General features: G+C 68.4%; 52 protein-coding genes, 1 tRNA gene and 2 pseudogenes (2 of these 55 running past the window's edge). 32 read left to right on the top strand and 23 right to left on the bottom strand.

Features of this window, described 5'->3' with window-relative positions; translation table 11 throughout:
* Both A5758_RS23225 and A5758_RS26115 read right to left on the bottom strand, forming a co-directional pair.
* Nucleotides 1-1401, bottom strand: the 5' portion of a protein-coding gene (locus A5758_RS23225; RefSeq protein ID WP_067204047.1) for a hypothetical protein. 444 nt of this gene lie to the left of the window's left edge; 1401 of the gene's 1845 nt are visible here — the first part of the coding sequence; the start codon lies at nt 1399-1401; its stop codon lies off the left edge, out of view.
* Between the two features lie 84 nt (nt 1402-1485).
* Nucleotides 1486-1659 (bottom strand): hypothetical protein, encoded by a 174-nt coding sequence (locus tag A5758_RS26115; RefSeq protein WP_197503764.1) that lies wholly within the window; start codon nt 1657-1659, stop codon nt 1486-1488.
* A gap of 131 nt (nt 1660-1790) precedes the next feature.
* Between A5758_RS26115 and bioB the strand changes: the two genes are divergently transcribed.
* The 3 genes from bioB to A5758_RS23240 are packed head-to-tail and all read left to right on the top strand — an operon-like array spanning nt 1791 to nt 3729.
* Complete coding sequence (gene bioB, locus A5758_RS23230; RefSeq protein WP_067204045.1) at nt 1791-2825, top strand: biotin synthase BioB; 1035 nt, start codon at nt 1791-1793, stop codon at nt 2823-2825.
* A gap of 14 nt (nt 2826-2839) precedes the next feature.
* On the top strand, nt 2840-3067 hold the full coding sequence (locus A5758_RS23235; RefSeq protein WP_067204043.1) for a hypothetical protein: 228 nt from the start codon (nt 2840-2842) through the stop codon (nt 3065-3067).
* Nucleotides 3064-3729 carry a DUF2567 domain-containing protein gene (locus A5758_RS23240; protein WP_067744981.1) on the top strand — a complete coding sequence of 222 codons (666 nt, stop codon included), beginning with the start codon at nt 3064-3066 and terminating at the stop codon, nt 3727-3729. The genes A5758_RS23235 and A5758_RS23240 overlap by 4 nt, the downstream gene beginning before the upstream one ends.
* Here the strand turns inward: A5758_RS23240 and A5758_RS23245 are convergent.
* Nucleotides 3724-5064 carry a lipase family protein gene (locus tag A5758_RS23245; protein ID WP_067204039.1) on the bottom strand — a complete coding sequence of 447 codons (1341 nt, stop codon included), beginning with the start codon at nt 5062-5064 and terminating at the stop codon, nt 3724-3726. The genes A5758_RS23240 and A5758_RS23245 overlap by 6 nt on opposite strands.
* A gap of 161 nt (nt 5065-5225) precedes the next feature.
* A complete protein-coding gene (locus A5758_RS23250; RefSeq protein ID WP_067204037.1) occupies nt 5226-5942 on the bottom strand; it encodes an NUDIX domain-containing protein in 717 nt (238 codons plus the stop codon).
* A gap of 46 nt (nt 5943-5988) precedes the next feature.
* On the opposite strand from A5758_RS23250, the gene nadA reads away from it, so the two are divergent.
* Genes nadA through nadC form a run of 3 tightly spaced genes read left to right on the top strand, consistent with a single transcriptional unit; the run spans nt 5989 to nt 9460 of the window.
* Complete coding sequence (gene nadA, locus A5758_RS23255) at nt 5989-7038, top strand: quinolinate synthase NadA (protein ID WP_067744983.1); 1050 nt, start codon at nt 5989-5991, stop codon at nt 7036-7038.
* Nucleotides 7035-8609: an L-aspartate oxidase gene (locus tag A5758_RS23260; protein ID WP_067744990.1), complete on the top strand. Its 1575-nt coding sequence runs from the start codon at nt 7035-7037 to the stop codon at nt 8607-8609. The genes nadA and A5758_RS23260 overlap by 4 nt, the downstream gene beginning before the upstream one ends.
* The gene (nadC, locus tag A5758_RS23265) at nt 8609-9460 is read left to right on the top strand and encodes a carboxylating nicotinate-nucleotide diphosphorylase (protein WP_067744993.1); all 852 of its coding nucleotides are present in this window, start codon (nt 8609-8611) and stop codon (nt 9458-9460) included. Before A5758_RS23260 ends, nadC begins: the two co-directional genes overlap by 1 nt.
* Before the next feature lie 5 nt (nt 9461-9465).
* Here nadC and A5758_RS23270 read toward each other — a convergent pair whose 3' ends face one another.
* The gene (locus A5758_RS23270) at nt 9466-10032 is read right to left on the bottom strand and encodes a TetR/AcrR family transcriptional regulator (RefSeq protein ID WP_067744996.1); all 567 of its coding nucleotides are present in this window, start codon (nt 10030-10032) and stop codon (nt 9466-9468) included.
* A gap of 40 nt (nt 10033-10072) precedes the next feature.
* On the opposite strand from A5758_RS23270, the gene A5758_RS23275 reads away from it, so the two are divergent.
* Complete coding sequence (locus A5758_RS23275; protein ID WP_067744999.1) at nt 10073-11101, top strand: zinc-binding dehydrogenase; 1029 nt, start codon at nt 10073-10075, stop codon at nt 11099-11101.
* Nucleotides 11102-11199: 98 nt separating this feature from the next.
* Here the strand turns inward: A5758_RS23275 and A5758_RS23280 are convergent, their stop codons facing one another.
* Nucleotides 11200-11622: a nitroreductase family deazaflavin-dependent oxidoreductase gene (locus A5758_RS23280; protein ID WP_067745002.1), complete on the bottom strand. Its 423-nt coding sequence runs from the start codon at nt 11620-11622 to the stop codon at nt 11200-11202.
* Nucleotides 11623-11727: 105 nt separating this feature from the next.
* Between A5758_RS23280 and hisD the strand changes: the two genes are divergently transcribed.
* The 8 genes from hisD to hisI are packed head-to-tail and all read left to right on the top strand — an operon-like array spanning nt 11728 to nt 18096.
* Complete coding sequence (gene hisD / locus A5758_RS23285) at nt 11728-13044, top strand: histidinol dehydrogenase (RefSeq protein WP_156622764.1); 1317 nt, start codon at nt 11728-11730, stop codon at nt 13042-13044.
* Complete coding sequence (locus tag A5758_RS23290) at nt 13041-14171, top strand: histidinol-phosphate transaminase (protein WP_067745008.1); 1131 nt, start codon at nt 13041-13043, stop codon at nt 14169-14171. The genes hisD and A5758_RS23290 overlap by 4 nt, the downstream gene beginning before the upstream one ends.
* On the top strand, nt 14168-14788 hold the full coding sequence (gene hisB, locus A5758_RS23295; protein WP_067204021.1) for an imidazoleglycerol-phosphate dehydratase HisB: 621 nt from the start codon (nt 14168-14170) through the stop codon (nt 14786-14788). Before A5758_RS23290 ends, hisB begins: the two co-directional genes overlap by 4 nt.
* The gene (gene hisH, locus A5758_RS23300; protein WP_067745012.1) at nt 14785-15405 is read left to right on the top strand and encodes an imidazole glycerol phosphate synthase subunit HisH; all 621 of its coding nucleotides are present in this window, start codon (nt 14785-14787) and stop codon (nt 15403-15405) included. The genes hisB and hisH overlap by 4 nt, the downstream gene beginning before the upstream one ends.
* Before the next feature lie 20 nt (nt 15406-15425).
* Nucleotides 15426-16157 (top strand): bifunctional 1-(5-phosphoribosyl)-5-((5-phosphoribosylamino)methylideneamino)imidazole-4-carboxamide isomerase/phosphoribosylanthranilate isomerase PriA, encoded by a 732-nt coding sequence (gene priA / locus A5758_RS23305; RefSeq protein WP_067745015.1) that lies wholly within the window; start codon nt 15426-15428, stop codon nt 16155-16157.
* Nucleotides 16158-16161: 4 nt separating this feature from the next.
* A complete protein-coding gene (locus tag A5758_RS23310) occupies nt 16162-16965 on the top strand; it encodes an inositol monophosphatase (protein WP_067209645.1) in 804 nt (267 codons plus the stop codon).
* Nucleotide 16966: 1 nt separating this feature from the next.
* Entirely contained in the window at nt 16967-17752 is a 786-nt protein-coding gene (hisF, locus tag A5758_RS23315; protein WP_067745018.1) for an imidazole glycerol phosphate synthase subunit HisF, read from the top strand.
* A complete protein-coding gene (gene hisI, locus A5758_RS23320) occupies nt 17749-18096 on the top strand; it encodes a phosphoribosyl-AMP cyclohydrolase (protein ID WP_067209639.1) in 348 nt (115 codons plus the stop codon). The genes hisF and hisI overlap by 4 nt, the downstream gene beginning before the upstream one ends.
* Nucleotides 18097-18126: 30 nt before the next feature.
* Here the strand turns inward: hisI and A5758_RS23325 are convergent, their stop codons facing one another.
* Nucleotides 18127-18483, bottom strand: coding sequence for a WhiB family transcriptional regulator (locus A5758_RS23325; protein ID WP_082939818.1), 357 nt, complete (start codon nt 18481-18483; stop codon nt 18127-18129).
* Between the two features lie 273 nt (nt 18484-18756).
* Here A5758_RS23325 and A5758_RS23330 point away from each other — a divergent pair, with 273 nt between their 5' ends.
* Nucleotides 18757-19851, top strand: coding sequence for a calcium:proton antiporter (locus A5758_RS23330; RefSeq protein WP_067209636.1), 1095 nt, complete (start codon nt 18757-18759; stop codon nt 19849-19851).
* Here the strand turns inward: A5758_RS23330 and A5758_RS23335 are convergent.
* Nucleotides 19841-20311: a peroxiredoxin gene (locus tag A5758_RS23335; protein WP_067209633.1), complete on the bottom strand. Its 471-nt coding sequence runs from the start codon at nt 20309-20311 to the stop codon at nt 19841-19843. The genes A5758_RS23330 and A5758_RS23335 overlap by 11 nt on opposite strands.
* Before the next feature lie 53 nt (nt 20312-20364).
* On the opposite strand from A5758_RS23335, the gene A5758_RS23340 reads away from it, so the two are divergent.
* The 10 genes from A5758_RS23340 to A5758_RS23385 all read left to right on the top strand — a co-directional run bounded on the left by A5758_RS23340 (nt 20365) and on the right by A5758_RS23385 (nt 31425).
* Nucleotides 20365-21903: an anthranilate synthase component I gene (locus A5758_RS23340; RefSeq protein ID WP_067745020.1), complete on the top strand. Its 1539-nt coding sequence runs from the start codon at nt 20365-20367 to the stop codon at nt 21901-21903.
* Nucleotides 21896-22585 (top strand): TIGR02234 family membrane protein, encoded by a 690-nt coding sequence (locus A5758_RS23345; RefSeq protein ID WP_067745023.1) that lies wholly within the window; start codon nt 21896-21898, stop codon nt 22583-22585. Before A5758_RS23340 ends, A5758_RS23345 begins: the two co-directional genes overlap by 8 nt.
* Before the next feature lie 113 nt (nt 22586-22698).
* Complete coding sequence (trpC, locus tag A5758_RS23350; protein ID WP_066953187.1) at nt 22699-23517, top strand: indole-3-glycerol phosphate synthase TrpC; 819 nt, start codon at nt 22699-22701, stop codon at nt 23515-23517.
* A gap of 74 nt (nt 23518-23591) precedes the next feature.
* Entirely contained in the window at nt 23592-24854 is a 1263-nt protein-coding gene (gene trpB, locus A5758_RS23355; RefSeq protein WP_067745026.1) for a tryptophan synthase subunit beta, read from the top strand.
* Entirely contained in the window at nt 24851-25663 is an 813-nt protein-coding gene (gene trpA / locus A5758_RS23360; protein ID WP_067745029.1) for a tryptophan synthase subunit alpha, read from the top strand. The genes trpB and trpA overlap by 4 nt, the downstream gene beginning before the upstream one ends.
* On the top strand, nt 25663-27024 hold the full coding sequence (locus A5758_RS23365) for a prolipoprotein diacylglyceryl transferase (protein ID WP_067745032.1): 1362 nt from the start codon (nt 25663-25665) through the stop codon (nt 27022-27024). The genes trpA and A5758_RS23365 overlap by 1 nt, the downstream gene beginning before the upstream one ends.
* Before the next feature lie 28 nt (nt 27025-27052).
* The gene (locus tag A5758_RS23370; protein ID WP_067745035.1) at nt 27053-27484 is read left to right on the top strand and encodes a DUF2752 domain-containing protein; all 432 of its coding nucleotides are present in this window, start codon (nt 27053-27055) and stop codon (nt 27482-27484) included.
* A 66-nt stretch (nt 27485-27550) separates the two neighbouring features.
* Nucleotides 27551-28969 carry a pyruvate kinase gene (gene pyk / locus A5758_RS23375; RefSeq protein ID WP_067209610.1) on the top strand — a complete coding sequence of 473 codons (1419 nt, stop codon included), beginning with the start codon at nt 27551-27553 and terminating at the stop codon, nt 28967-28969.
* Nucleotides 28970-28987: 18 nt separating this feature from the next.
* Entirely contained in the window at nt 28988-29884 is an 897-nt protein-coding gene (locus tag A5758_RS23380) for an acyl-CoA thioesterase II (RefSeq protein ID WP_067745038.1), read from the top strand.
* 143 nt (nt 29885-30027) lie between these two features.
* Entirely contained in the window at nt 30028-31425 is a 1398-nt protein-coding gene (locus tag A5758_RS23385) for a bifunctional lysylphosphatidylglycerol flippase/synthetase MprF (protein WP_067209601.1), read from the top strand.
* Here A5758_RS23385 and cydC read toward each other — a convergent pair.
* The 7 genes and pseudogenes from cydC to A5758_RS23420 form a co-directional block, all read right to left on the bottom strand.
* A pseudogene (gene cydC, locus A5758_RS23390) lies at nt 31368-33067 on the bottom strand (thiol reductant ABC exporter subunit CydC). The gene A5758_RS23385 and the pseudogene cydC overlap by 58 nt on opposite strands.
* Nucleotides 33054-34667 carry a thiol reductant ABC exporter subunit CydD gene (gene cydD, locus A5758_RS23395; protein ID WP_082939820.1) on the bottom strand — a complete coding sequence of 538 codons (1614 nt, stop codon included), beginning with the start codon at nt 34665-34667 and terminating at the stop codon, nt 33054-33056. The pseudogene cydC and the gene cydD overlap by 14 nt, the downstream one beginning before the upstream one ends.
* A 74-nt stretch (nt 34668-34741) precedes the next feature.
* Nucleotides 34742-35782 carry a cytochrome d ubiquinol oxidase subunit II gene (gene cydB / locus A5758_RS23400; RefSeq protein ID WP_067209594.1) on the bottom strand — a complete coding sequence of 347 codons (1041 nt, stop codon included), beginning with the start codon at nt 35780-35782 and terminating at the stop codon, nt 34742-34744.
* 34 nt (nt 35783-35816) lie between these two features.
* Complete coding sequence (locus tag A5758_RS23405; RefSeq protein ID WP_067209589.1) at nt 35817-37289, bottom strand: cytochrome ubiquinol oxidase subunit I; 1473 nt, start codon at nt 37287-37289, stop codon at nt 35817-35819.
* An 88-nt stretch (nt 37290-37377) separates the two neighbouring features.
* Nucleotides 37378-37974: an HdeD family acid-resistance protein gene (locus tag A5758_RS23410; protein ID WP_156622759.1), complete on the bottom strand. Its 597-nt coding sequence runs from the start codon at nt 37972-37974 to the stop codon at nt 37378-37380.
* A 29-nt stretch (nt 37975-38003) separates the two neighbouring features.
* The gene (locus tag A5758_RS23415; RefSeq protein ID WP_067745047.1) at nt 38004-39344 is read right to left on the bottom strand and encodes an adenylate/guanylate cyclase domain-containing protein; all 1341 of its coding nucleotides are present in this window, start codon (nt 39342-39344) and stop codon (nt 38004-38006) included.
* A gap of 737 nt (nt 39345-40081) precedes the next feature.
* Nucleotides 40082-40158, bottom strand: a tRNA-Leu gene (locus A5758_RS23420).
* A gap of 113 nt (nt 40159-40271) precedes the next feature.
* Between A5758_RS23420 and A5758_RS23425 the strand changes: the two genes are divergently transcribed.
* The gene (locus A5758_RS23425; RefSeq protein ID WP_197503909.1) at nt 40272-40889 is read left to right on the top strand and encodes an ANTAR domain-containing response regulator; all 618 of its coding nucleotides are present in this window, start codon (nt 40272-40274) and stop codon (nt 40887-40889) included.
* 13 nt (nt 40890-40902) lie between these two features.
* Here the strand turns inward: A5758_RS23425 and A5758_RS23430 are convergent, their stop codons facing one another.
* Together A5758_RS23430 and A5758_RS23435 are read right to left on the bottom strand one after the other, a co-directional pair.
* The gene (locus A5758_RS23430) at nt 40903-42099 is read right to left on the bottom strand and encodes a lipid-transfer protein (RefSeq protein WP_067209657.1); all 1197 of its coding nucleotides are present in this window, start codon (nt 42097-42099) and stop codon (nt 40903-40905) included.
* The gene (locus tag A5758_RS23435) at nt 42099-42539 is read right to left on the bottom strand and encodes a Zn-ribbon domain-containing OB-fold protein (RefSeq protein WP_067209542.1); all 441 of its coding nucleotides are present in this window, start codon (nt 42537-42539) and stop codon (nt 42099-42101) included. Before A5758_RS23435 ends, A5758_RS23430 begins: the two co-directional genes overlap by 1 nt.
* 144 nt (nt 42540-42683) lie before the next feature.
* On the opposite strand from A5758_RS23435, the gene polA reads away from it, so the two are divergent.
* From polA to coaE, 3 genes are all read left to right on the top strand, one after another.
* Complete coding sequence (gene polA / locus A5758_RS23440) at nt 42684-45344, top strand: DNA polymerase I (protein ID WP_197504047.1); 2661 nt, start codon at nt 42684-42686, stop codon at nt 45342-45344.
* 207 nt (nt 45345-45551) lie between these two features.
* A complete protein-coding gene (gene rpsA, locus A5758_RS23445) occupies nt 45552-46991 on the top strand; it encodes a 30S ribosomal protein S1 (RefSeq protein WP_067209537.1) in 1440 nt (479 codons plus the stop codon).
* A gap of 24 nt (nt 46992-47015) precedes the next feature.
* Nucleotides 47016-48230 carry a dephospho-CoA kinase gene (coaE, locus tag A5758_RS23450; RefSeq protein WP_067209534.1) on the top strand — a complete coding sequence of 405 codons (1215 nt, stop codon included), beginning with the start codon at nt 47016-47018 and terminating at the stop codon, nt 48228-48230.
* Nucleotides 48231-48236: 6 nt separating this feature from the next.
* On the opposite strand, the gene A5758_RS23455 is transcribed toward coaE, so the two are convergent.
* The 6 genes and pseudogenes from A5758_RS23455 to A5758_RS23480 all read right to left on the bottom strand — a co-directional run bounded on the left by A5758_RS23455 (nt 48237) and on the right by A5758_RS23480 (nt 54812).
* The gene (locus A5758_RS23455) at nt 48237-48653 is read right to left on the bottom strand and encodes a hypothetical protein (RefSeq protein WP_067209531.1); all 417 of its coding nucleotides are present in this window, start codon (nt 48651-48653) and stop codon (nt 48237-48239) included.
* A gap of 41 nt (nt 48654-48694) precedes the next feature.
* Nucleotides 48695-49207 (bottom strand): annotated as a pseudogene (locus A5758_RS23460) (ATP-dependent DNA ligase); the annotation flags it as partial.
* Between the two features lie 89 nt (nt 49208-49296).
* The gene (locus A5758_RS23465) at nt 49297-50985 is read right to left on the bottom strand and encodes an HAD hydrolase family protein (protein WP_067745053.1); all 1689 of its coding nucleotides are present in this window, start codon (nt 50983-50985) and stop codon (nt 49297-49299) included.
* Between the two features lie 90 nt (nt 50986-51075).
* Nucleotides 51076-51510, bottom strand: a complete 435-nt coding sequence (locus A5758_RS23470; protein WP_067745056.1) for a CBS domain-containing protein — start codon at nt 51508-51510, stop codon at nt 51076-51078.
* 125 nt (nt 51511-51635) lie between these two features.
* Nucleotides 51636-52076, bottom strand: a complete 441-nt coding sequence (locus tag A5758_RS23475; RefSeq protein WP_067745059.1) for a DUF402 domain-containing protein — start codon at nt 52074-52076, stop codon at nt 51636-51638.
* A gap of 75 nt (nt 52077-52151) precedes the next feature.
* The gene (locus A5758_RS23480; RefSeq protein ID WP_197504039.1) at nt 52152-54812 is read right to left on the bottom strand and encodes an FHA domain-containing protein; all 2661 of its coding nucleotides are present in this window, start codon (nt 54810-54812) and stop codon (nt 52152-52154) included.
* Nucleotides 54813-55093: 281 nt separating this feature from the next.
* Here A5758_RS23480 and A5758_RS23485 point away from each other — a divergent pair, with 281 nt between their 5' ends.
* Both A5758_RS23485 and uvrB read left to right on the top strand, forming a co-directional pair.
* Nucleotides 55094-57151 (top strand): serine/threonine-protein kinase, encoded by a 2058-nt coding sequence (locus A5758_RS23485; RefSeq protein WP_067745063.1) that lies wholly within the window; start codon nt 55094-55096, stop codon nt 57149-57151.
* 83 nt (nt 57152-57234) lie between these two features.
* Nucleotides 57235-57671, top strand: partial view of an excinuclease ABC subunit UvrB gene (gene uvrB / locus A5758_RS23490; protein ID WP_067209518.1) — the 5' end (the start) only. 1723 nt of this gene lie beyond the right edge of the window; 437 of the gene's 2160 nt are visible here — the first part of the coding sequence; the start codon lies at nt 57235-57237; the stop codon falls past the right edge of the window.

The following is a 57671-nucleotide window of genomic DNA, read 5'->3' on the forward strand; positions in this document are numbered from 1 at the left end:
GATCGTCAGCCAGTCCGGGTGGTCACTGACCATGGTCGTCGGGGAGATCATCACGTCGGCCGACACCATCCGCTGCCCCGCAGGGCTGGGGAGATCCGTCAACGTCACCGTGGCGGTGTTCTGGCCCGGCACGAGGATGTGCAAGCCGTTGGCCACCGCGACGCCGATCACCAACACCGCCGCCGCCACCACCGAGATGCCGACCCCGCGGCTTGGCAGGCGCTGGCCGGTGAGGACCACGCCGAATAGCGCGCCGCATACCCCGGTCAGCGCCGCGACGGGCACCGACATCGCCAGCGCCTCGCCCCACATGCTGGTCGGCCACGGGTAGTGGTACACCGCCCCGATCCACAGCGATTCCAGCCACAGCCCCACCGTGGCGACCGCGAGGCCGGAGACGGCGCCGAAGGCCACCGGACGCTTGATCAACGGGGTCAGCGCCACCAGCTCGACGACGAGGGCGGGACCCAGGTACAGCGGGAACCAGTTGATCGGGGCGCCCAGGATGGGGCCAACCACCACCGCAACCGCGCCGCGCAGCGCGATGGCGAACAGCGCCGCGATGATCGCGGCACCGCGTCCCATCGTCATGCGGGCAGCGACGGCCGCCAGCGCGGACGCCGCGGCGATCAGCATCGGCTGAAACACCAGCCGGAACTGCGGGACCCCGAAGTCGAACTCGATCTGGTAGACGGACAGGCCGATGAACAGCCCGCCGAAGGACAGGTAACGCAGGAAGGTGATGAAGGCGCCGTGGGTTACCTCATCGGCTTCGTGCGCCTCGCCTTCACGCTCCAGCATCAGCACCGAGAAGAGCGAGAAACACGCCCCGCCGATCATCATCAAATGCGTTGGGCCCCAGAGAGTTACGTCTTGCCCAAAGATCCGGTGCCAGATGTCGTCGAGCGGGAACCCGATCATCGCGTACATCCCGCAGCCCGCCATCAGCAGGCCACCGACGGGCGCGTGCCAGTTGCGCGTGATGCGCACCGACGCGGGGCCGGGCTTGTCGAACGGCAGCACGACCGAGACCATGCCGGCGACGAAGATTCCGAACAGGCCGATGATGATGAAGTAGTGCGCGGGGTTGGCCAAGGGGCCGGGGTCGCGCCCGTTGCCGATGTGCCAGCTGACGTCCCAGATGAACCCGAACAGGGCGCAGATGATGAACGTCGTGAAGATGAGGACCGGAAGCGCCACCCAATTGGGCCGGTGGAACTTCTCGCCCAGCTTGTCGGCGACCCGGGTCAACCACTCGATCCGATGGGTGCGGTGGGCATAACCGACCCACAGCATGACCGCGGCGATCACTACCGCCGCGACCGACAGCCCGATCACCTGGTTCAGGCCGGCGCCGCGCGCCGGTGCCTCGGCAACGAAAGTGAGTTCCGCCGATTTCATCGTCAAACCCTCCCAACAGCGCCCGACCGCCTGGCGAGCTGTGATCCAGCTCGCAGGAAGCGGAATGCCCAAATCGGCGGCCGGTCAATCACCGATTTCGTCGGTGCCCTGCGCGGAGTCCTCCTCGTCGCCGGGGGAGCGGCGGTCCTTGAGCGCGATGTAGAGGATCACGCCGACGACGATGATCGCCGGCAAGAAGGCCGGGATCGCCAGCAGGATCATGTGGTGAGCCACATACGCGACGTGCGGATCGGTCATTGTGGTGAGATACCCCGGCGGACGGCATGTTCTGCGGCCGTTACCCTACTTTGAACACTTTTTATTCAAGCTGCCACCACCGTGGGCAGGGGGGCCGCGTGCGCGGCCACCGATGATGCAGGGGAGTACGGGTGACTCAAGCGGCAACTCGACCGGCCACCGGCGCCAACGACGCAGACATCCTGGCGGTTGCCCGCGAACAGGTACTCGAGCGCGGCGAGGGACTGAGTCGCGAGCAGGTGCTGCAGGTGCTGCAACTGTCCGACGACCGGCTCGACGACCTGCTGGCGCTGGCCCACGAGGTGCGGATGCGCTGGTGCGGGCCCGAGGTCGAGGTCGAGGGCATCATCAGCCTGAAGACCGGCGGCTGCCCGGAGGATTGTCATTTCTGCTCGCAATCGGGGTTGTTCGCCTCGCCGGTGCGCAGCGCGCGGCTGGACATTCCCAGTCTGGTCGAGGCCGCCAAGCAAACCGCGAAGTCGGGTGCCACCGAGTTCTGCATCGTGGCCGCCGTCCGTGGGCCCGACGAGCGGTTGATGGCCCAGGTCGCGGCCGGCATCGAGGCGATCCGCAACGAGGTCGAGATCAACATCGCCTGCTCGCTGGGGATGCTGACCACCGAGCAGGTCGAGCAGCTGTCGGCGATGGGTGTGCACCGCTACAACCACAACCTGGAGACCGCCCGCTCGTTCTTCACCAACGTGGTGACCACCCACACCTGGGAAGAGCGCTGGCAGACCCTGTCGATGGTGCGCGACGCCGGCATGGAGGTGTGCTGCGGCGGCATCCTGGGCATGGGCGAGACGCTCGAGCAGCGCGCGGAGTTCGCCGCCGAACTGGCCGAGCTGGGGCCCGACGAGGTGCCGTTGAACTTCCTCAACCCGCGGCCCGGGACGCCGTTCGGTGACTTGGAGGTGCTGCCCGTGGCCGAGGCGCTGAAGTCGGTCGCCGCCTTCCGCCTGGCGTTGCCGCGCGCGATGCTGCGATTCGCCGGGGGCCGCGAGATCACCCTGGGTGACCTGGGCGCCAAGAAGGGCATCCTGGGCGGCATCAACGCGGTGATCGTCGGGAACTACCTGACCACACTCGGCCGCCCGGCCGAGGCCGACCTGGAACTGCTCGACGACCTGCAGATGCCTATCAAGGCGCTCAACGCCACCCTGTAGGAAACTTGGCGACTGTGGTTCGGGATCTGGGCGCTCCGGTCAGCGCCGGCGTCTACAACGTCTACACCGGGGAATTGGGGGGCACCGCAGTGCCGACAGCGGCGCAGTTGGGCCTCGAGCCGCCCCGGTTCTGTGCGGAATGCGGACGCCGGATGATCGTGCAGGTCCGACCCGACGGCTGGCGGGCGCAGTGCTCGCGGCACGGTCGGGTCGACTCCGTCGACCTGGAGGCCCAGCGATGACAGAGCCCATGGAAGGTCGGGACACGCCGCCGGCCGCGACCGCCCCGCGTAAGCCGCCGGTGCGCGCCATCGCCGTCGCCGGGCTGGGGTCCGCGGCGGCCGGTGTGTTGGCCGGCGGGCTGTGGGCGTGGATCGCCCCGCCGATCCACGCCGTGGTGGCGCTCACGCGGGCGGGTGAACGGGTCCACGACTATCTCGGCACCGAGTCTGAGCACTTCTTCGACGCGCCGTGCCTGATGCTGGGGCTGCTGACCGTGCTGGCGGTGGTGGCGCCCGTGCTGGGGTGGCAGTGGCGCGAGCACCGCGGCCCGGGGATGGTCGCCGCGCTGTCCGCCGCCCTGTTGACCGCTGCTGCGGCCGCGACGGCTACCGGGGCCGCGCTGGTCCGGATCAGCTACGGCGCATTGAACTTCGACGCGGTGCCGTTGTCCAAAGGCCCGTCGGTGGCGTACGTCGTCCAGGCGCCCCCGGTGTTCTTCGCCCAAAACCCGCTGCAGGTCGCGCTGACCCTGCTGTGGCCCGCCGCTATCGCCGCGCTGGTGTATGCGGTGCTGGCGGCCGCCGACGCCCGCGACGACCTGGGCGCCCTTCCGCCGGGCGACCAGCCTTCCGAAGCGCTGCCGGTGGGAGCAGGGGGTGCCGCCGAAGCGGCCGTGTCATAGCGGACGGCGGTGAATGCTCCGGCCGAAGATGACCTTGGCGGCGATCTTGGCCAGCCGGGCCATCCCGACGTAGGTCATCGGATGGAACATCGTCGGCCAGGTGGTCCGGATGAGGTGCTCGGTCAGGGGGCGGCGGTCGAACCGGTCCGTGAGCCAGCGCAGCGTCATCGGCGCCGACAGCGGGTGTAGCAGCATGTGCTCGTTGAACGCGTCCCGGTGGTAGGTCACCTGGGCGCCGCCGGCCGAATAGGCGTCGGCGAGCACGTCGATGTCTTTCACGTCGATGAGGTAGTCGTGGACGGCCTGCACGATCAACACCGGCGGCGTCGGCACGGCCACGCCCAGCTTGATGTTCTCGAAGACGTGCATCACCTCGGGCGTCGACAGGATGCTCTCCAGCGGCTCGTCGAGGTAGTCGCCCATGTTTTTGCCGGCCATCCGGACGACCGCCTCCACGGTGGTCATCTTCTCGAGCGACTCGAGCAGGGCGCGCCCCTCCTCGTTGCTGTGCTCCTTGATCACCCTGTCCAGCTCGGGGTAGATGTGGGCGAGCGCGGCCACCACCAGCGCGGGCAGGCCCGATAGGAAACCGCCGTTGAGCCTGCGGAAGGTGTTGCCCAGATCCCCGACCGGTGATCCCAGCACCGCCCCGACGATGTCCAGTTCGGGCGCGTAGTCGGCGCACACTTCGGCCGCCCAGGCACTGGCCAGCCCGCCGCCGGAGTACCCCCACAGCCCGATCGCCGCCTCCTGGGAAAGCCCGAGGCGTTCCGAACCCAGAGCGGCCCGGATGCCGTCCAAGACGCGATAGCCGGGCTCGTACGGCGCGCCCCACAGGCCCTGCAGCCCCTCATGGTCCGGCACGGAGACGGCCCAGCCCTCGGCGACGGCGGCGGCGATCAGGAAGAACTCGAACTGACCGATCGACCCGAGGGCCTTCGCCCGGCGCCGCAGCGCGTAGGACGGGAAGCAACGGGACGACACGGCGTCGATCGCGCACTGGTAAGAAAGCAGCGGGCACGGGCGTTCCGGCGCGAGCTCGGCCGGGACGATCACGGTGGTCGCCGCCGCCTCCGGCTCGCCGTTCATGTCCATCGTCCGGTAAAGCAGCTGGATGGCCTTGACCGGCTGCGGGATCAAACCCAAAAACGCCAGTTCGACGTCGCGCGAACGCAGCACCGTCCCTGGTTCGGCGTGCTGGAAGCCCAGTGGCGGCTGGTAGAACGGGTCGTCCGAGGGCAGCAGCGGGCGTACTTTGCGCTGCAGTTCCTCGTGCGGCGGCCGGGCGATCCACTCCGCGCCATGCGTGCCTGCCAGATTGCCGAGCTCAGCCATTGAGGCTCCCTTCTAGGCCATCCGGCATTGTCGCGCACGAACGGCAGGTAACCAAAACGTAATCGCCGCACTGTGAGCGAATTCCTGCCGGGGCGTGCAGAGCCGGACGCGCCACTGGCACCAATTTGCGATCGCGTCACCCGAAGACGCTTTCCGCGAGCCTAGCCGGGGGGTCGTAACGCGGCGAATTCATCGGTGATCCGCAGTCGGGAGTCGGTGAAGTGGTACAGGGCCGCCGGCCGCCCGCCGCTGCGGCCCGACTGCGCGATGGTGCCGGTCTGGCTGATCACGCCGCGGCGGACCAGCACGCGTTGCAGGTTCGTCGCATCGACTTGGTAGCCGAGCGCGGCGCCGTAGATGTCGCGGAGTGTAGAAAGCGCGAATTCCTTTGGGGCCAAGGCGAACCCGAGGTTGGTGTAGGACAGCTTGGCGATCAGCCGGGTGTGCGCGTGCGTGACCATCGGCTCGTGGTCGAAGGCCATCGGCGGCAGGCAGCTCACCGGATGCCAGCGGGTGTCCGGCGGTAGCTCGGGGGTGGCGGGGGAGGGCACCAATCCCAGGAATGTCGACGCGATCACCCGGGCGCCCGGCACCCGGTTCGGGTCGGAGAACACCGCCAGCTGTTCCAGGTGCGCGAGCTCTTTCAGGTCCACCTTCTCGGCCAGCTGTCGCAGCACCGAGGTGGTCATGTCCTCGTCGTTGCGCAGCTGCCCGCCGGGCAGCGACCAGGCGCCGCGCTGCGGATCCTTGGCACGCTGCCATAACAGCACGTTAAGCTGCGGTTTTTCCGTCGGGCGGCCCTTCGTAACCTGCTCGGTGACATGGCGAACCTGGAATACGACCGCGAGCACTTCGTGGGCGGTGTTACCATGGACCATGTTTTCGATTATAAGTCGAAAACCTCCTGGGCTGAAAGGAGCCGCCGTGACGGTTATAAATCGCATGGACACGCTCGCCGAAGACATGATGGCCGACGTCACGAATTCACCCGCCGGTTACGCCGGTGTGGAGGGTGACGAGCAGTGGGCCGCCGAGATTCGCCGACTGGCGAAGCTGCGCGGCGCCACGGTGCTCGCGCACAACTACCAGCTGCCCGCCATCCAGGACGTCGCCGACCACGTCGGGGACTCACTGGCGCTGTCGCGGATCGCCGCCGAGGCGCCCGAGGACACCATCGTGTTCTGCGGGGTGCACTTCATGGCCGAGACCGCCAAGATCCTCAGCCCCGACAAGACGGTCCTCATCCCGGATCAGCGGGCCGGCTGCTCACTGGCCGACTCCATCACCCCCGACGAGTTGCGCGCCTGGAAGGACGAGCACCCCGGCGCCGTCGTCGTCTCCTACGTCAACACCACCGCCGCCGTGAAGGCGCTCACCGACATCTGCTGCACCTCGTCCAACGCGGTCGACGTGGTCGAGTCCATCGACCCCGACCGGGAGGTGCTGTTCTGCCCGGACCAGTTCCTCGGCGCACACGTGCGCCGGGTGACCGGCCGCACGAACATGCACGTGTGGGCCGGTGAATGTCACGTGCACGCCGGGATCAACGGCGACGAGCTGTCCGAGCAGGCGCGGGCGAACCCCGACGCCGACCTCTACGTCCATCCCGAATGCGGTTGTGCCACTTCGGCGTTGTACCTCGCCGGCGAGGGCGCCTTCCCGGCGGATCGGGTGAAGATCCTGTCCACCGGCGGCATGCTCGACGCGGCGCACCAAACCCAGGCCCGCAAGGTGCTGGTCGCCACCGAGGTCGGCATGCTGCATCAGCTGCGCCGGGCCGCCCCGCAGGTCGACTTCCGCGCGGTCAACGACCGGGCGTCCTGCAAGTACATGAAGATGATCACGCCCGCGGCCCTGCTGCGCTGCCTGGTGGACGGGGCCGACGAAGTCGATGTCGACCCGGAGATCGCGGCGGCGGGCCGCCGCAGCGTGCAGCGAATGATCGAAATCGGTCAGCCGGGCGGCGGCGAATGACCGTCCGCCCCTCCTGGACCCACAGCGCCGACGTCGTCGTCATCGGTACCGGTGTCGCGGGATTGGCCGCGGCGCTGGCCGCCCATAGCGCCGGCCGCAGCGTCGTCGTGCTGAGTAAGGCCGACCAGGCGAAGGGTGGCACCGCGACCCATTACGCGCAGGGCGGCATCGCGGTGGTCTTGCCCGACAACGATGACTCGGTGGAGGCCCACGTCGCGGACACCCTGGCGGCCGGCGCCGGCCTCTGCGACCCCGACGCGGTGTATTCCATCGTCGCCGACGGGTACCGGGCGGTGTCCGAATTGGTCGGTGCCGGAGCGCGATTCGACGAGGCATACCCGGGCTGCTGGGACGTGACGCGCGAGGGCGGGCACTCGCGGCGGCGGATCGTGCACGCCGGCGGCGATGCCACCGGAGCCGAGGTGCAGCGGGCGCTCGACCACGCCGCGGCCCGGCTGGACATCCGCGCCGGCCATGTGGCGCTGCGGGTGCTGCACAACGATGCCGCCGTCACCGGGGTCCTGCTGGGCAGCGTGGACGGCTACGGAATCATCAACGCGCCCGCGGTGATCCTGGCCTCCGGAGGTCTCGGGCACCTCTACGGCGCGACCACCAATCCCGAGGGCTCCACCGGTGACGGAATCGCGCTGGCACTGTGGGCCGGCGTCGCGGTCAGCGACCTGGAGTTCATCCAGTTCCATCCGACGATGCTCTTCGGTGGGAGCGGCGGCCGGCGCCCGCTGGTCACCGAGGCCATCCGCGGCGAGGGCGCGATACTCCTTGACCGGCAAGGCAATTCGGTGACGGCCGGTGTTCATCCGATGGGCGATCTGGCGCCGCGTGACGTCGTCGCCGCGGCCATCGACACCCGGTTGAAGGCCACCGGCGACCCGTGCGTCTTCCTCGACGCGCGCGGCATCGAAGGTTTCGCGACCCGGTTCCCGACAGTGACCGCCGCCTGCCGCGCAGCCGGCATCGACCCCGTCCGTCAGCCCATCCCGGTCGTGCCGGGGGCGCACTACAGCTGCGGCGGCGTCGCCACCGATGTGCACGGCCAGACGGAATTGCCCGGCCTGTTCGCCGCCGGCGAGGTGGCGCGCACCGGACTGCACGGCGCCAATCGGCTGGCGTCCAACAGCCTGCTGGAGGGCCTGGTGGTCGGTGGCCGCGCCGGGAAAGCCGCGGCCGCGCACGCGATGGCGGCCGGGCGCGTCAGGGCTGTCGAGCCCGAGCCCATCGCCCACACCGCCCCGGAACGCGGCGCATTGCAGGCCGCGATGAGCCGCGACGCCTCGGTGGTGCGCGACGCCGCCGGGCTGCACCGCTTGTCCGAGACGCTGTCGGGGGCGCGGGTGCGCCCCATCGCCGGCCGCCGCGACTTCGAGGACGTCGCGTTGACCGTCGCCGCCCGCGCGGTGACCGCCGCGGCCCTGGCCCGCAACGAGAGCCGGGGCTGCCACCATCGCGCCGAATACCCGGACCCCGCACCGGAACAGGCCCGCAGCAGCGTGCTGCGGCTGGCCGACGACCACAACTCGGTGCTGGTGGAGGCGCTGGCGGCGGTGGGCTGATGATGCTGCCCGACGAACGAAGCGCCGCTCAGGACACCATCCGGCGCGGTCTGGAAGAGGACCTGCGCTACGGCCCCGACATCACCACCCTCGCGACGGTGCCCGCCGGTGCGGTGGCCACGGCGTCGATGGTGCCCCGCGAGCCGGGCGTGATCGCCGGCGTCGAGGTCGCGCTGCTGGTCCTCGACGCCGTCCTCGCCGGGGGCTACGAAGTGGTGCACAGCGTCGAGGACGGCGCCCGGCTGCAGCCGGGCGAGCCGATGCTGACCGTGCGCGCGGACGCCCGCGGCCTGCTCACCGCCGAGCGGACCATGCTGAACCTGGTGTGTCACCTGTCGGGCATCGCCACCACGACGGCGGCCTGGGTCGAGGCCGTGGAGGGCACCAAGGCCAAGGTCCGCGACACCCGCAAAACCCTGCCCGGGCTGCGCGCGCTGCAGAAGTACGCGGTGCGGGTCGGCGGCGGCGTCAACCACCGGATGGGGCTCGGCGATGCGGCGCTGATCAAGGACAACCACGTGGTCGCCGCGGGCTCGGTGGTGGACGCGCTGCGGGCGGTGCGCGACGCGGCGCCGGATCTGCCGTGCGAGGTGGAGGTGGACTCCCTCGAGCAGCTGGACGAGGTGCTGGGCGAAAAGCCGGAACTGGTGCTGCTGGACAACTTCCCGGTGTGGCAGGCGCAGATGGCCGTGCAGCGTCGCGACGCGCGCGCCCCCGCCGTGCTGCTCGAGGCCTCCGGCGGGCTCAGCCTGGAAAACGCCGCCACCTACGCGGCAACCGGGGTGGACTACCTGGCCGTCGGCGCGCTGACGCACTCGGTGCGCGCGCTCGATGTCGGCCTGGACATGTAAGGGTCCTAGCCGCGCAGCAGCGTGCGCGCGGCCGGTTTGGCGGCGTCGAGCGCGCCGGCGTCACCGGAGATCCTGGACAGGATCAGCGCTCCCTCGATCAGCGAGATCACGGCCAGCGCCACCCGTTTCGCCTCGGCCGCCGACCAGCCGTCGGAGCACAGCCGCTGCTCGACCGCCGCACACCAGCCCCTGAACGCGCGGGCCGACGCGTCGCGCACCAGCGGGCTGGCGTTCACCGACTCGGTGGCGATCGGCTCGATCGGGCAGCCGTCGCGCCGATCGCCGGCCAACCCCGCGGCGAGCAGATCGATCCAGCGGTCGACGATGTCTGCCGCCGGCCGGCCCGTCGCCAGGAACCGCCGCAGCAGTTGTTCGATGCCGGCGCCTTCGGTTTCGACGACCGCCGCGGCCAGCTGTTGTTTGCCCTGTGGGAAGTGGTGATACAGCGAACCGGGCTTGACGCCGGCTTCCTCGAGGATCTGGTTCAGGCCTGTCGCCGCGTAGCCCTGGCGGCGAAACAGCGTGGCGGCCCTATCGATCAACGCGGTGCGGCTGCGGTCGGGTCTCGGCACACTATTGACTTTACTTGAGTGATCACTCAAGAATGCAGAGATGAGGCAGCTGACGTACGAAGACACCGGGCGATACGCGTGGCGTGAGCTGCCCGAACCCCAGCTCAGCGCTCCCGAGCAGGCGCTGGTCCGGCCGCTGACGGTGGCGTGTTGCGACCTCGACGTCGCGGTGTGCAATGGGCGGCTGCCCTTGCCGCCGGGGTACGCGGTGGGCCACGAAGGATTGGCCGAGGTCGTCGCCGTCGGCGATGAGGTCAGGGGCGCCCGGGTCGGCGACCGCGTCGTGGTGCCGTTTCAGATCAGCTGCGGGGCCTGCCGCGAATGCCGCCGCGGCGTGACCGGTTCGTGCAGCGTAGTGCCATTGATGGCGGCCTACGGGATGGCACCGATCGCCGGCCTTGACGGCGGCGGCTTTATGTCGGATCTGGTGCTGGTCCCGTACGCCGACGCGATGCTCATCCCGTTGCCCGACGCCGTCGACCCCGTCTCCATCGCGTCCCTGTCGGACAACATTCCCGACGGCTGGCGCACCGTCGGGCCGTTTGGGGCAGAACTGGAGGCACTGGATCCGGTCGATCGCCGCGTCCTCGTGCTCGGACGGCTGTCGATCGGCCTGTACTCGGCTGCGATCGCCGCGGCGCTGGGTGCTCACGTCGACTACGTCGACACCGACCCGCAGCGGCTGGCCGCCGCCGAGAAGCTCGGCGCGGTGGTCCACGACGCCGCCAAACCGGACAAGTCTTGGGGCTCTTACCCGGTCACGGTGCACACCACCAGCGATCCGGCGCTGTTAGCGGCGACACTGCGCGCGACCTGGCCGGACGGCGTGTGCACCGACACCGGGATCTACCCCGAATACAAGGTCGAGATGCCGCTGCTGCCGATGTACTCGCGCGGCGTCCGGTTCATCACCGGACGCGTCAGCGCGCGCACGGTCATCCCGCGCGTGCTCGAACTGCTCGCGGGCGGTCTGGACGTGTCGCCGGCCGTCGACCGCGTCGTCGCGTGGGAAGACGCCCCATCGGCCTGGCCGACGATGACCGGCAAGACGGTCTTCACCAGGGCGTAGACCGCTCGAGTGTGCGTCCAGGGCGTTGAGTGTGCGCCCAGGGCGCTCTCCAGCGGCGTGTCGCCACCGTGAGCGCACGCCCAAAAGCGCGCCGCGCCTCAGGCGATGTCGCCGACGAAAACGCCGATCCGCCGGAGCTGCATCCGGGCCATCCGCGGCAGACGTTCGGCGTCGGGGCCCTCGGAACCGGCCGGCAGGATCCGCGGATTGGTGATGTGCACCACGCGGTTGCGGCTGAACGCTACGTCGGCCTCGCCGGCCGCCAGCACGTTCTTGACCCAGTTCGTCTTGCCGTGGCCCAGCGCGATCGCCAGCACGTTTCCCTTGCGATAGGGGGTGATGACCGTCTCGTACGGCGTGCCGGAGGTGCGGCCGCGGTGCTTGATGGTCGCCGTGCCGGGCAGAAAGCGGGCGATCGGCTTGACCGCCGGGTTGAAATACTTGATCTGAAAGCGCTCGAACCAGGGCGGGAACACCATCGGGACGCCCTGGGCGTTGTTGGGGTGATCCTTCGCGGACATGACGGCTCCCTGCGTTGTGTGGGCTTTCCACGGGCACTGTACCGGGCGGATATCCACTTGAGTTGCTCTGGGACAATGGAGGCAATGAGTACCGCTTCAGCACCCGTGATGGCCCGCATAGACCTGCGGGGCGTCGAGCTGACGGCTGCCCGATTGCGGACCGCGCTCCCGCGCGGCGGCGCCGACGTGGAGAGCGTGCTGCCCAAGGTGCGGCCGATCGTGCAGGCCGTGGCCGAGCGCGGCGCCGAGGCGGCGCTGGAATTCGGGGCGTCGTTTGACGGTGTGCGGCCCGCGGCGGTCCGGGTCCCCGAATCGGCTCTGGAAGCGGCGCTGGCCGGCTTGGAACCCGACGTCGTGGACGCCCTGCGGGTGATGATCGAACGCACCCGCGCGGTGCACGCCGACCAGCGCCGTGCCGACGTCACCACCACGCTCGGCCCGGGCGCGACGGTCACCGAGCGGTGGGTGCCGGTCGAGCGGGTGGGCCTGTACGTGCCCGGCGGCAACGCGGTGTACCCGTCCAGCGTGGTGATGAACGTGGTGCCCGCGCAGGCCGCCGGCGTCGACTCGCTGGTGGTGGCCAGCCCGCCGCAGGCTCGCTTTGACGGCCTGCCGCATCCGACGATCCTGGCCGCCGCCCGGCTACTCGGGGTCGACGAAGTGTGGGCCGTCGGCGGCGCGCAGGCGGTGGCGCTGCTGGCCTGCGGCGGCACCGACACGGACGGCTCCGAGCTGGCGCCGGTCGACCTGATCACCGGGCCCGGCAATATCTACGTCACCGCCGCCAAGCGGCTGTGCCGCTCGCGCGTCGGCATCGACGCCGAGGCCGGGCCCACCGAGATCGCCATCCTCGCCGACCACACCGCCGACCCGGCGCACGTGGCCGCCGACCTGATCAGCCAGGCCGAGCACGACGAGATGGCGGGCAGCGTGCTGGTGACCCCGAGCGAGGACCTGGCCACCGCGACCGACGCCGAGGTGGCCGCCCAGCTACGCACCACCGTGCATCGCGACCGGGTGACCGCCGCGCTCGGCGGCCGCCAGTCGGCGATCATCCTGGTCGACGATCTCGACGCCGCCATCCAGGTGGTCAACGCCTACGCCGCCGAGCACCTGGAGATCCAGACCGCCGACGCGCCGGAGATCGCAAGCCGAATACGTTCGGCCGGAGCCATTTTCGTCGGTCCGTACTCGCCGGTGAGCCTCGGCGACTACTGCGCCGGATCCAATCACGTGCTGCCCACGGCGGGCTCGGCGCGGCATTCCAGCGGCCTGTCGGTGCAGACCTTCCTGCGCGGCATCCACGTCGTCGACTACACCGAGGCCGCCCTCAAGGACGTCTCGGGACACGTGGTCACGCTGGCCAAGGCCGAAGACCTTCCGGCGCACGGCGAGGCGATCCGGCGGAGGTTCGAGCGATGACCGAAAACCCCACGCTGGACGACCTGCCCCTGCGCGAGGATTTGCGCGGCAAGTCACCTTACGGCGCACCACAACTGGCCGTCCCGGTGCGGCTGAACACCAACGAGAACCCGCACCCGCCCAGCCGGGCGCTGGTGGACGATGTGGTGCGGTCGGTGGCCGAGGCGGCCGCCGACCTGCACCGCTATCCCGATCGCGACGCGGTGGACCTGCGCCGCGATCTCGCCGGCTACCTCACCGCGCAGACCGGCGTGCAGCTCGGGGTGGAAAACGTGTGGGCCGCAAACGGATCCAACGAGATCCTGCAACAGCTGCTGCAGGCATTCGGCGGGCCCGGGCGCACCGCGATCGGGTTCGCCCCGTCCTACTCGATGCACCCGATCATCGCCGGCGCCACGCGCACGGAATGGCTGGAGGGTGTCCGCGCGGACGACTTCAACCTCGACGTGGACAGGGCGGTCGCCGCCGTCGCCGAACATCAACCCGATGTGGTCTTCCTAGCCAGCCCGAACAACCCGTCCGGGCAGAGCGTTTCGTTGCCGGCTCTGCGGCGGCTGCTCGACGCGGTGCCGGGAATCTTGATCGTCGACGAGGCCTACGGTGAGTTCTCCTCCGAGCCGAGTGCCGTCGGGCTGGTGCGGGAGTATCCGACCAAGCTCATCGTCACCCGCACCATGAGCAAGGCGTTCGCCTTCGCCGGCGGGCGGCTCGGCTACCTGATCGCCACGCCCGCGGTGATCGACGCGATGCTGCTGGTCCGGCTGCCGTATCACCTGTCGTCGGTCACGCAGGCCGCGGCCCGGGCCGCGCTGCGGCACGCCGACGACACCCTGAGTAGCGTTGCGGCGCTGATCGCCGAACGGGAACGGGTCACAACCGCCCTGACCGGCATGGGTTTTCGCGTGATCCCCAGCGATGCGAACTTCGTACTGTTCGGACAATTCGCCGACGCCCCGGCCGCCTGGCAGCGCTACTTGGACGCCGGCGTCCTGATCCGCGACGTCGGGATTGCCGGCTACCTGCGGGCCACGACCGGACTGGCCGCAGAGAACGACGCGTTCCTGCGGGCCAGCGCCCAAATCGCTGCCACCGAACTGGTCCCAGCCACCCCAGTAGGAGCCCCGTGACCACTATTGCGACTCGGCGCGCGCGTATCGAGCGTCGCACCAAGGAATCTGACATCGTCATCGAGCTCGACCTCGACGGCACCGGGCAGGTCCACGTCGACACCGGCGTGCCGTTCTACGACCACATGCTGACGGCGCTGGGGACCCACGCCAGCTTTGACCTGAACGTCCGCACCAAGGGCGACGTCGAGATCGAGGGCCACCACACCATCGAGGACACCGCCATCGCGCTGGGGCAGGCGCTCGGCCAGGCCCTGGGCGACAAGCGGGGCATCCGCCGGTTCGGCGACGCCTTCATCCCGATGGACGAGACGCTGGCCCACGCCGTCGTCGACGTGTCCGGCCGGCCCTACTGCGTGCACACCGGTGAGCCGGATCACCTGCGGCACACCACCATTGCCGGCAGCTCGGTGCCCTACCACACCGTGATCAACCGGCATGTGTTCGAGTCGCTCGCCATGAACGCTCGCATCGCGCTGCACGTGCGCGTCCTGTACGGGCGCGACCCGCACCACGTCACCGAGGCGCAGTACAAGGCGGTGGCGCGCGCGTTGCGTCAGGCCGTCGAGCCCGATCCCCGGGTGTCGGACGTGCCGTCCACCAAAGGTGTTCTGTGACAAAACCATCCGTCGTGGTCCTGGATTACGGCTCGGGCAACCTACGGTCGGCCCAGCGCGCGCTCGAGCGGGCGGGCGCATCGGTCGAGGTGACCGCCGACGCCGATGCGGCGGCCGCCGCCGACGGGCTGGTGGTGCCCGGCGTCGGGGCCTTCGAGGCCTGCATGACCGGCCTGCGCAGAGTCAAGGGGGACCGCATCATCGCCGACCGGGTCGCCGCCGGGCGCCCGGTGCTGGGCGTCTGCGTGGGCATGCAGATCCTGTTCGCCAGCGGCGTCGAATTCGGTGTGCAGACAACGGGTTGCGGCCAGTGGCCGGGAGAGGTCACCCGGCTGGATGCCCCGGTGATCCCGCACATGGGCTGGAACGTCGTCGACGCCGGGGAAGGCACCACCCTGTTCAAGGGGCTGGACGCCGACACCCGCTTCTATTTCGTGCACTCCTACGCCGCGCAGAACTGGGAGGGTTCGCCCGAGGCCGTGCTCACCTGGGCCACCCACCGGGTGCCCTTCCTGGCCGCCGTCGAGCAAGGGCCGCTGTCGGCCACCCAGTTCCACCCCGAGAAGAGCGGGGATGCCGGTGCGGCAGTGCTGCACAACTGGATCGAGGCACTGTGACGAACGGCTTGGGAGGAAATGTGTTGATCTTGTTGCCCGCGGTCGACGTGGTCGACGGCCGCGCCGTGCGGCTGGTCCAGGGCAAGGCGGGCAGCGAAACCGAATACGGCTCGGCGCTGGACGCGGCGCTGAACTGGCAGCGCGACGGGGCGGAATGGATCCACCTGGTCGACCTGGACGCGGCGTTCGGGCGCGGCTCGAACCGCGAACTGCTGGCCGAGGTGGTCGGCAAGCTCGACGTGCAGGTCGAGCTGTCCGGTGGGATCCGTGACGACGACTCGCTGGCCGCGGCGCTGGCCACCGGCTGCGCCCGGGTCAACCTGGGCACGGCGGCCTTGGAGAACCCCCAGTGGTGTGCCCGCGCGATCAGCGAGCACGGCGACAAGGTGGCCGTGGGACTGGACGTCCAGATCGTCGACGCACAGCACCGACTGCGCGGACGCGGCTGGGAAACCGACGGCGGCGACCTGTGGGAAGTGCTGGAACGCCTTGACGGCGAAGGGTGTTCGCGCTTCGTCGTCACCGACGTCACCAAGGACGGCACGCTGGGCGGCCCCAACCTCGACCTGCTGGCCGCCGTCGCCGAGCGCACCGACGCCCCGGTGATCGCCTCCGGCGGCGTGTCGAGCCTGGACGACCTGCGCGCGATCGCGACCCTCACCGACCGCGGGGTCGAGGGCGCCATCGTGGGCAAAGCCCTCTACGCCGGGCGGTTCACCCTGCCGCAGGCGCTGGCCGCGGTCGCGGGGTAGGGCCGTGGCGGACCTGGACGCGTTGGTGGAGAAGGCTTCGGCGATCCTCGACGACGCCACCGAGCCGTTCCTGGCCGGCCACCGCGCCGATTCGGCGGTCCAGAAGAAGGGCAACGACTTCGCCACCGACGTCGACCTCGCGATCGAGCGGCAGGTGGTCGGCGCGCTGGAAGAGACGACCGGCATCGGTGTGCACGGTGAGGAGTTCGGCGGCGCCGACGTCAACTCGGAGTGGGTGTGGGTGCTGGACCCCGTCGACGGCACGTTCAACTATGCGGCCGGATCGCCGATGGCGGGGATCCTGCTCGGCCTGCTGCATCACGGCGATCCGGTCGCCGGGCTGACCTGGCTGCCCTTCGTCGACCAGCGCTACACCGCGGTGGTGGACGGTCCGTTGATGAAAAACGGTGTCGCGCAGCCGCCGCTGGCCGACATCGACCTGGCCGACGCCCTCATCGGCGCCGGCTCGTTCAGCGCCGACGCGCGGGGCCGGTTCCCGGGGCGCTACCGGATCGCGGTGCTGGAGAATCTGAGCCGGGTCTCGTCGCGGTTGCGGATGCACGGGTCCACCGGACTTGACCTGGCCTACGTTGCCGACGGAGTCCTTGGTGGCTCGATCAGTTTCGGCGGTCATGTGTGGGACCACGCCGCCGGCGTCGCGCTGGTGCGGGCGGCGGGTGGTGTCGTGACCGACGTCCACGGTGAGCCGTGGAGCCCCGCGTCGGATTCCGCACTGGCCGCGGGCCCCCGCGCACACGCCGAGATACTCGAGCTCCTGCGCAACACGGGCCGACCGGAGGACTTCTGAGATGTCCACCGCTAATGGCCTTGCGGTGCGGGTGATTCCGTGCCTCGACGTCGACGCCGGACGGGTCGTCAAGGGGGTCAACTTCGAAAACCTCCGCGACGCGGGCGATCCCGTCGAGCTCGCGGCCGCCTACGACGCCGAGGGCGCCGACGAGCTCACCTTTCTCGACGTCACCGCCTCGTCGTCGGGCCGGGCGACCATGCTGGACGTGGTGCGCCGCACGGCCGAACAGGTTTTCATTCCGCTGACCGTCGGCGGCGGGGTTCGCACGGTGGCCGACGTCGACGTCTTGCTGCGCGCGGGGGCCGACAAGGTTTCGATCAACACGGCCGCGATCGCCCGGCCCGACCTGCTGGAAGAAATGGCGCGGCAGTTCGGCTCTCAATGCATCGTGCTGTCGGTCGACGCCCGCACGGTCCCCCCGGGATCGGTGCCCACACCCTCCGGTTGGGAGGTCACCACCCACGGCGGACGCCGCGGGACGGGGATCGACGCCGTCGAGTGGGCTTCCCGCGGTGCCGATCTGGGCGTGGGGGAGATCCTGCTGAACTCGATGGACGCCGACGGCACCAAGGCCGGGTTCGACCTGCCGATGCTGCAGGCGGTGCGCTCGGCGGTCACGGTGCCGGTGATCGCCAGCGGCGGCGCCGGCGCGGCCGAACACTTCGCGCCCGCCGTCGCCGCCGGGGCCGATGCGGTGTTGGCGGCCAGCGTCTTTCACTTCCGGGAGCTGACCATCGGCCAGGTGAAGGCCGCGATGGCCGCCGAAGGGATCACCGTGCGATGACGCTGGACCCACGGATCGCCGCGCGGCTGAAGCGCAACGCCGACGGCCTGTTCACCGCCGTCGTGCAGGAGCGTGGCACCGGCGACGTGCTGATGGTCGCCTGGATGGACGACGCGGCGCTGGCCCGCACGCTCGAAACCCGTGAGGCGACCTATTTTTCGCGGTCCCGCGGCGAGCAGTGGGTCAAGGGCGCGACGTCCGGTCACACCCAACACGTGCACTCGGTGCGCCTGGATTGCGACGGCGACACCGTGCTGCTGACGGTCGACCAGGTGGGCGCCGCCTGCCACACCGGCGACCACAGCTGCTTCGACGCCGACCTGCTGCTGGCGCCGGAGTCCTAGGTTGCTGCGGCCCGAGCGGGCGCCCCGGCACTAAATCGCGGTGCGACGCTGCCGCCGGGCGGCGGCCAGGAAGTCCACCCAGGACACCACGTCGGAGTGCTGCCTGAGCAGGGCGCGCCGCTGACGTTCCGTCATGCCGCCCCAGACTCCCCACTCGACCCGGTTTTCCAGCGCGTCGGCGCCGCACTCCAGGACCACCGGGCAGTGCCGGCAGATCGTCGCGGCCCTTCTCTGGGCGGCGCCGCGAACGAACAACTCATCTGGGTCGCCGGTGCGACAGAGTGCTTTGGAAACCCAGGCGTCGCGGTCCTCAATCTTCACACTGCGGAGATGATTTCGAATCGGACCGTTGGCGCCGCTTTCTGCGGTGGTTCGGGTAGCTAACACCGCTTCCCCCTTTGCTCCGGCCGCGCTGAGAGTTCAGCGTTCGGATATATGGTTGTCGTGACTTGTCGTGACTTCCCTCCGGCCGAGCCCGTGTAAACCCGAGGCGTGTTGGGACCTTATGAAACGCCGTCGGGCAACCGTAGGGGCTTTGGTCGCATACCTCCGAGGACTTTCGACTCAAAGGCGTCGCGGCATCACCGCCGCACGGGCCGAAAAATCAGGACCGAGGTCCGAAGTCGCCCGATCGCGAGCCGTGGATGAGAATGGCGGTCGATGTTGAGACGGGTGTCGTGGACCGCGGTCGTACCGCTGCTTGCCGTCGGCGTGCTGGCCGTGATCTGGGGCGAGAAGCTGGGCCCGGCATTGGTCGCGCTGGCGGCGGCGTTGCTCATCGGAGCCGTGCTGGCCGCGGTGCACCACGCGGAGGTGGTCGCGGCCCGGGTCGGTGAGCCGTTCGGCTCGCTGGTGCTCGCGGCCGCGGTGACCGTGATCGAGGTGGCGCTCATCGTCTCGCTCATGGCGTCCGGGGGCAACGAGGCCGCGACCCTGGCCAGGGACACCGTGTTCGCCGCGGCGATGATCACCACCAACGGCATCGCGGGGCTATCGCTGCTGCTCGGCTCGCGGCGCTACGGCGTGACGTTGTTCAACGCCGAGGGCAGTGGCGCCGCGCTGGCCACGGTTACCACGCTGGCGACGCTGAGCCTGGTGCTGCCCGCGTTCACCACCAGCCAAGTGGGCAGGGAGTTCTCCCCGGGCCAACTGACGTTCGCGGCGGTCGCGTCTTTGCTGGTGTATCTGGTCTTCGTCTTCACGCAGACGGTGCGCCACCGCGACTTCTTCCTGCCGGTCGCGCAGAAGGGCCAGAAGAAGCGGCTGTTCGAGGATGAAAGCCACGCCGAGCCGCCGAGCCGCGGCGCGGCGCTGGGCAGTCTGGGGCTGCTGCTGGTCGCCCTCGTCGCGGTGGTGGGACTGGCCGAGGAGGAGTCACCGGCCGTCGAGAGCGCGGTGACAGCGGTGGGCTTCCCGCAGTCATTCGTCGGCGTGGTGATCGCCGCGCTGGTGCTGTTGCCGGAGACCCTGGCGGCCGCGCGCACCGCGCGCCAGGGCCGCATCCAGACCAGCCTCAACCTGGCGTATGGCTCGGCGATGGCCAGCATCGGGCTCACCATCCCGGTGATCGCCCTGGCGTCCATCTGGCTCAAGGGACCGTTGGTGCTCGGCCTGGGCCCCATTCAACTGGTGCTGCTAGCGCTGACGGTCGTGATCAGCATGCTGACGGTCGTTCCCGGGCGCGCCACCCGGCTGCAGGGGGAGCTGCATCTGGTACTGCTCGCCGCCTACGTGTTCCTGGCGATCAGCCCCTAGGCGCTGACCGGCTGCGCAGTGTCTCCAATGCCTTGTCGGCGTGGGTGTCCATGCTGAACTCGCTGGAAATCACGTTCAGCACCGTGCGATCGGTGTCGATGACGAAGGTGGTGCGCTTGACCGGCAGCAGCTTGCCGAGCAGGCCACGCTTGACGCCGAACTGCGCGGCGACGGTGCCCTCGGTGTCCGACAGCAGCGGGTAGTCGAACTTCTGCATGTCGGCGAACTTGGCCTGCTTCTGCACGGGATCGGCGCTGATGCCGACCCGATTGGCGCCCACGGCGGCGAATTCCGCGGCCAGGTCGCGGAAATGACAGGCCTCCTTGGTGCAGCCGGGCGTCATCGCGGCGGGGTAGAAGAACAGCACCACCGGGCCGCCGGAGAGCAACTCGCTGAGCTTGCGCGGCGTCCCCGTCTGATCGGGAAGTTCGAAGTCCTCGACGGTGTCACCAGTATTCATGGGCGTCAGGCTACGCCCGATGGCCTGATCAGCCCATCTGCGAGGATGGTTCGGTGCACGCCCACCTCGCCGCGACGACCTCCCGAGAGGACTTCCGCCAGCTCGCAGCCGAGCACCGCGTGGTTCCCGTGACCCGCAAGGTGCTGGCCGACAGCGAGACGCCGCTGTCGGCCTACCGCAAGCTGGCCGCCAATCGCCCGGGCACGTTCCTGCTGGAATCCGCCGAGCACGGCCGATCCTGGTCGCGGTGGTCGTTCATCGGCGCCGGCGCGCCGTCGGCGCTGACCGTCCGCGACGGGGAAGCGGTCTGGCTGGGCGCCGTGCCGCAGGACGCGCCCACCGGCGGCGACCCGCTGCGCGCGCTGCGGGCCACCCTCGAGCTGCTGGCCACCGGCACCCTGCCCGGACTGCCGCCGCTGTCCGGCGGCATGGTCGGGTTGTTCGCCTACGACATGGTGCGGCGCCTGGAACGCCTACCCGAGCTGGCCGTCGACGACCTGCAGTTGCCGGACATGTTGCTGCTGCTGGCCACCGACGTGGCGGCGGTCGACCACCACGAGGGCACCATCACGCTGATCGCCAACGCGGTGAACTGGAACGGCACCGACGAGCGGGTCGACGAGGCCTACGACGACGCGCTCGCGCGCCTCGACGTGATGACCTCGGCGCTCGGCCAGCCGCTGCCGTCGACGGTCGCCACGTTCGACCGGCCCGAGCCGCGGTACCGCTCGCAGCGCACCGTCGAGGAGTACGGGAAGATCGTCGACTACCTCGTCGAACAGATCGCCGCAGGCGAGGCGTTCCAGGTCGTCCCCTCCCAGCGCTTCGAGATGGATACCGCCGTCGACCCGATCGACGTGTACCGGATGTTGCGGGTCACCAACCCGAGCCCGTACATGTACCTGCTGCATGTGCCGAATGGCAGTGGCGGGACGGACTTTTCGGTCGTCGGTTCCAGTCCGGAGGCGCTGGTCACCGTCACCGAGGGCTGGGCGACGACGCACCCGATCGCCGGCACGCGGTGGCGCGGGCAGACCGAGGAAGAGGATCAGCTGCTGGAGAAGGAACTGCTGGCCGACGAGAAGGAGCGCGCCGAGCACCTGATGCTGGTGGACCTGGGCCGCAACGATCTCGGCCGGGTCTGCTCGCCGGGCACCGTGCGCGTCGAGGATTACAGCCACATCGAGCGCTACAGCCACGTCATGCACCTGGTGTCGACGGTGACCGGGATGCTCGCCGAGGGCCGGACCGCCCTGGATGCGGTGACGGCCTGCTTCCCGGCCGGCACGCTGTCTGGCGCACCGAAGGTGCGGGCGATGGAGCTGATCGAGGAGGTGGAGAAGACGCGTCGCGGCCTCTACGGCGGCGTCGTCGGCTACCTCGACTTCGCCGGCAACGCCGACTTCGCGATCGCCATCCGCACCGCGCTGATGCGCGACGGCACCGCGTATGTGCAGGCCGGCGGGGGTGTGGTGGCCGACTCGAACGGGCCCTACGAGTACACCGAGGCCGCCAACAAGGCGCGCGCGGTGCTCAACGCGATCGCCGCCGCCGAGACGCTGACCGCCCCGGATACCGGCCGCCATGACTGAGGCCAGGCCGAGTCGGCGGGCCCGGCTGATCGTCGGGGTGGCCCAGGTGTTGCTGGTGCTTTCCGCGGCGGCGCTGTGGGCGGCGTCCCGGCTGCCGTGGGTGGTGATCCGGTCGTTCGACGGGCTGGGTCCGCCGCGCGAGGTGACGCTGTCCGGCGCGTCGTGGTCGACGGCGTTGTTGCCGATGGCGGTGCTCATGCTGGCGACGGCCGTGGCGGCGATCGCGGTGCGCGGCTGGCCGTTGCGCGTGCTGGCGGGGCTGCTGGCGGTGGCCAGCCTGGCGGTCGGATATCTCGGGGTCAGCCTGTGGGTGCTGCCGGACGTCGCCGTGCGCGGGGCCGATCTGGCGCACGTCGCCCTGATGTCGCTGGTGGGCAGCGAGCGACGGTATTGGGGAGCGGGCATCGCGGTGGCCGCGGCGGCGTGCACCCTGATCGCGGCCGTCCTGTTGCTGCGATCGGCCGGAGATTCCGGGTCGGCCCAGTTGAGCGCGGAAAAGTATGCGGCGCCGGCGACGCGCCGCTCAAATGCGCTACGCGAGGGCACCGATGGCGCGATGCTGGAGAAGCCGGAGACGCCGGAAATGTCGGAGCGGATGATCTGGGACGCGCTTGACGAGGGCTGTGACCCAACGCGTGACCCGACCGATCGGCCGCACGGCTCGGACACCGAGGGTCGGTGACGGGCCGCCAGCCGAGGGCCGCTACCCTTCATTCACGTCGTCGCGATCGACCGGAGTTCGTCAGGTAGGCCGTCGGGTGGCGATGGGTAACGGCGCGAAGGGAAGCAACAGGCATGAGTCCGGCTACCGTGCTTGACTCCATCCTCGAGGGAGTCCGGGCCGACGTTGCCGCGCGCGAAGCCCTCATCAGCCTGTCCGAAATCAAGGCCGCCGCTGCCGCCGCCGCGCCGCCGCGTGACGTGATGGCCGCCCTGCGCGAGCCCGGCATCGGCGTCATCGCCGAAGTGAAGCGCGCCAGTCCGTCGGCGGGATCCCTGGCGACCATTGCCGATCCGGCGAAACTGGCCCGGGCCTACGAGGACGGCGGAGCCCGGATCATCAGCGTTCTGACCGAGGAGCGCCGTTTCCACGGCTCCCTCGACGACCTCGACGCCGTTCGGGCCGCGGTCTCGATACCGGTGTTGCGCAAAGACTTTGTCGTGCAGCCATATCAGATCCACGAGGCCCGCGCCCACGGCGCCGACATGCTGCTGCTCATCGTGGCCGCGCTGGACCAGTCGGCCCTGGTGTCGATGCTCGACCGCACGGAATCACTGGGCATGACAGCCCTTGTCGAGGTGCACACCGAGGAGGAGGCCGACCGCGCGCTGAAGGCCGGGGCCAACGTAATCGGTGTCAACGCGCGCGATCTCGCCACGCTGGAGGTCGACCGGGACTGCTTCGCGCGGATCGCGCCCGGGCTGCCCAGTAACGTGATCAGGATCGCCGAGTCCGGCGTCCGTGGCACCGGGGACCTGTTGGCCTATGCCGGCGCCGGCGCGGACGCCGTCTTGGTCGGCGAGGGTCTGGTCAAAAGCGGTGACCCGCGCGCCGCGGTCGCCGACCTGGTCACCGCGGGTACCCACCCGTCCTGCCCGAAACCGTCCCGCTAGTCGTTAAGTCAGTTGAAGAGCCCCGGCGCTGAAACGTTGAACCCGATGAGCCGTCCCCGCGTAGAGCCTTGGTGATGGTCAACCTGTCCCGCCCGGACCTTCCCCTTCCGAGTGCAGCCGTCGCCGAACCCACCCGTCACGAACCCGACGCCGGTGGTCATTTCGGTGTCTACGGCGGACGCTACGTCGCGGAGGCGTTGATGGCGGTGATCGAAGAGGTCACCGCCGCTTACGAGAAGGAACGCATCAACCCCGATTTCCTGGACACCCTGGACGACCTGCAGGTCAACTACGCCGGCCGGCCGTCACCGCTGTACGAGGCCGCCCGGCTGTCCGAACATGCCGGCTCGGCGCGCATCTTCCTCAAGCGAGAAGACCTGAACCACACCGGTTCTCACAAGATCAACAACGTCCTCGGTCAGGCCCTGCTGGCCAAGAGAATGGGCAAGAACCGGGTCATCGCCGAGACCGGCGCCGGCCAGCACGGCGTCGCCACGGCCACCGCGTGCGCGCTGCTCGGCCTGGAATGCGTCATCTACATGGGAGCCGTGGACACCGCCCGCCAGGCGCTCAACGTGGCGCGGATGCGGTTGCTGGGCGCGGAGGTCGTGTCGGTCCAGAGCGGCTCGAAAACGCTCAAAGATGCCATCAACGAGGCGTTTCGGGACTGGGTGACCAACGCCGACACCACCTACTACTGCTTCGGCACCGCGGCGGGGCCGCATCCCTTTCCGGCGATGGTGCGCGATTTTCAGCGAATCATCGGGTTGGAGGCGCGCGTGCAGATCCAGGCCCAGGCCGGCCGGTTGCCTGACGCGGTGGTGGCCTGTGTCGGGGGCGGATCCAATGCGATCGGGATCTTCCACCCGTTCATCGACGACCCGGGGGTACGCCTGGTCGGCTTCGAGGCGGCTGGCGACGGCGTCGAAACGGGAAGGCACGCAGCAACATTCGCCGGCGGTTCGCCGGGGGCTTTCCAGGGGTCGTTCTCCTACCTGCTGCAGGACGAGGACGGGCAGACCATCGAATCCCATTCGATCTCAGCGGGTCTCGATTATCCGGGGGTGGGCCCCGAACACGCATATCTCAAGGAGATCGGGCGTGCCGAATACCGGCCGATCACCGACTCCGAGGCGATGGATGCGTTCGCGCTGCTGTGCCGCACCGAGGGAATCATTCCGGCCATCGAATCTGCGCACGCGATCGCCGGTGCGGTCAAGCTCGGCCTCGAATTGGGGCAGGGCGCCATCATCGTGGTGAACCTGTCGGGCCGGGGTGACAAGGACGTCGAGACGGCCGCGAAATGGTTCGGCTTGATGGGGCCCAGCGAGCGATGACCGTGGAACAAAAGCAAGCCAGCCGGCTAGGGCCGGTTTTCGACATGTGCCGCAAAGACAATCGAGCGGCGCTGATCGGTTATCTGCCCACCGGTTACCCCGACGTGGCGGGTTCGGTCGACGGAATGCTTGCCCTGGTCGAATCCGGCTGCGACATCATCGAAGTCGGTGTGCCGTATTCGGATCCCGGCATGGACGGGCCGACCATCGCCCGGGCCACCGAGGTCGCGCTGCACGGGGGGGTGCGGGTGCGGGACACCCTGGCCGCGGTCGAGGCGATCAGTGCGGCCGGCGGCCGCGCGGTGGTGATGACCTATTGGAATCCGGTGCTGCGGTATGGGGTCGACGCGTTCGCGCGGGATCTCGCGTCGGCCGGTGGGCAGGGCATGATCACTCCAGATCTCATCCCCGACGAAGCCGGCCAGTGGCTGGCCGCAGCTGAGGAGCATCGGTTGGATCGCATTTTTCTGGTGGCGCCCTCGTCGACGCCGCAACGGCTGGCGATGACGGTCGAGGCGTCGCGCGGGTTCGTCTACGCTGCTTCCACGATGGGGGTCACCGGGGCGCGTGACGCGGTGTCGAACGCCGCGCCCGAACTGGTGCAACGGGTGAAGGCGGTGTCGGACATACCCGTCGGTGTCGGCCTGGGGGTGCGGTCGCGAGAGCAGGCGGCGCAGATCGGCAGCTACGCCGACGGCGTCATCGTCGGCTCCGCGCTGGTATCGGCGCTCGGTGAGGGCGGGTTGCCCGCGCTGCGGGCGCTGACCGAGGAGTTGGCGGCAGGCGTTCGGCAGAAGGCATCCGCCTGATGACGATGTTGCCGACGTATTTTCCCAGCCCGCCACAGGGTGTTTGGCACCTCGGGCCGCTGCCCATTCGCGCCTACGCGCTGTTCATCATCACTGGCATCGTGGCGGCGCTGCTGATCGGTGACCGCCGCTGGGAAGCCCGCGGCGGGCAGCGCGGGGTGATCTATGACATCGCGTTGTGGGTGGTGCCGTTCGGGTTGGTGGGCGGCCGGCTTTATCACCTGGCCACCGACTGGCGGACCTATTGGGGGCCGGGCGGCGCCGGGTTGGCCGGGGCCGTACGCATTTGGGACGGCGGCCTGGGCATCTGGGGCGCGGTAGCCCTGGGCGGCGTCGGTGCGTGGATCGCCTGCCGGCGTCACGGGATTCCGCTGCCGGCATTCGCCGACGCGATTGCGCCGGGAATCATCTTGGCGCAGGCCATCGGCCGGCTCGGCAACTATTTCAACCAGGAGCTCTACGGCCGGGAGACCACCCTGCCGTGGGGTCTGCAGATCTTCTACCGCCGTGACCCGTCGGGATACATCGACCCCCATTCGCTGGACGGTGTGTCGACGGGCCAGGTGGCACTCGTCGTGCAGCCGACGTTCCTGTACGAATTGATCTGGAACGTCCTGGTTTTCGCCGTATTGATCTACGCGGACCGACGATTCGCGTTGGGCCACGGGCGACTCTTTGCCTTGTACGTGGCCAGCTACTGCGTCGGGCGCTTCGGTGTCGAGTTGCTGCGCGACGACACCGCCACTCACATCGCGGGCATCCGGATCAATTCGTTCACATCGACTTTCGTGTTCATCGGGGCCGTGGTGTACCTCATGGTGGCGCCGAAGGGACGCGAGGCCCCCGAAAGCCTGCGCGGCAACGAGGCCGAGGAATCCGCGGAAGCGGAGCCGGCGGAAGAGCTCGCGACCGTCGCCGCCGCTGGGGCATCGACCGCGGCGGGCGCGGCCGGCACCGAATCCGCCGACGCAGCCGAAACGGATAACGCCGACGAAGCCGACGAGCCGGAAACCGCGGAGGCCGAGCCGGTCAGCGCGGAGGCGGCGGAGCCCGACGAAGCCACGGCCGAGGAGGCCGAGGCGGAAGAGGCCGAAGCCGAAGCGGAAACAGCGGAAGCCGAAGAGCCCGCAGCCGAAGAGCCCGAAGCCGACGCCGAAGAGGCCGAAGCCGAAGAGCCCGAAGCCGAAACGGAAGAGCCCGAAGAGGCCGAAGCCGAAGAACCCGAAAAGCCCAAAGCCGAGGCGGACGAACCCGAGGCAAAGCCGTCACAGGACTCGGCCGAACCGGCTTCGGCCGCCGAGCCGTACGAGACACCACGCAGCCGGTGGCGGCTGCGAAGGAATCGGTCGTCGAACCCCTAGTGGCCGCGCCGTCTGGCATGCTGAACATGTGACGCAACCCAATTCCGCCGGGCCCGTGGCGGAGCAGTGTCACCGCCCGCGCCGGTACGTCGCAGCCGGCACCGCCGTCGTGCTCGGCGGTGCGCTCGGCTACGTCGGCCTGGTCGACCCGCACAACACCAATTCGTTGTATCCCCAGTGCCCCTTCAGATTGCTCACCGGCTGGAATTGTCCGTTCTGCGGTGGCCTGCGGATGACGCACGATCTGCTGCACGGTGACCTGTTCGCCGCCGTCAATGACAATGTTTTCCTGTTGGTCGGCATCCCGATGCTGGCGGGCTGGCTGCTGATTCGCCGCGGCCGTGGCAGACCGGCGCTCTCGACGCCGGCGTGGCTGACGATGGTGGTGGCCATCATCGCCTGGACGGTGCTGCGTAACCTGCCCGGCTTCCCCCTGTTTCCGGCGATCAATAGTGGTTAACCACGCACAGCGCGACACCCCGTTCGGTCGGACCGTGGCGGACCCACGCGACTATGCTGGGTCGGCGTGAGTAGACGCGGGAAGATCGTCTGCACCCTTGGCCCTGCGACAAATTCGGACGAGCTGATCCTGGCGCTGGTCGAGGCGGGAATGGACGTCGCCCGGTTGAACTTCAGTCACGGCGACTACTCCGACCACAAGGCCGCCTATGAGCGGGTACGGGCCGCTTCTGACACCACCGGCCGCGCGGTCGGTGTCCTCGCCGACCTGCAGGGCCCGAAGATCAGGCTGGGCCGATTCGCCACCGGGGCCACCTACTGGGCCGACGGCGAAACCGTGTGCATCACCGTCGCCGACTGCGAGGGCAGCCACGACCGCGTGTCGACCACCTACAAGAGGCTGGCCGCGGACGCGACGGTCGGCGACCGGGTGCTGATCGACGACGGCAACATCGGACTGGTCGTTTCAGGCATCGAGGGCGACGACGTGATCTGCACCGTGACCGAAGGCGGTCCGGTCAGCAACAACAAGGGCATGTCGCTGCCGGGGATGAATGTGACCGCTCCGGCCTTGTCGGAGAAGGACATCGAGGACCTCACGTTCGCGCTGGACCTCGGTGTCGACCTCGTCGCGCTGTCCTTCGTGCGCTCGCCGTCCGACGTCGAGCTGGTGCACGAGGTGATGGACCGGGTCGGGCGGCGGGTGCCGGTGATCGCCAAGCTGGAAAAGCCGGAAGCCGTGGACAATCTGGAAGCGATCGTGCTGGCCTTCGATGCGATCATGGTGGCCCGCGGCGACCTCGGCGTCGAGCTGCCGCTGGAAGAGGTGCCACTGGTGCAGAAGCGGGCCATCCAGATGGCCCGGGAGAACGCCAAACCCGTCATCGTGGCGACCCAGATGCTCGACTCCATGATCGAGAACTCCCGGCCGACGCGCGCCGAGGCTTCCGACGTCGCCAACGCCGTGCTCGATGGCGCCGACGCGGTGATGCTGTCCGGCGAGACGTCGGTCGGAAAGTACCCGCTGGCGGCCGTGCGGACCATGTCGCGGATCATCTGCGCCGTCGAGGACAATTCCACCGCCGCCCCACCGCTGACGCACGTGCCGCGCACCAAGCGCGGGGTGATCTCCTACGCCGCCCGCGACATCGGCGAGCGCCTGGACGCCAAGGCGCTGGTCGCCTTCACCCAGTCCGGCGACACCGTCAAGCGGCTGGCGCGCCTGCACACCCCGCTGCCGCTGCTGGCCTTCACCGCGTGGCCCGAGGTCCGCAGCCAGCTCGCCATGACGTGGGGCACCGAGACGTTCATCGTCCCGATGATGACCTCCACCGACGGCATGATCCGGCAGGTCGACAAGTCGCTGCTGGAACTCGGTCGCTACAAGCGCGGTGACCTGGTGGTGATCGTGGCCGGCGCGCCACCTGGCACAGTAGGGTCGACCAACCTCATCCACGTGCACCGGATCGGTGAGGACGACGTCTAAGCGCCGGGCAATAAGCGAATGAGCCAAGGAGAGGCCGCGATCAGCACCGATTCCGACTTCAAGGAACTGCTTGCGACCCTCGACCTCAATCGGGTCGACGACGACCGTTTCATCGGGTCTCATCCCAGCAAGAACCCGATGCGGACATTCGGCGGCCAGCTCATGGCCCAGTCGTTCGTGGCGAGCAGCCGCACGCTGATCCGGGGCGACCTGCCGCCCAGCGCGCTGTCGGTGCACTTCATCAACGGCGGTGACACCGCCAAGGACATCGAATTCCACGTCACCCGGCTGCGTGACGAGCGGCGCTTCGCCAACCGGCGCGTGGACGCGGTGCAGGACGGCGTCCTGTTGTCCTCGGCGATGATCTCCTACATGTCCGGCGGCCGCGGCCTCGAACACGCCGTCGACCCGCCGCAGGTGGGCGAGCCCGAAACGCAGCCGCCGATCAGCGAGCTGCTTCGCGGCTACGAGGAGACCGTCCCGCACTTCGTCAACGCGCTGCAGCCGATCGAGTGGCGCTACACCAACGACCCAGCCTGGGTGATGCGCGAGAAGGGCGACCGGTTGCCGCACAACCGGGTGTGGATGAAGGCCGGCGGCACCATGCCCGACGACCCGGTGCTGCACACCGCGACCATGGTGTACTCCTCGGACACCACGGTGCTGGACTCGGTGATCACCACCCACGGACTGTCGTGGGGTTTCGACCGCATCTTCGCCGCCTCCGCCAACCATTCCGTGTGGTTTCACCGGCGGGTCGACTTCGACGACTGGGTCTTGTATTCGACGTCGTCGCCGGTGGCCGCGGATTCGCGCGGGCTCGGCACCGGCCACTTCTTCGATCGCTCCGGGCAGCTCCTCGCGACGGTGGTCCAAGAAGGGGTGCTGAAATACTTTCCGCCCGCCCGCCGATAGACAGGGTGGAGTACCCGCAGGACATCGCGGCGAAATCGGCCCGTCGGGGCCGGTATCGAGCGTAGGTTTTTAGCTGCCGGGTATTCGGTGCAGAGGCGGCAAACAGCCGCCCAGCTGGAATTTCAGCGCATCGGGAGGTGAGTGTGAGCGGGCCCGTGGTGGACGTCTCAGCGAAGGCCCGCGCGCGCGAACGCGTGGTCGTCTCGGTCGATTCGCGGGCGGCCCGGCTGATTGGTGCGCTGGCGCTGTTGAGCGCCACCTGCTGGCTGGCCGAAATCCTGGTTCGCCACCATCACCATCCGGCGTGGCACTACACCGATCGGTTGGCCTGGTCGCTGACCGTACTGGTCGCGGTGGCGTGGATCGCACGCGGCATCTTCCTGGGGCGTCCCGTGACGGCCATGCACGCCGTCGCGGCGTTCTTCTTCGTGCTGGCCGGGCTTGGCCTGCATGTGCTGTCCTTCGATCTGCTCGGCGACCTGGTGATCGCCAGCTCCGGCATGGTGCTGATGTGGCCGACTTCGTCGCATCCGCGTCCGGAGGATCTGCCCCGGGTGTGGAAACTGATCCAGGCCACCCGGGATGATCCGCTCGCGCCCTTCGCGATGCAGACGGGCAAGAGCTACCACTTCACCGCGGACGGCAGCGCCGCGCTGGCCTACCGGACGCGCCTGGGTATCGCCGTGGTCGGCGGTGACCCGATCGGTGACGAGACCCGATTCCCCGAGCTGGTCGCCGACTTCGCCGCCATGTGCCACACCCACGGCTGGCGAATCGCGGTGGTCGGTTGCGGCGCGCGACGGCTCGAATTGTGGAACGACGCCGCGGTGCTCGGACAGTCGTTGCGCGCCGTCCCGATCGGGCGTGACGTCGTCGTCGACGTCACCGGTTTCGACATGGTGGGGCGCAAGTTCCGCAACCTGCGCCAGGCGGTGCAGCGCTCCCACAACTGCGGCATCACGACCGAGATCGTCGGGGAGCAGGAACTCAGCGATGAGCAACTGGCCGAGCTGACCGAGGTGGTCCGCGCGTCGAGCAAGGCGGCCCACACGGAGCGCGGATTCCACATGAACCTCGACGGCGTGCTGGAGGGCCGGTTCCCCGGCATACAGCTGATCCTGGCCCGGGACGCCTCGGGCAAGGTGCAGGGATTCCACCGGTACGCGACCGCCGGTGGCGGCAGCGACATCACGCTCGACGTGCCGTGGCGTCGGCGCGGAGCCCCCAACGGCATCGACGAACGCCTCAGCGTGGACATGATCATGGCCGGCAAAGAGAATGGCGCCCAACGGCTTTCCCTCGCGTTCGCGGCGTTCCCGGAAATCTTCGACGAGAAGAATCGCAGCCGCGTCCAGCGCGTCTTCTATCGGTTGATCCATGTTCTCGACCCGCTGATCGCCCTCGAGTCGCTGTACCGCTACGTGCGCAAGTTCCACGCGCTGGACACCCAGCGCTACGCGCTGGTCTCCATGACTCAGATCGTTCAGTTGTTGATCGTGCTGCTGTCGCTGGAGTTCATGCCGCGCCGGCGACACCTCTGAGCGCATCGAGGTGCAGTTCGCGACACCCAATGCCCTCGGGCAGGTGGTGGGTAGCCACCACCACGGTCCGATCTGCCGACATCAGCGCGGAATTCGGCCCCAGCAGGTCGCGGAGTATCGGTTCGGCGTCGGCGGCGTCCAGGTGCTCGGTCGGCTCGTCGAGCAGCACGATCCGGGCGGGCGAGAGCATCGCCCGCGCCAGTAGCAGCCTCCTGCGCTGACCGCCCGAAAGCGCCTGCGCGCCACCGGTCAACACCGTCGACAGGTTCTCGGGCAGACCGGCGAGCCAGGCGCCCAGCCCGACCGCGTCCAGCGCGACCTCCAGTTCGGCGTCCCGGCAGTCGCCGCGGGCCACCAGCAGGTTGTCTCGAACCGTGGTGGCGAAGACGTGCGCGTCCTCGGCGAAAAAACAGACGGCGCCGCGCAAGTCGTCTTCGTGGAAGGCGGTCAGATCGGTGCCGCCGAGGATCACCTGTCCCTCGAGCGGAGGAAGTAGCCCGGCGAGCGTCATCAGCAGCGTGGTCTTGCCGCACCCGCTGGCGCCGGTGACGGCCAGCCGGGCACCCGGGGGCAGCTCCAGCGTGATGCGGTTCGAGCGGGCCGCTCCGGCGTGCCCGGCCCGAATGTCGGCGGACACCACGGCGTCGGGCTGCGGCGGGGCCGCGGGCGATTCGGGCTGAGGCGGGCGGTCGCTCGTCGTCAGGTCGAGCAGACGGCGGGCGGCGATGCGCGATCGGGTCAACTGGACCGCGGCGGCCGGCAACGGTGTCATCGCCTCGAACGCGGACAGCGGCAACAACATCAGGACGGCGAGGGTGGTGGGCGCGACCGAAGGGGCCAGCCAGATACCGGCCACCACCGCGCCGAGCACGCTGGCCCCGATTGCGGCGGTCGGCGCGGACTCGGCGATGGCGGCCGGTCGGGCGGCCGCGTCGAGCGCGCTGCCCCACGCGCGTTGGCGGCGTTGCGATTCGGCGATGACGCGGGGGAGCAGGCCGGCGACGCGAAGCTCGGGCGCGTGTTCCAGAGCGATCATCGCCGACGTATCGCGGTCGGAATGATGCTGCCGGGCAAGGCTTTCCTGGCTGGCCGCGGCCCTGGCCGCTAACCGCGGTGCGACGAGGCCCGCGACCAGCAGGCAGATCGCCAGCACCGCCCCGGCCGGCAGCGAGATGGCCGCGACCACCACGGTCGCCGCCAGCCCCAGCACCACCGCGACCCCGATCGGCACCACGGCACGCACCAGCACGTTGGCCAGTTCTTCGACATCGGAGCCCACGCGGGTGACGAGCTCGCCGCTGTGCAGACGGACGGCGGCCGCCGCCGGCCCGTGGGCCAGCCGGTGATAGATCCCCGCCCGGGCGGTGCCGGCCGCGCGTAGCGCGGCGTCGTGGGTGACCAGCCGCTCGCAGTAGTGCAGTACCCCCCGCGAAATCGCGAAAGCGCGCACCGCGACGGCCGCGACCGACAGGTCCAGCACGGGCGGCATCTGCCAGGCCCGCGTGATGAGCCAGGCCGAGACACCGGCCAGCGCCAGCGCGCTGCCCAGCGACAGCACGCCCAGCCCGATGGCCGCAAATAGCCGGGGGAGTCGGGGCCGCAGCAGCGGCGCGGCCGCCAACAGCGGATCAGGCCGGGACATAACGCACCCCACTGTCGGCGACCACTTCGACCACCCGGTCACCGATCGCCAGAATCGGTGCGCGGTGCCCGACGACGACGACGGTCGCACCCGCACGGGCGCGCTCCACGATGGCCCGCAACACGCGTTCCTCGGCGTGCGCATCGAGGTGCGCGGTGGGCTCGTCGAGCAGCAGCACGGGTGCGGACGATCCGAGCGCCCGGGCGAGGCCGAGCCGTTGCCGCTGCCCCAATGACAGGCCGACGCCGCCACGGCCGAGCACCGTGTCCAGCCCATCGGGCAGGTCGGCCAGCACCGTATCGAAATCGGAGGCCACGCAAGCTGTTTCGAGGTCGTCCAGGTCGCCGAACAGGACCAGGTTGTCCCGAACCGTGCCCGGGACGAGCGCCGGGCGCTGCGGAAGCCACGACAACTGCCGCCACCAGGCGCCCGGCTCCAGATCGGCGACGTCGATGCCGGCCACGGTGACCCGGCCCGAGGACGGCACGGTGACCCCGGTGATTGCCTGCAGCGTCGTGCTTTTGCCTGCACCGTTGCGTCCGGTCAGTACCGTCACGGCGCCCGGTTCGATGAGTGCGGTGAGGTCGCGCGGCGCGTGGCCGTCGCGACCGGCGACGCTGAGCCCGTCGAGGCGGATCTCCGCGCCGCGGGCGGTGACCGTCTCACCTCGGGCTTTTGGTGGGGTCGGCTGGCCGATGAGGGCGAAGGCCTTGTCGGCGGCGGTTCTTCCGTCCTGTGCGGCGTGGAATTCCACGCCGATGCGGCGCAGCGGCCAGTAGACATCGGGTGCCAGCAACAGCACAGTGAGGCCGGTCGCCAGCGTCATCTCTCCGAACACCAGGCGGAAACCGATCCCCACCGCGATCAGCGCCACGCCCAGCGTCGCCAGCAGTTCCAGCACCAGTGCCGACAGGAACGCGATCCGGAGGGTCGCCATGGCCGAGCGGCGGTGCGCGGCAGCCAGTTCGGCGATCCGGCGTTCCGGGCCCCGACCGCGTCCCAGTGCCCGCAGGGTGGGGATGCCGGCGATGAGATCGAGCAACCGTCCCTGCAGTGTCGTCATGGCGGCCAGGGCCGCCGCCGACCGGTCCGCGGTTGCCAGGCCGATCAGGACCATGAAAATCGGTATGAGGGGCAAGGTGATCGCCACGATCGCCGCCGATTTCAGGTCGTAGAGAGCGATGACGGCGACGGTCGCCGGGGTGAGGATCCCGGCGAGCAGCAACGTGGGCAGGTACCCGGTGAAGTAGGGGCGTAGGCCGTCGAGGCCTCGCGTGACCACCACCGCGGCGGCATCTCGCTGTTCGGCGAGCTCACCGGGCTGGCGGGCGGTCACCGCCGTGAGCACCTGACCGGACAGATCGGCGATGACCGCGCTGGCGCCGCGTTGACCCAACCGGGCCTGCAACCAGTGCGCCAACGTGCGAATGGTCCACAGCAGCAACAGGACCGACAGCGGCCCGAGCCAGGCGCGCGGGCTGTGCGCCGAGCGATCGCTGACGGCGCGGGCAACCACGCCCGCCAGCACGATCGCCGAGCCGATCGCGCAGCCGGAGATCACCGCTCCGCAGCACACCGTCGCGGTCAGGTAGCGGCGCAGGGCGCTCGATGCCTGCCACAGTCGCGGGTCCAGTGGGCCCCGCGCTCTTGAGCCGGGCGGCGAATCGGTCGCGCTCAGGACACCCGCCTCGCCAGGCCGATGGACGGCGGTATCCGGTCCGCCGAGATCCGTTGCCGGAAAACCCAGTACGACCACGCCTGGTATACCACCGTCAGCGGAGCCATGAACGCGGTAACCCACGTCATGACCTTGAGGGTGTATGGCGTCGACGAGGCGTTGTAGATCGTCAGGCTCCACTGCTTGTTCAGCGTGGACGGCACCAGGTTCGGGTACAGCGCGCCGAACAACAGGATCACCACCGCAAGAACGACGGTCGCGGTGCAGGCGAACGCCCAGCCATCGGAGATGCGCCGCCATACCAGCAGCACCGCCGCCAGCTGCGCCACCACGGCGACGGCGAGTACCAGCCAGGTCCAGCCCTTGCCGTAGGCCAGTTGTGTCCAGATCCCAAAGCCCGCAACCAGTCCGGTCACCGGCAGCGACAGCCACACCGCCAGCCGGTGGGCGTCGTCGCGGATCGCCCCGGAGGTCTTCAGCGAGATGAACACCGCGCCGTAGAGCAGAAACAGTCCGGCGGTGGCCAAGCCGCCCAGCAGGGTGTAGGCGTTGAGCACGTCGGTGATCGACAGGTTGACCTGCCCGTCGGCGTCCACCGGCAGGCCGCGGACGAGGACGGCGAAGGCAACGCCCCACAAAACGGCGGGCAGCCAGGAACCGGCGGCGATGCCGAAATCGGCCCAGCCGCGCCACTTTGTGTCGTCGACCTTGCCGCGCCACTCGATCGCCACGGCGCGCAGGATCATGCCGAACAGAATGGCCAGCAGCGGCAGGTACAGCGTGGAGAACACGGTTGCATACCAGCCCGGAAACGCGGCGAACATGCCCGCGCCGCCCACGATCAGCCACACTTCGTTGCCGTCCCAGACCGGGCCGATGGTGTTGAGCGCCGTGCGCCGGATGGGTTCGGCCTCGCCGATCCCCACGCGGGCGAGCGGTTCCATCAGCATGCCTACGCCGAAATCGAAGCCCTCCAGTACGAAGAAACCGAGGAACAGCAACCCGATGATGCCGAACCACAACTGCTGGAGTCCCATCGGTCAGCCCCTTTCTGAGTTCGTGAGTCTCGGCCTAGTAGGCGAACGAGAGCGGCGCCACCTCGTCGTCGTGGGGTGCCGGCGGGGGAGCCGGTTCGGCGTCGTGTTCCCGCGGCCCTTCGGTGACGTAACGCTTGAGCAGCCAGAACCAGACGACCGCGAGCACCGCGTAGACGAGAGTGAACGTCACCAGGGAGGTGACGACCATGCCGGGGGCATGGTGCGAGACGGCCTCGTGGACGGTGAACCGAACCTGTTGGTCGCCGGTCGGATTCGGTGCGACGATCCAGGGTTGTCGCCCCATTTCGGTGAACACCCACCCGGAGATGTTCGCCAGGAACGGCGTGGGAATGGTCAGCAGCGCCAGCCAGGAGAACCACCGCTGGTTGGGCACTCGGCCGCCGCGGGTGAGCCACAGCGCGGCAAGCGCGAACAATATCGGAACGGCCAGGAACCCGATCATCGCGCGGAACGACCAGTACGTGACAAACAGGTTGGGCCGGTAGTCGTTTGGGCCGAATCGTTGCTCGAAGTCCTGCTGGATATTGCGGACGCCCTGCAAAGTCACGTCGCTGGTCCGCCCCTCCGCGAGGAACGGCAGCACGTAGGGGACCTCGATGACGCGGGTGATGCTGTCGCAGTTGTTGTGCGTGCCCACGGTGAGAATCGAGAAGTCGGGGTCGGTTTCGGTGCCACACAACGATTCCGCCGACGCCATCTTCATCGGTTGCTGAACGAACATCAGCTTGCCCTGGCGGTCACCGGTGAAGAACAGGCCGACGGCCGCGAGCAGCACCACCCAGCACCCCAGGATGGCCGCCGGACGAAACATGGAGCGCGCGTCCGATTCCGCGGCGGGGGTGGCGGTCGCCGGGCGGCGCGAACGGACCAGGAACCAGGCGCTGATGGCCGCGACGAACGTCGCAGCGGTCAGCAATGCGCCGGCGACCGTGTGGGTAAACGCCCACCGCGCAGTGTTATTGCCCAGCAGCGCGGTGATGCTGTCCAGCTCGGCACGATGTGTCGCCGGGTTGTAGTGCGCGCCAACTGGATGCTGCATGAACGAGTTCGCGACGATAATGAAGAACGCGGACACGTTCACACCGATCGCGACGATCCAGATACAGGCCAGGTGGATCAGCTTCGGCAGCCGGCCCCAACCGAAAATCCACAACCCGATGAAGGTGGACTCGAAGAAGAAGGCGAACAAGCCCTCCATGGCCAGCGGCGCGCCGAAGATGTCGCCGACGAACCGCGAATACTCGCTCCAGTTCATGCCGAACTGGAATTCCTGGACGATCCCCGTCGCCACGCCGATGGCGAAGTTGATCAGGAACAACTTGCCGAAGAACTTGGTGAGCCGGTACCACGCGGCGTTATCCGTGACCACCCATACCGTCTGCATGACCGCCAGCAGGGGCGCCAAACCGATGGTGAGCGGCACGAAGATGAAGTGGTAGACGGTAGTGATACCGAACTGCCACCGCGAAATATCGACGACATTCATCTGTCATCTCCCGAAACTGCGGAGCCGTACGACACGGCTACTACAAAGTGTAGTAGAAGGGCTGGGGCCGGCGCTACCTAGAGCCGCCTCAGGGGGCCAGGGTCTTCGACGCCTTGCGGATGCCGAAGGACGACAGGATCTCGAAGATGCCGAGGACCACGAACCAGACCCCGACCACGAGCGCCAGCGTGACAATCGATTCGAGCGGTGACGCCAGGACGACGATGCCGGCGAGCAGACTGATCAGGCCGATGAAGATCGCCCATCCCCGCCCCGGCAGGTGCGGGTCCTGGATGGCCGAGACCGTCGTGCCGACGCCGCGGAAGATGAATCCGATGCCAATCCAAATGGCTAACAACAGGATTGCGTATCCCTGACCGAAATGGCGAAACGCCAACAACGCCAGGATGAGTGACGCGGCACCGCTGATGAAGAGCAGGATCCGGCTTCCCGCCGAGACATGCAGGCTGAAAGCGAAGAACACCTGTGCGGCGCCGGTGATCAGCAGATAGACGCCGAAAGCGGTTGCGGCGACCACGATGGATATTCCGGGCCACGCCAGCACCACAATGCCGAGAGCCAGCGACAGAAGTCCCGACAGCAGGGTCGATTTCCACAGATGCGGCAACAAACTTGGAGCAGGGGGAGATCCAGGTGTGGTTTGCATGGCCGCAGTCTGACACAAACGCCGCCTTGGGTATAGGGCACTTTGGGCTACACGTGGGCCTTGCGTGAATCCCCTGCCAGCAGATCGGTGGTGTCCTCGGTGGTTTCGCCGGCCGCCTTGCGCCCGATCAGATACCAGGTGCGCATGAGGCCTTTGCCCTTGACGTCGATGTGGCCGCGCTCCTGCAGCACGAATTCGTCCTTGAGGCGCTCGTACATGGCCTCGGGCACCTGAATTCGGCCCACCGAGTCGGTGGATTCCATCCGGGACGCGACATTGACCGCGTCACCCCACACGTCATAGAAGAAGCGCCGGGAACCCACCACGCCGGCGACCACCGGTCCGCATGCCATGCCCACCCGCAGTGGAACCGCATTGCCGTGCGGATCCTGTAGTCCGGCCGCAACATTGGCCATGTCGAGCGCGAAGTCCGCGAGGGCATGCGCGTGGTCGGACCGGGCGCGCGGAACGCCGCTGACCACCATGTAAGAGTCGCCGCTGACTTTGATCTTCTCGAGTCCGTGCCTGTCCACCAGTGCGTCGAAGGCGCTGTACAACCGGTCGAGGAAGCGCACCAGGTCGGCCGGGGGCGTGCCGCTGGCCCGCTCGGTGAATCCGACGATATCGGCGAACAGGACGGAGGCGTCGTCGAACTTGTCGGCGATGACGCTGCGGTCTGGCTCCTTGAGCCGCTCGGCGATGCTGGCCGGCAACATGTTGGCCAGCAACGCCTCCGAACGTTCGTACTGCGTCTCCATCATGGCCTCGGCGCGTGCGGTGTCACGGAGGGCGAACCACACCGTCACGACCACCATCACGACGCTGGAGATCGCCGTCACGATGAAACCGGTCGATTGGGCCCAGGCCGGCTGTAGCCCGGTGTCGCGGGGAACCAGGAACTCGACGGCGACGATGAGGCCGGCGGCGACGGCGGCCAGCGCGGATGCCAGAACGATGTGTTCGATCCCCAGCAACAACACGACGATGCAGGCGCCCACCAGGAAGAAGAACTGGGCGCCCGACCCGGTGCCGACGTCCACGCAGCTGGCAACGACGGACACGTAGGCCGCGCCCATAAAGGTAAGCGGGGCAACCAGTTCGCCGAATCGCTGCAGCCACGGGACCATCGCAAAAACCATCGCGCCGAGGATGTTGATCGAGCTGACCTGCCACAGCCATGTGCCGCTGAGGATCTGCACGAGCACGAAGCTCACGCTCACCATGACGGCCAGCCATGCAGTGATGGTTAGGATCCGGGCCCGGCGCGCGGCGCTGGCGGCGTAGTGCTGATTGCGGTCGCGTGTCTGCGCCCGCACCGCGGCTACGCAGTCCGGGCGTCTCGACGAGCCGGCTGACACTGGTGGGGCGCCGCACTTCTTAGCCGCCACATTCAAAAGCGTAACCGCTGAGCTCGGGTTTGTGGGCCAGTCAACGGGGTCCCGACGACGCGCCGGATGCCCGTCGATGCCTGGCGCTTCGGGGCACCGGAAAAATTAAAAAGATTTTCGGCTGAAGGGGGTTTACAAAATTTTCCGACGTGTTATTAAACATATGTCGGGCTGTGATGTGGGTCATGTGTTCCTCTAAATCGGGGGTGCGGGGTGGCAAGTCTCAGCAGCAGGATTGGGATAGCGCTGATGCTGGCGTGCACCGCGGCGGCAACCCCCGCCTGTGGGGTGGGATGCGGTGGGGCAGGTTCATTGTTGCGGGTGGCCACCGACTCGATGCAGAACGATCCGATGCAGGTCAACGTGGTGCACTCGGAAGAACAAGTGTGCATCAGTCGCTAACGCGGCAGTCACAACCCGGCCGAGCTTGGCTCGCCATAGGTCGGTGATTGGCGCCTCGGCGAGGCCCCCGAATGGCATGAATTGATCGTGTAACCGGCGCGATTCTATTTGAATGCAACTACGCCCTTTATTGCGCGCGGTATTCAAATTCGGGCGAGTTCATACCTTTGGCACGGATTTGCCGTATTTAACAAACCTGGGGCTTGGAGCCGCCGGTTCGCCGGGAGGGGTGGGATGCCGGGCCAGGGTCACCGCAGTTGGCATCGGTATGCGAGGCGAATCGACCCGGGGCCACCGGTACGCCCTGACGGGCCGGTGCTTGTCTGTCCTACCTGTGGTGCCCTCGGTGGGATTCGAACCCACACTGGACGGGTTTTGAGTCCGTTTCCTCTGCCAGTTGGGATACGAGGGCTTACTCGGCCTCCTACCTTAGAGGCAGCCTCCCACCATAGAGGATTCGGCGTAGACACCCTTCTCACCGCCCCGAGGTCGCTGGCCTCGGACGTTCACGAGAGAATGTCCGTCATGACAGGCCCCACGACCGACACCACCGACGCCGCTGTGCCGCGCCGGGTCCTGATCGCGGAAGACGAAGCGCTGATCCGAATGGACCTCGCCGAGATGCTGCGGGAGGAGGGTTACGACATCGTCGGGGAGGCCGGCGACGGTCAGGAGGCCGTCGAGTTGGCCGAACGACATCAGCCCGACCTCGTGATCATGGACGTGAAGATGCCTCGCCGCGACGGGATCGACGCGGCGTCCGAGATCGCCAGCAAGCGCATCGCACCGATCGTGGTGCTGACCGCGTTCAGCCAGCGCGACTTGGTCGAGCGCGCCCGCGATGCCGGGGCGATGGCCTACCTGGTGAAGCCCTTCACGATCAGCGACCTGATTCCGGCGATCGAATTGGCGGTCAGCCGCTTCAGCGAGATCACCGAGCTGGAACGCGAAGTGGCGACGTTGTCCGAACGGCTGGAGACCCGCAAGCTCGTCGAACGCGCCAAGGGCCTGTTGCAGACCAAGCAGGGCATGACCGAGCCCGAGGCGTTCAAGTGGATTCAGCGCGCCGCCATGGACCGGCGCACCACGATGAAGCGGGTCGCCGAAGTCGTCCTGGAAACCCTCGACACCCCCGACGAGTAGCCCGGCGCGTCGTTCAGCGCGCCACGATCACCGACGAGCCGTGTCCGAACAGGCCCTGGTTGGCGGTGACGCCGACGGTGGCGTTCTCCACCTGCCGGCCGGTCGCCTGACCGCGCAGCTGCCAGGTCAGCTCGCAGACCTGCGCGATGGCCTGGGCGGGGATCGCCTCGCCGAAGCAGGCCAGACCGCCCGACGGGTTGACCGGGACCTTGCCGCCGATGGTGGTCGCGCCGCTGCGCAGCAGCGCCTCGGCCTCGCCCTTGGGGCACAGCCCGAGGTGCTCGTACCAGTCGAGCTCCAGCGCGGTCGACAGGTCGTAGACCTCGGCCAGGCTGACATCCTCGGGCCCGATGCCCGCCTCGGCGTAGGCCGCATCCAGGATCTGATCCTTGAACACCCGGTCCGGTGCGGGCACCGCGGCGGTGGAATCCGTTGCGATGTCCGGTAATTCGGGCAGGTGCTGCGGATAGCGGGGGGTGACCGTGCTGACCGCGCGCACCGACGGAACGCCGTCGAGCGAGCCGAGGTGCTTGCGGGCGAACTCGGCGCTGGCGACGATCAGGGCCGCCGCACCGTCGGAGGTGGCGCAGATGTCGAGCTGTCGCAACGGGTCGGCCACCACCGGGCTGGCGAACACGTCGTCGGCCGAAGCTTCCTTGCGGTAGCGGGCATTTGGGTTCTGCAGGCCGTGGCGCGAGTTCTTCACCTTCACCTGCGCGAAGTCCTCGGCCGTCGCGCCGTAGAGGTCCATCCGACGACGCGCCAGCAGCGCGAAGTAGACCGGGTTCATCGCGCCGATCAGGTGGAACCGCTGCCAGTCCGGGTCGTTCTTGCGTTCTCCGCCGACGGGAGCGAACGCGCCCTTCGGGGTGGTGTCAGCGCCGATCACCAGCGCGACGTCGCAAAAACCGGCCAGGATTTGGGCCCGCGCGCTCTGCAGCGCCTGGGAACCGCTCGCACACGCGGCGTAGCTCGAGCTGACCGGGACGCCGTTCCAACCCAGCTTCTGGGCGAACGTCGACCCGGCGATGAAGCCCGGGTAGCCGTTGCGGATGGTGTCCGCGCCGGCGACCAACTGGATCTGTGTCCAGTCCAGGCCCGCCTCGGCCAGCGCGGCGCGTGCGGCGACGACCCCATATTCGGTGAAGTCGCGGCCCCACTTGCCCCAGGGGTGCATTCCGGCGCCGAGAATGTACAGCGGTTCGGGCATCAGGCGATCCTCCACGCATAGACGAGGCGCTCCACGCCGTCGTCGTCGGTGAACAGCGGCATGGTGGTCAGCTCCATCTCCATGCCGACCTTCAAGTCGGCGGCCAGGGTCCCCTCGACCACCTTGCCCAGCACGATGATTCCCTCGTCGGCCAGCTCGACCGCGGCGATGGCGAACGGCTCGAAGGGATCCGGGGCCGGGTAGGGCGGCGGCGGCGGATACCGGTTTTCGGTGTAGCTCCACAGCGTTCCCCGGGTCGACAACGCGACGGGCTCTAGTGTGTCGCTGGCGCAGCCCGGGTTGGGGCAGTTGTTCTCGCGCGGCGGAAAGACATAAGTGCCGCACTCGGGGCACTTACTGCCGATCAAGTGGGCGCTTCCGGTGTCGTCGGTGGCGAACCATCCGTCGATCGCGGGTTCTTGGCTGGTGACCTCTGGCACTCGGCCAGACTACCCAGGCCCAATACAAAACTGAAACGTGTTGCAGTTCTGGTCCGGGTGGTTGGGGCGCGTGCCTCGTCGTACCGGATGCCTAGAGTGTGAGCCGTGAGTATCGCCAGCGAGGAGCAGACCAAGCCGACGCTGATGCTGCTGGACGGCAATTCGCTGGCCTTCCGCGCGTTCTACGCGCTGCCGGCCGAGAACTTCAAGACCCGCGGCGGCCTGACCACCAACGCGGTGTACGGCTTCACCGCCATGCTGATCAACCTGTTGCGCGACGAGGCTCCGACGCACGTCGCCGCGGCGTTCGACGTGTCCCGGCAGACCTTCCGCTCCGAGCGGTACCCCGAGTACAAGGCCAACCGCTCGGCGACGCCGGACGAGTTTCACGGCCAGATCGACATCACCAAGGAAGTGCTGAACGCGCTGGGCATCACGGTGCTCGCCGAGCAGGGCTTCGAAGCCGACGACCTCATCGCGACGCTGGCCACCCAGGCCGAAAACCAGGGCTACCGCGTGCTGGTGGTCACCGGGGACCGGGATTCCCTGCAGTTGGTCAGCGACGACGTCACGGTGCTCTACCCGCGCAAGGGCGTAAGCGAACTCACTCGGTTCACGCCAGAGGCCGTCGTCGAAAAGTATGGGTTGACGCCCGTGCAATACCCCGACTTCGCCGCCCTGCGTGGCGATCCCAGCGACAACCTGCCCGGCATCCCCGGCGTCGGGGAGAAGACCGCGTCCAAGTGGATCGCCGAATACGGCTCGCTGCAAGGCCTGGTGGACAACGTCGACTCGGTGCGCGGCAAGGTCGGCGACGCACTGCGGGCCAACCTGGCCAGCGTGATCCGCAACCGCGAGCTGACCGATCTCGTCAAGGACGTGCCGCTGGCACAGACCCCGGACACGCTGCGCATGCAGCCCTGGGACCGCGACCACATCCACCGGCTCTTCGACGACCTGGAGTTCCGGGTGTTGCGCGACCGGTTGTTCGACACCCTGGTGGCGGCAGAGCCCGAGGTCGACGCCGGCTTCGACGTCCGCGGTGGGGCGCTGCAGCCCGGCGAGTTGGCGGTGTGGCTGGCGGAGCACAGCTCGGGCAAGCGGTTCGGCCTGGCCGTCGTCGGCACGCATTTGGCCTACGACGCCGACGCCACCGCAGTGGCCATCGTCTCCGCCGACGGTGAGGGCCGCTACATCGACACCTCGATGCTGGAGCCCGACGACGAGGCGGCGCTGGCGTCCTGGCTGGCCGACCCGGGTCCGCCCAAGGCGCTGCACGAGGCCAAGCTGGCGATGCACGACCTCGCCGGCCGGGGCTGGACGCTGGCCGGGGTCACCTCAGACACCGCGCTGGCCGCCTACCTGGTGCGGCCGGGGCAGCGCAGCTTCTCCCTCGAGGACCTGTCGCTGCGCTACCTGCGCAGGGAGCTGCGCGCGGAAACCCCCGAGCAGCAACAGCTTTCGCTGCTCGACGATTCCGATGGAACGGACGACCAGGCGGTGCAGACGCTGATCCTGCGGGCCGTGGCGGTGCTGGATCTGGCCGACGCGCTCGACGAGGAGCTCGCCCGCATCAACTCCACGTCGCTGCTTGGCGGCATGGAGCTGCCGGTGCAGCGGGTGCTGGCCGGGATGGAACACACCGGTATCGCAGTCGATTTGGATTTGCTCGGCGAGCTGCAGAGCGATTTCGCCCACCAGATCCGCGACGCGGCCGAAGCGGCCTACGCGGTGATCGGCAAGCAGATCAACCTGGGCTCGCCGAAACAGCTGCAGACGGTGCTCTTCGACGAGCTGGAGATGCCGAAGACCAAGCGCACCAAGACCGGCTACACCACCGACGCCGACGCCCTGCAGTCACTGTTCGACAAGACGGGTCATCCGTTCCTGCAACACCTGCTGACCCACCGCGACGCCACCCGGCTCAAGGTGACCGTCGACGGCTTGCTGAATGCGGTGGCCTCGGACGGGCGTATCCACACCACGTTCAACCAGACCATCGCGGCGACGGGCCGGCTGTCGTCGACCGAGCCGAACCTGCAGAACATTCCGATCCGCACCGAGGCCGGCCGGCGGATCCGCGACGCATTCGTGGTCGGCGAGGGCTACAGCGAGTTGATGACCGCCGACTACAGCCAGATCGAGATGCGGATCATGGCGCACCTGTCCCGGGATGAGGGCCTGATCGAGGCGTTCAACACGGGGGAGGACCTGCACTCGTTCGTCGCGTCCCGGGCATTCGGCGTGCCGATCGAGGAGGTCACCGCCGAGCTGCGCCGCCGGGTCAAGGCGATGTCGTACGGGCTGGCCTACGGGTTGAGCGCCTACGGCCTGTCGCAGCAGCTCAAGATCTCCACCGAAGAGGCGAAGGAACAGATGGACGCCTACTTCGCCCGGTTCGGCGGGGTGCGCGACTACCTGATGAACATCGTGGAGCAGGCCCGCAAGGACGGCTACACCTCGACGGTGCTGGGCCGCCGCCGCTACCTTCCCGAGCTGGACAGCAGCAACCGCCAGGTGCGGGAGGCGGCCGAGCGGGCGGCGCTCAACGCGCCCATCCAGGGCAGCGCCGCCGACATCATCAAGGTCGCGATGATCGAGGTCGACAAGGCGGTCAACGAAGCCGGACTGAAGTCCCGGATGCTGCTGCAGGTGCATGACGAACTCCTGTTCGAAATCGCTCCGGGAGAGCGGGACCAGCTCGAGGCGTTGGCCCGCGAGAAGATGGGCGGCGCCTATCCGCTCGATGTCCCGCTGGAGGTTTCGGTGGGGTACGGCCGCTCATGGGACGCGGCAGCGCATTGACGGGGGCATTAGCCGCCGAGGATGATCTGGCGGAGAGAAAATTGGCGCGAAATTCGCGCTGCCGTCACTTTCGCCGTGGGCATATGCCCGGTGTCGCGCAAGTGGCGCGCCGCCCGGGTTTGGCCAGCGTGTACGCAGTCGAGTAACCTCAACAGATAAATCCCAGTTTTGTCCCTACGACCCAACCTGTCCGGAGCAACCCACCACATGCCGAGTCCCACCGTCACCTCGCCCCAAGTAGCCGTCAACGACATTGGCTCCAGCGAGGACTTTCTTGCCGCAATAGACAAAACGATCAAGTACTTCAACGATGGCGACATCGTCGAGGGGACGATCGTCAAAGTGGACCGGGACGAGGTGCTCCTCGACATCGGCTACAAGACCGAGGGCGTCATCCCCGCCCGCGAGCTCTCCATCAAGCACGATGTCGACCCCAGCGAGGTCGTTTCCGTCGGCGATGAGGTCGAAGCCCTTGTCCTCACCAAGGAGGACAAAGAGGGCCGCCTGATCCTGTCCAAGAAGCGCGCGCAGTACGAGCGCGCCTGGGGCACCATCGAGGCGCTCAAGGAGAAGGACGAGGCCGTCAAGGGCACCGTCATCGAGGTGGTCAAGGGTGGCCTGATCCTCGACATCGGCCTGCGTGGCTTCCTGCCCGCGTCGCTGGTCGAGATGCGTCGGGTCCGCGATCTGCAGCCGTACATCGGCAAGGAGATCGAGGCCAAGATCATCGAGCTGGACAAGAACCGCAACAACGTCGTGCTGTCGCGGCGGGCCTGGCTGGAGCAGACCCAGTCCGAGGTGCGCAGCGAGTTCCTCAACCAGCTGCAGAAGGGCGCCATTCGCAAGGGTGTCGTCTCATCCATCGTCAACTTCGGCGCTTTCGTCGACCTTGGTGGTGTGGACGGCCTGGTGCACGTCTCCGAGTTGTCCTGGAAGCACATCGACCACCCGTCCGAGGTGGTCCAGGTCGGCGACGAGGTCACCGTCGAGGTGCTCGACGTCGACATGGACCGCGAGCGGGTTTCGTTGTCGCTCAAGGCAACCCAGGAAGACCCGTGGCGCCACTTCGCCCGCACGCACGCCATCGGCCAGATCGTGCCCGGCAAGGTCACCAAGCTGGTGCCGTTCGGTGCGTTCGTCCGTGTCGAGGAAGGCATCGAGGGCCTGGTGCACATCTCCGAGCTGGCCGAGCGCCACGTCGAGGTGCCCGACCAGGTGGTGGCCGTCGGCGACGACGCCATGGTCAAGGTCATCGACATCGACCTGGAGCGCCGCCGGATCTCGTTGTCGCTCAAGCAAGCCAACGAGGACTACACCGACGAGTTCGACCCGGCGAAGTACGGCATGGCCGACAGCTACGACGAGCAGGGCAACTACATCTTCCCCGAAGGCTTCGACGCCGAGACCAACGAATGGCTCGAGGGATTCGACAAGCAGCGCACCGAGTGGGAGGCCCGCTACGCCGAGGCCGAGCGCCGGCACAAGATGCACACCGCGCAGATGGAGAAGTTCGCCGCGGCCGAGGCGGCCGGGCACGCCGAGCAGTCGCCGGGTAACGGCGCGCCGCAGGAGAAGGCGGCCGGCGGGTCGCTGGCCAGCGACGCCCAATTGGCTGCCCTGCGGGAGAAGCTCGCCGGCAACGCGTGACCTGCTTCTGATCGCTCCCACGCCATGCTGCGTATCGGGTTGACCGGTGGCATCGGCGCCGGCAAGTCGGCGCTGTCGGCCACCTTCGCGAAATGCGGTGCGGTCATCGTCGACGGTGATGTCATCGCGCGCGAGGTGGTCCAGCCGGGCACCGAGGGATTGGCGGCGCTGGTGGAGGCGTTCGGTGACGACATACTGCTTCCCGACGGATCGCTGGATCGTCCCGCGTTGGCCGCCAAGGCCTTCCGGGACGACGAGGCGCGTCAACGGCTTAACGGCATCGTCCACCCGCTGGTCGGCAAGCGCCGCGCCGAGATCATCGCCTCGGTGTCCGAGGATTCGGTTGTCGTCGAGGACATCCCGCTGCTCGTGGAGTCGGGGATGGCGCCGCTGTTCCCGCTCGTCGTCATCGTGTACGCAGACGTCGAGGTGCGGCTGCGACGGCTGGTCGATCAGCGCGGCATGCCCGAATCCGACGCCCGCGCCCGGATCGCCGCGCAGGCCAGCGACGAGCAGCGCCGTGCCGTCGCCGACATCTGGGTGGACAACTCCGGCAGCCCGGAGGAGTTGGTGCAGCGGGCCCATGACGTGTGGGACCACCGGATACTGCCCTTCGCGCACAACCTGACTCAGCATCAGGTCGCCCGGGCGCCGGCGCGGTTGGTGCCGCCCGACCCGACCTGGCCGGATCAGGCGCGGCGGATCGTCAACCGGTTGCAGACCGCCTGCGGTCACCGGGCGATTCGCGTGGACCACATCGGTTCGACCGCCGTGCCGGACTTTCCCGCCAAGGACGTGATCGACGTGCAGATCACCGTCGAATCCTTGGCGGCCGCCGACGAACTCGTCGAGCCCCTGCTGGCCGCCGGCTACCCCCGCATCGAGCGCATCACCTCCGACGTCGCAAAGCCCGATGCGCGCAGCGCCGTCGAACGCTACAACCACAGTGACGATGCGGCGTTGTGGGACAAGCGGATTCACGCCTCGGCCGACCCGGGTCGCCCGACCAACGTGCATATCCGCGTCGATGGCTGGCCCAACCAGCAGTTCGCGCTGCTGTTCGTCGCCTGGCTGTCGGCCAGCCCCGAGGCGCGGGCCGACTACCTGTCCGTCAAGCAGTCGGCCGAAGCTCAGGCCGGCGGCGACACCGCGTGCTACGTCGACGCCAAGGAGCCGTGGTTTCTCGACGCCTACCGGCGCGCCTGGGAGTGGGCAGATTCGACGGGCTGGCGGCCCTAGCCCGGATCAGCCGGGCAGGGGTGCGCCGCACTGCAGCGCGCCGTTGTTGGGGTCGGCATTTCCGGGCGCCGGTTTGACCATTTGGTCGGCCTGGGTGAAAACGTTGTCGTCGACGTCGATCTCGCAGTGCACGTTCGCCGAATACGGGAAACGAAGCACTATCCGCATGCCGGCCTGCTGCGGGTCGGGCAGCACCGTGTTGGCCTCGAATGCGTTGCCGGGCATGGACGGAAGGTTGGTGGTGTTCGTCTGGCCGCCGTTGATGATGAAGGTGGCCTGACTGCCGGTTGTGAGCGCGTCGATGCGGGCGCGGTAGGTAATGTTGTGCAGGTCCGCCCGCGCGGTCGCCGGACTCAGTTGGGAGCCAACGGCGATGATGGTCACCGCGGTGATGGGCAGCAGCCTGCGGCCGGTGCAGCTCATAATTGCCGACATTACGTCAACGTTATCCATGGGCCAAGCGGTCAGTCCCCGGTCTCCCGTACCACTTCGCCGGCGTCCTTGTCGGTGCGGACACCGAGGTAACGCGGGTGGCGCAGCTTTCCGTCACGGGTCCACTCGGTGAAACCGATCTGCACCACCAGTTCGGGGCGCGCCCAATGGGCGCCGGCTTCGCGCACCAGGCCGCGGGTGAAGGGCGGCGTCTCCCGGGTGATCGCCGACAGCCGCTCGTGCAGCCGGTGCAGCGTGGCCTCGTCGAAGCCCGTCCCCACCTTGCCCGCGTATACCAGGTCGCGGCCCTCGTAATAGCCCAGCAGTAGCGCGCCCAGCTCGATCCGACTGCCCTTGGGGCTGGTGTAGCCGCCCACCACGAATTCCTGGTCGCGCACGCACTTGAACTTCAACCAATTCTTCGACCGCCCGCCGTCGTAGGTCGACTCGGCCAGCTTTGCGATCACCCGTTCGTCGCCGCGCTCACAGGCCGCACGGTAGGCGGCCAGGCCGTCGGTAACCCGGTGCGGCGTGTAGCGCAGCGGGGGAACATGAGCCACCGGCAGTGGAACGACTGGGTCTCACCGGATGTCCCCTACGTCGCGGTCTGCCCCGGCCTCCCGGTCCCGCCGGATTAGCCGCTCCCTTGAGGGGGCGGCTGGTGACCCTCGGCGGCGTCGTGCAGCAGATAACGTTCTTCCACCGCGCGGATCAGTTCGTGTCGGATGTGTTCCACGTCGGCGGCGCGGCGGGCCAGGACCTGGTCCTCCCAGGCTGCGACCTGCTTTGCCAAGTCCCTGTCGGTAATGGTCGAGGCCAGCCACCGCGAGAAATCCCCGCGTTCGAGATGGTACTGCAGCGCCTCGTAATCGATATGGCTTATCGCGGAACGAAATTCATGCATCGTCGCGGCCGGCCGGACGGATCGGTCATTGATGGTGTGGAAGTAGAACCGGCGTTCATCCGGAAGCCGGACATCGGCATATTTGTGGCGGTGCCGCACGTGGCCGGTCTGGCGGTCAGCGATGGTGAATGCGCGAGGCGGCCCGCCGCCGAAGCTGACCGTGGCCCGTCGCACCGCGGTCAGGGCAGGGGCGTCGCCACTGGCGGTGAGGGTCAGCACCACGTCGCTGTTGTCGATCTCCTGGGCGGGGAGTGCGGCGGGCGCGAACGACGACAACACATAGCCGCCGCGTCGTGCCCAGCGTGCTTCCTCGTTGGTGCCGAGGAGTTGTGCCTCGTCGTAGATCACCCAGTGCGGGAATCCGTGTTCTTCACGGTGCGCCTCCGCGGTTGATCGCAGTAGGTGCAAGTACTCGGCCTTGGCGGGCTCGGCGATCCCGGACATGTCCACCACCACACTGGAATGCGGGTTGAGGCTGTTGACCAATTCGGTGGGTTCGGGAAGGCGGTTGCGGCCATCGATCACCTCGACCCCGTTGAGTTCCCGTAGTTGCGCGTGGTCGCCTTCGGGATCGATGACCAGGACGCAGTAGCCGGCCGAGATCCATCGCTCTGCCAGCAGGCCGACGAGGTAGCTTTTCCCCGAGCCGGCAGAGCCGGTCACGAGGATGCGGCCCTGGCTCCCCGGCACCCGGGTGGGGGTGTGGTCGTCGAAGGTGCCGATCTCGACCCATCGTCGCGGCGGGCACCATCGTTGCGCCCCGCTGAGGTATGGGCCGGTCAGCAACTCGGCGACGCCGGCGCCATTCGGTTCGTCGAGGACGAGATCGGCGTGCCGGCGTACGGACGAGACGGCATCGGACACCGCGGCACCGAGCTCCGCGATGCCGAAAAGCGACAAGTCGTTCTCCGCATCCCCGACGGCGACGGTGTTGTGTGGGGAGAGATTCATCTTGGCCAGAGCTGCGCATAGCCCGGTGCCTTTGGTGACACCGGCCGGCAACACCATCAGGGCGGCCCGGTTTCGGACGACCTGGCAGTCCAGTTCGAGCTCGCCGATCACATCCGCGACGGTCGCGGCATGCTCGCCGTCGATGGCCACAATCGCTTCGCCCCGGCGGAATGGCACCCTACGCTGGGAAAGGGAGTCATCGAGGCTGCTGTCCACCGGCTCGGCCAGCGCGTATGCGTGCCCCTTGACCACCATTACCGCGCCGTTTTCGAGTACGACCGCATCGAAGTGGCCGGCGATGTGGGGGAATTCGGATTGCAGTTCCGTTCGGATGCGCCCGGTGACCAACACGGCTGTCAGCCCTTTGTTCCGAGCACCCGCAATGGCGGCCAGCGCTTGGGGTGACACCTGGCCGCGCGATGTCAACGTGCCGTCGAGGTCGACCGCTATCACTTGGAAGAACGTCACAACTTCCTCAGATCGTTCGCCCGACGTCAGCGCTTGCGGGCTGCATTTCCCGTGAAAGGCCTTCCTCTGTAAGCCAGCGCCCGGAACGGCTCAGTGGCTGGAAATGGCAGGCTGAGCGCAGATCGCTTTGACGAACTGGGCGATAGCGTGCTCGGGAAGATGACGGGCGATATCGGCTTCGCTGACTATGCCCACCAAGCGGTGCTTGTCGATCACGGGCAGCCGGCGTACCTGATGTTCCTCCATGACGGTGAGCATTTGTTCGATGCTGGCGTCGGCCTCGACGTGATAGGCACTGCCCTGTGCGAGTTCACTAGCGAGCATAGCGTCTGGATCACGTTCGGCAGCAACACATTTGATGACGATGTCGCGATCTGTGATCATGCCGTGCAAACGGTCGTCTTCACCACAGATCGGCAAGGCGCCCACCCCCAGATCACGCATCTGCCGGGCAGCGGCGGTCAGTGATTCGTGCTCACCGACGCAGGTCGCGCCGGCGTGCATGATCTCGCGCGCGGTGGTCATGACTTCTCTCCCTTGGCTGAGTGCTGACGGGTCACCATCCTGACACCGTCGAATTTAGGAAGCTTGCCCGTTGATTTGTAGGGTCGTTAGGCCCTCGTTCGGCCCCAGGCCGACACCGGAAAGATTCACCGGCTACGCCACGTCAGCTCCATCCCGTGGCCGGCCAGCCAGCGGGACAGGTCATAACCGTTGCGGGCCAACCCCGCCACGGCGTTCACGGCGCGCCGCACCGCCCGCTCGGCGTCGTCCGGGGTCAGCAAGCCGTGCCGGACGGCATCCAGCAACTCGTCGATGTCGGTCAGGTCAGCGCCGTCGCCGGTGCGGACCTCGATGTCTAGGTAGTGATCTTCGGAACGCCAGACGTCGGGGCCGGGCGTGTACTCACCGACATCGAGGTAATAGTCGTGGTCGCGTTCATGGCCCGGGTTGAAGTGAAAGACCGTGGCGCGCAAGCCGAGCGACGGCAGCAGCCACGACTCGAGGTAGTGGAACTGGGCGCGGCCGGGGGTGGGCCGGGCGACGTAGAGGCCCCACGGATGCACCGCATAGTCATCCACGGCCCGCACGATGCCCTTGGGATCGGTGTTGGTGCGGGCGATGAGGTCGAACGTCTCGTGCTTCGGCGGATGGATGATGCAACTCTAACGTCGAAGCCGGATTCTCCACCGCACGAAACCGGCATAGAACAGCGACAACGCCGCGAGCATGCCCATGTCGAGCAGCCAGACCTTCGACGTGTGCTGCCAGAACCGGTCCTGGGACAGCAGCGAATCGGGCACCAGGTGCCGCAGGTCGACCGTCGACGCCGCCGCGGCGTAGCCCCACCGCGCGGGCATCCCGAAGGACAGCTGGTCCAGCCCGAGCCGGCCGGTCACGGGGACCATGCCGCCGCACAGCACCAGTTGGGCCATCACCGTCACCACGAACAGCGGCATGATCTGCTCGCTGGAGCGGACCAGCGACGAAATCGCCAGGCCGAGAATCGCCGAGGCCACACAGGTCGCGGCGACGGTGGCGAACAGTTCGACCGTCGCCGCGATGGTCGAATGGCCGAGCAGGACGCCGCCGCGCGTCGGAGCGCTCTTGCCGATCACCACGATCGCGGTGATGATCGCCGACTGCAGGACCGCGAACCCGCAGTACACGGCGGTCTTCGCGAGCAGATAGGCCGTGGTCGACAGCCCGACCGCTTGCTCGCGCTGGAAGATCGGGCGTTCGCCGACCAGGTCGCGGATGGTCAGCGCGGTGCCCATGAACGCCGCGGCCGGCATCAGCAGGGCCAGGATCTGCGCCGCTTCGTCGGGCGTCCCGGCGTTCGCGCCGGGCAGATGGAATCCGTTGCTGCCGGGAACGGTCAGGGACAGCGAGCCCAGGATGAACGGCAACAGCGCCAGGAAGATGAAGTACGCCCGGTCGGCGACCACCAGGCGGATCTGTCGGCGGGCGACCGTCGAAATCTGGCGCCGCACACTGGTATGCACCGGTTCGCCCAGGGCCCCAAGCTCATCGGCCTTGTCCGGCAACAGTTTCTGCGGCCGCTTCTCGGCGTCACGTTGCTCCACGAAGCGCCGGTTGGCCTCTTCGGGGTCGGCGCCCACCTTCGTGAAGATCTTCGCCCAGTTGGTGGTTCCCATGGCCTCGCCGATCTGGTCCGGCGGGCCGCAATAGGCCGTCTTGCCGCCGGGGGCCACCAACAGCAGCTGGTCGCAGGTCTCCAGGTAGGACAGCATGTGCGTCACCACGATCACCACCCGACCCGCGTCGGCCAGCTGCCGCAGCATCATCATGACCTGGTGATCGAGCGCCGGGTCGAGGCCGGAAGTCGGCTCGTCGAGGATCAACAGCGACGGGCCGGTGAGCAACTCGAGCGCCACCGAGGCGCGCTTACGCTGGCCGCCGGACAGCTTGTCCACCCGGGTGTCGGCGTGTTTGGTCAGGTCGAGCTCTTCGAGGACCTGAGCGACGATCTTCGCCCGGTCGGATTTGCTGGTGTCGGGCGGTAGGCGCAGTTCGGCGGCGTAGCCGAGCGCCTGGTTGATCGTCAGCTGCCGGTGTACCACGTCGTCCTGCGGGACCATGCCGATGCGGCTGCGCAACGACGCGTACTCGGTGTGAATGTCGTGGCCCTCGAACGTAACCGAGCCGGAGCTGGGGGTGGTGTAGCCGGCGATGACCCTGGCCAGGGTGCTCTTGCCGGCGCCCGATCCGCCGATGACGGCGGTCAGTGTGCCGGGGCGCGCGATCAGCGAGATGTCGTCCAGCAGTTGTTTGCCGTTGTCGACGACGTACTTGACGTTGCGCACCTCGAGACCGCCGGTGCGCGTCGCGGCCTCGCTGCGTGGGGTCAGGGTGCCGTCGCGGAAAACGAGGTCGACGTTGCCGATGGTGACGACGTCGTCATCGGACAGGATCGCCGAGCCGACCCGGGTGCCGTTGACGAAGGTTCCGTTGATGCTGTTGTCCCGGATTTCGGTGCCGAGCGGCGTCTGCACCAACGTCGCATGCTGGCGTGAGGCCAGCACGTCGGAGACCACGATGTCGTTCTCCGGGGCCCGGCCGATCGTCATGGCGCCCGGGGTGCCCGCGGCGGCCGACGAGCGCGGTGAGAGCAGCTTCACAAACCGCGTTGCGAGGTTCGACACGTCGGCCGTCTTGGCGTCGACCACGGTGAGTTCGGCGGGCGGCGTCGCGACCGGCTGGGGTGCCGCGGCGTGCACGACGGTGCGCTCGTCGAGCGGTGTACCGCGGACGCCGGGCGCGGGCACTGGCCTGTTCGGCACCTGACGGGGTGGCGAAACCGACTGGCGGGGCGGCGAATTCGGCGGCCCCACCGACGGCCTGGGGGGCACCGGCCGCGCCGGCGCCGCGTTGGCTTCGCCCCGGCCCGGATTCCTGACCGGATTCGTTTGCTCGGGAAGCGCCGACCAGGCCAGCGTCGGCGGCCCGGCCTCCGGGCTCGGCCGCGACCTGCCCGGCCGGTCGGTGTAGCCCTGCTGCGGTCCGATGGCGAAGGTCAGCCGCGGTCCCCGCGGATTGCCGACGTGAATGCTCTGGCCGTCGTGGATGTCGATGACCGGCATCCGGTAGCCGTTGAGATAGGTGCCGTTCAGCGACCCGTTGTCTATTGCCAGCCAGCGGCCTTGGTCGAAACGCAGGATCAGGTGGGCCCGCGAGATCCGTGGATCGGCGATGCGCACGTCGGCCTGGGTGTCGCGGCCGATGACGACCTCGTGGCCGGCCGCGAAGGATCGTTGGGACCCGTCGTGCCGAATCGTCAGGATGGGCGGGGCGGGTCGAGTCACTACTCAAGTATCGGTGCGTCCGGTGAGTGGTCTCTATTGGGATCGCCTGTGATTTCGCTATGTTTCGGTTCGGCCACTCATAACCGTTTCATAGCTTGCCGAGGCGAACCCCCCACCGGGATCCGGCATGATCTGAACGTAGGGGGAGTTTCGGGGCGCGCCGGGCACACCGTGGTGCAGGCCCGCAGCGCCGAGGCGACGCCAGCCCGAATCGTGATGCAGGTGCCCAGGGAGGTGCGCCGCGTCAGAGGCCGGGGCAGCGGAGAGGGACGAGGGGATAGATGGATGAACACAAGGGGACTACCCGGCGCATCGGCGCCGGGCGCCGGCTGCTGAGCAACCCACGTCAGGCCGGTGCGACGGTGCGCGCGGGCTTTCAGTCGCTGCCCGCGGTGACGATCGCCCATCTGTTCCGCCGCGTTCCCCCGGTCAGCTCGAGCCCGAGCGCCGAGCCCGAGGCCGCGCGGCAGACCGACGGGTCCCGCCCGTCGATAACCGGCGGGGCGCCGTTCGCGGGCTACACGATTCTGCGGCAGCTGGGCGCCGGGGGCATGGCCGAGGTGTATCTGGCCCTGCACCCCCGGTTGCCGCGCCGCGACGTGATCAAGGTGCTGGCGGAGGCGGTCACGGCCGATCCCGAATTCCGCGAAAGGTTCAACCGCGAGGCCGATCTCGCCGCGACGCTGTGGCATCCCCACATCGTCGGCGTGCATGACCGCGGCGAATTCAACGGCCACCTTTGGATTTCCATGGACTACGTCGAGGGCACCGACGCCTCCCGGCTGGTGAAAGAGCGCTACCAGGACGGGATGCCGATCCAAGTGGTGTGCGCCATTGTCCAAGCCGTCGCGGGCGCCCTCGACTACGCTCACGACCGCGGGCTGCTGCACCGCGACGTCAAACCGGCCAACATCCTGCTCACCCATCCGGAAGACGGCGAACGCCGAATTCTGTTGGCGGACTTCGGTGTCGCACGTCACCTGGGCGACATCAGCGGAATCACTGAGACCAACGTCGCCGTGGGGACGGTGGCCTACGCCGCGCCGGAACAGTTGACAGGAGCCAACATCGACGGGCGGGCAGACCAATATGCTTTGGCTGCAACGGCTTTCCATCTGCTCACCGGCACCCCGCCGTTTCAGCACTCGAATCCGATCGCGGTGATCAGCCAGCACCTGCACGAGGATCCGCCCCGGCTCAGCGATTACCGTCCGGAGCTGGCGCATCTCGATGAGGTGTTCCACCAGGCCTTGGCCAAGCAACCCGGGGACAGGTTCGAGCGGTGCCGCGCGTTTGCCGCCGCCGTCAGTGAGGGATCCGACGGTGTCGCCCACGCCGGCCCGGGAGCCCAGCCCCGAACCGCGGCGTTGACGGCTCCTCAGCGCGGCCCGCGCGCCGTCGCCGCGGCGATGAACCACCGGCTCTCGTCGCGGACGCGGTGGGCGGTCGGGTTGGTGTGCGCAATGCTGATCGCCGTGGCGGCCACCTGGTCGGTGCTGTACTCGTTCGAGCCGGACACCCCGCCGGGCAACCCGGCCCTCGCGTCGAAGCCGTCCGTCCCCGCGCCAAGCGCCGCGCCGGGCAGGTCCGGCGGACCGGTGCTCAACGGGAGCTACAAGCTGGACTACGACCAGAGCAAGCGGACCACCAACGGCGTCGCGATCCGCCACGACGGCCCCGCCACCGGCTGGTGGGCTTTCCGTTCGGCGTGCACCACCAACGGATGTGCGGCCACCGGGACCCGGCTGGACAACGCCACCCACCAAACCGCCGACGGGGGCAAGACGGACACGCTGCACTTTGTCGGCGGCTATTGGCAGGGCGCCCCCCAACAGGACCGGCTGGGCTGCACCCAACCGAACAGCCAGGTCAGGGCCACTCAGCAGGAGACCCTCGCCTGGTCGCTGGCGCCCCAGTCCGACGGCACCCTGCGCGGCACGGTGACCGAGACCGTGCTCAGCAACGAATGCGGCGCGCAGGGCGCGGTGGTGCGGGTGCCCGTGGTAGCGACCCGGGTCGGCGACGTGCCGGCCGGCGTGAACCTGAGCGACCCCGCCCAGGCGGTCAGCACCTCGACGGCGGCATCGGCCCCGGCACCGCCCGTGCTCGGCGGGCTGTGCAGCGACATCGGCAAGCTGGCCTACGACCCCACCAACAGCGAGCAGATCGTCTGCGAGGGCAACAGCTGGGCCAAGGCCCCGATCACGATGGGCGTGCATGCTTCCGGCAGCTCCTGCGACCGACCGGGCACTTCGGTGTTCGCCATGAGCACCTCGAACGACGGTTACCTGCTGCAGTGCGACCCCGTCACCCGGACCTGGACCCGTCCGGCGGGGTAGCGGCGCGCGGCGTGTGCCCCGCCGCTACGGAACTCCGCTATAAGCGATCTGCTCTTGTCGGTGGACGGTTCTACCCTGGTGGCATGGCTTTCGCCACGGAACATCCGGTACTCGCCCATTCGGAATACCGCGCGGTCGACGAGGTCGTGCGCGTCGGCGGCCACTTCGAGGTGGTCAGCCCGCACGCGCCCGCCGGCGATCAGCCGGCCGCCATCGACGAGCTGGAACGCCGGATCAGGGCGGGGGAGCGCGACGTGGTGCTGCTCGGCGCCACCGGCACGGGGAAGTCGGCCACCACCGCCTGGCTCATCGAGCGGCTGCAGCGGCCCACGCTGGTCATGGCGCCGAACAAGACGTTGGCCGCCCAGCTGGCCAATGAACTGCGAGAGATGTTGCCGCACAACGCCGTTGAGTACTTCGTGTCGTACTACGACTATTACCAGCCAGAGGCGTACATCGCGCAGACCGACACCTACATCGAGAAGGACAGCTCGATCAACGACGACGTGGAGCGGCTGAG

The sequence above is a fragment of the Mycobacterium sp. 852014-50255_SCH5639931 genome (genome assembly GCF_001665605.1).
Taxonomy (GTDB): domain Bacteria; phylum Actinomycetota; class Actinomycetes; order Mycobacteriales; family Mycobacteriaceae; genus Mycobacterium; species Mycobacterium paraffinicum.

What these genes read in the sequence shown, in the direction of transcription:
- A5758_RS26115 (WP_197503764.1), bottom strand. Translation starts at nt 1,659, where the DNA reads ATGACCGATCCGCACGTCGCGTATGTGGCTCACCACATGATCCTGCTG.
- A5758_RS23240 (WP_067744981.1), top strand. Translation starts at nt 3,064, where the DNA reads ATGACAGAGCCCATGGAAGGTCGGGACACGCCGCCGGCCGCGACCGCC.
- A5758_RS23245 (WP_067204039.1), bottom strand. Translation starts at nt 5,064, where the DNA reads ATGGCTGAGCTCGGCAATCTGGCAGGCACGCATGGCGCGGAGTGGATC.
- A5758_RS23250 (WP_067204037.1), bottom strand. Translation starts at nt 5,942, where the DNA reads ATGGTCCATGGTAACACCGCCCACGAAGTGCTCGCGGTCGTATTCCAG.
- A5758_RS23260 (WP_067744990.1), top strand. Translation starts at nt 7,035, where the DNA reads ATGACCGTCCGCCCCTCCTGGACCCACAGCGCCGACGTCGTCGTCATC.
- nadC (WP_067744993.1), top strand. Translation starts at nt 8,609, where the DNA reads ATGATGCTGCCCGACGAACGAAGCGCCGCTCAGGACACCATCCGGCGC.
- A5758_RS23275 (WP_067744999.1), top strand. Translation starts at nt 10,073, where the DNA reads ATGAGGCAGCTGACGTACGAAGACACCGGGCGATACGCGTGGCGTGAG.
- A5758_RS23280 (WP_067745002.1), bottom strand. Translation starts at nt 11,622, where the DNA reads ATGTCCGCGAAGGATCACCCCAACAACGCCCAGGGCGTCCCGATGGTG.
- A5758_RS23290 (WP_067745008.1), top strand. Translation starts at nt 13,041, where the DNA reads ATGACCGAAAACCCCACGCTGGACGACCTGCCCCTGCGCGAGGATTTG.
- hisF (WP_067745018.1), top strand. Translation starts at nt 16,967, where the DNA reads ATGTCCACCGCTAATGGCCTTGCGGTGCGGGTGATTCCGTGCCTCGAC.
- hisI (WP_067209639.1), top strand. Translation starts at nt 17,749, where the DNA reads ATGACGCTGGACCCACGGATCGCCGCGCGGCTGAAGCGCAACGCCGAC.
- A5758_RS23330 (WP_067209636.1), top strand. Translation starts at nt 18,757, where the DNA reads ATGTTGAGACGGGTGTCGTGGACCGCGGTCGTACCGCTGCTTGCCGTC.
- A5758_RS23335 (WP_067209633.1), bottom strand. Translation starts at nt 20,311, where the DNA reads ATGAATACTGGTGACACCGTCGAGGACTTCGAACTTCCCGATCAGACG.
- A5758_RS23345 (WP_067745023.1), top strand. Translation starts at nt 21,896, where the DNA reads ATGACTGAGGCCAGGCCGAGTCGGCGGGCCCGGCTGATCGTCGGGGTG.
- trpC (WP_066953187.1), top strand. Translation starts at nt 22,699, where the DNA reads ATGAGTCCGGCTACCGTGCTTGACTCCATCCTCGAGGGAGTCCGGGCC.
- trpB (WP_067745026.1), top strand. Translation starts at nt 23,592, where the DNA reads ATGGTCAACCTGTCCCGCCCGGACCTTCCCCTTCCGAGTGCAGCCGTC.
- trpA (WP_067745029.1), top strand. Translation starts at nt 24,851, where the DNA reads ATGACCGTGGAACAAAAGCAAGCCAGCCGGCTAGGGCCGGTTTTCGAC.
- A5758_RS23365 (WP_067745032.1), top strand. Translation starts at nt 25,663, where the DNA reads ATGACGATGTTGCCGACGTATTTTCCCAGCCCGCCACAGGGTGTTTGG.
- A5758_RS23380 (WP_067745038.1), top strand. Translation starts at nt 28,988, where the DNA reads ATGAGCCAAGGAGAGGCCGCGATCAGCACCGATTCCGACTTCAAGGAA.
- cydB (WP_067209594.1), bottom strand. Translation starts at nt 35,782, where the DNA reads ATGGGACTCCAGCAGTTGTGGTTCGGCATCATCGGGTTGCTGTTCCTC.
- A5758_RS23405 (WP_067209589.1), bottom strand. Translation starts at nt 37,289, where the DNA reads ATGAATGTCGTCGATATTTCGCGGTGGCAGTTCGGTATCACTACCGTC.
- A5758_RS23425 (WP_197503909.1), top strand. Translation starts at nt 40,272, where the DNA reads ATGACAGGCCCCACGACCGACACCACCGACGCCGCTGTGCCGCGCCGG.
- A5758_RS23430 (WP_067209657.1), bottom strand. Translation starts at nt 42,099, where the DNA reads ATGCCCGAACCGCTGTACATTCTCGGCGCCGGAATGCACCCCTGGGGC.
- polA (WP_197504047.1), top strand. Translation starts at nt 42,684, where the DNA reads ATGCTGCTGGACGGCAATTCGCTGGCCTTCCGCGCGTTCTACGCGCTG.
- rpsA (WP_067209537.1), top strand. Translation starts at nt 45,552, where the DNA reads ATGCCGAGTCCCACCGTCACCTCGCCCCAAGTAGCCGTCAACGACATT.
- coaE (WP_067209534.1), top strand. Translation starts at nt 47,016, where the DNA reads ATGCTGCGTATCGGGTTGACCGGTGGCATCGGCGCCGGCAAGTCGGCG.
- A5758_RS23455 (WP_067209531.1), bottom strand. Translation starts at nt 48,653, where the DNA reads ATGAGCTGCACCGGCCGCAGGCTGCTGCCCATCACCGCGGTGACCATC.
- A5758_RS23470 (WP_067745056.1), bottom strand. Translation starts at nt 51,510, where the DNA reads ATGACCACCGCGCGCGAGATCATGCACGCCGGCGCGACCTGCGTCGGT.
- A5758_RS23485 (WP_067745063.1), top strand. Translation starts at nt 55,094, where the DNA reads ATGGATGAACACAAGGGGACTACCCGGCGCATCGGCGCCGGGCGCCGG.